Origin of the sequence: Gleimia europaea ACS-120-V-Col10b (genome assembly GCF_000411155.1) — a bacterium.
GTDB classification, from domain to species: domain Bacteria; phylum Actinomycetota; class Actinomycetes; order Actinomycetales; family Actinomycetaceae; genus Gleimia; species Gleimia europaea_B.
This window is the reverse complement of the sequence record NZ_KE150266.1, coordinates 173,015-230,685: the sequence shown is the minus strand read 5'-3', so window position 1 is coordinate 230,685 and position 57,671 is coordinate 173,015. Positions and strand designations below refer to the sequence as shown.

The 57,671-nt window shown below is 57.6% G+C and carries 54 protein-coding genes (1 of these 54 cut by a window edge); 4 read left to right on the top strand and 50 right to left on the bottom strand.

The annotated features are described in order from the left end of the window. Nucleotides 1-24: 24 nt before the first annotated feature. The 30 genes from rpe to aspS all read right to left on the bottom strand — a co-directional run bounded on the left by rpe (nucleotide 25) and on the right by aspS (nucleotide 32,049). Nucleotides 25-693: a ribulose-phosphate 3-epimerase gene (rpe, locus tag HMPREF9238_RS01060; RefSeq protein ID WP_016443583.1), complete on the bottom strand. Its 669-nt coding sequence runs from the start codon at nucleotides 691-693 to the stop codon at nucleotides 25-27. Nucleotides 694-698: 5 nt separating this feature from the next. After that, complete coding sequence (locus tag HMPREF9238_RS01055) at nucleotides 699-2,132, bottom strand: transcription antitermination factor NusB (protein ID WP_016443582.1); 1,434 nt, start codon at nucleotides 2,130-2,132, stop codon at nucleotides 699-701. Beyond that, nucleotides 2,132-3,070: a methionyl-tRNA formyltransferase gene (fmt, locus tag HMPREF9238_RS01050; protein ID WP_016443581.1), complete on the bottom strand. Its 939-nt coding sequence runs from the start codon at nucleotides 3,068-3,070 to the stop codon at nucleotides 2,132-2,134. The genes HMPREF9238_RS01055 and fmt overlap by 1 nt, the downstream gene beginning before the upstream one ends. A 40-nt stretch (nucleotides 3,071-3,110) precedes the next feature. Beyond that, nucleotides 3,111-3,728 carry an HAD family hydrolase gene (locus HMPREF9238_RS01045; protein WP_016443580.1) on the bottom strand — a complete coding sequence of 206 codons (618 nt, stop codon included), beginning with the start codon at nucleotides 3,726-3,728 and terminating at the stop codon, nucleotides 3,111-3,113. Between the two features lie 8 nt (nucleotides 3,729-3,736). Next, on the bottom strand, nucleotides 3,737-5,716 hold the full coding sequence (locus tag HMPREF9238_RS01040) for a primosomal protein N' family DNA-binding protein (RefSeq protein ID WP_016443579.1): 1,980 nt from the start codon (nucleotides 5,714-5,716) through the stop codon (nucleotides 3,737-3,739). A gap of 92 nt (nucleotides 5,717-5,808) precedes the next feature. Further along, complete coding sequence (metK, locus tag HMPREF9238_RS01035) at nucleotides 5,809-6,996, bottom strand: methionine adenosyltransferase (protein ID WP_016443578.1); 1,188 nt, start codon at nucleotides 6,994-6,996, stop codon at nucleotides 5,809-5,811. A gap of 7 nt (nucleotides 6,997-7,003) precedes the next feature. Further along, the gene (gene coaBC, locus HMPREF9238_RS01030) at nucleotides 7,004-8,254 is read right to left on the bottom strand and encodes a bifunctional phosphopantothenoylcysteine decarboxylase/phosphopantothenate--cysteine ligase CoaBC (protein ID WP_016443577.1); all 1,251 of its coding nucleotides are present in this window, start codon (nucleotides 8,252-8,254) and stop codon (nucleotides 7,004-7,006) included. A 4-nt stretch (nucleotides 8,255-8,258) separates the two neighbouring features. Next, nucleotides 8,259-8,528 (bottom strand): DNA-directed RNA polymerase subunit omega, encoded by a 270-nt coding sequence (gene rpoZ / locus HMPREF9238_RS01025; RefSeq protein WP_016443576.1) that lies wholly within the window; start codon nucleotides 8,526-8,528, stop codon nucleotides 8,259-8,261. Nucleotides 8,529-8,558: 30 nt separating this feature from the next. Beyond that, complete coding sequence (gmk, locus tag HMPREF9238_RS01020) at nucleotides 8,559-9,116, bottom strand: guanylate kinase (RefSeq protein ID WP_040316576.1); 558 nt, start codon at nucleotides 9,114-9,116, stop codon at nucleotides 8,559-8,561. Nucleotides 9,117-9,124: 8 nt separating this feature from the next. Further along, the gene (gene pyrF / locus HMPREF9238_RS01015; RefSeq protein ID WP_016443574.1) at nucleotides 9,125-9,967 is read right to left on the bottom strand and encodes an orotidine-5'-phosphate decarboxylase; all 843 of its coding nucleotides are present in this window, start codon (nucleotides 9,965-9,967) and stop codon (nucleotides 9,125-9,127) included. Further along, the gene (gene carB / locus HMPREF9238_RS01010; protein WP_016443573.1) at nucleotides 9,960-13,259 is read right to left on the bottom strand and encodes a carbamoyl-phosphate synthase large subunit; all 3,300 of its coding nucleotides are present in this window, start codon (nucleotides 13,257-13,259) and stop codon (nucleotides 9,960-9,962) included. Before carB ends, pyrF begins: the two co-directional genes overlap by 8 nt. Beyond that, nucleotides 13,259-13,741: a carbamoyl-phosphate synthase domain-containing protein gene (locus HMPREF9238_RS01005; RefSeq protein ID WP_016443572.1), complete on the bottom strand. Its 483-nt coding sequence runs from the start codon at nucleotides 13,739-13,741 to the stop codon at nucleotides 13,259-13,261. The genes carB and HMPREF9238_RS01005 overlap by 1 nt, the downstream gene beginning before the upstream one ends. Continuing rightward, nucleotides 13,738-15,039, bottom strand: coding sequence for a dihydroorotase (locus tag HMPREF9238_RS01000; protein ID WP_016443571.1), 1,302 nt, complete (start codon nucleotides 15,037-15,039; stop codon nucleotides 13,738-13,740). Before HMPREF9238_RS01000 ends, HMPREF9238_RS01005 begins: the two co-directional genes overlap by 4 nt. Further along, complete coding sequence (locus tag HMPREF9238_RS00995; RefSeq protein ID WP_016443570.1) at nucleotides 15,032-16,003, bottom strand: aspartate carbamoyltransferase catalytic subunit; 972 nt, start codon at nucleotides 16,001-16,003, stop codon at nucleotides 15,032-15,034. The genes HMPREF9238_RS01000 and HMPREF9238_RS00995 overlap by 8 nt, the downstream gene beginning before the upstream one ends. Next, the gene (pyrR, locus tag HMPREF9238_RS00990; protein ID WP_016443569.1) at nucleotides 16,003-16,539 is read right to left on the bottom strand and encodes a bifunctional pyr operon transcriptional regulator/uracil phosphoribosyltransferase PyrR; all 537 of its coding nucleotides are present in this window, start codon (nucleotides 16,537-16,539) and stop codon (nucleotides 16,003-16,005) included. Before pyrR ends, HMPREF9238_RS00995 begins: the two co-directional genes overlap by 1 nt. 88 nt (nucleotides 16,540-16,627) lie before the next feature. Further along, entirely contained in the window at nucleotides 16,628-17,191 is a 564-nt protein-coding gene (gene nusB, locus HMPREF9238_RS00985) for a transcription antitermination factor NusB (protein WP_016443568.1), read from the bottom strand. Next, on the bottom strand, nucleotides 17,191-17,754 hold the full coding sequence (gene efp / locus HMPREF9238_RS00980) for an elongation factor P (RefSeq protein WP_016443567.1): 564 nt from the start codon (nucleotides 17,752-17,754) through the stop codon (nucleotides 17,191-17,193). The genes nusB and efp overlap by 1 nt, the downstream gene beginning before the upstream one ends. A 48-nt stretch (nucleotides 17,755-17,802) precedes the next feature. Further along, nucleotides 17,803-18,315 carry a shikimate kinase gene (locus HMPREF9238_RS00975; protein WP_016443566.1) on the bottom strand — a complete coding sequence of 171 codons (513 nt, stop codon included), beginning with the start codon at nucleotides 18,313-18,315 and terminating at the stop codon, nucleotides 17,803-17,805. Beyond that, nucleotides 18,308-19,372, bottom strand: coding sequence for a 3-dehydroquinate synthase (gene aroB / locus HMPREF9238_RS00970; protein WP_016443565.1), 1,065 nt, complete (start codon nucleotides 19,370-19,372; stop codon nucleotides 18,308-18,310). The genes HMPREF9238_RS00975 and aroB overlap by 8 nt, the downstream gene beginning before the upstream one ends. Beyond that, nucleotides 19,372-19,875 carry a shikimate kinase gene (locus tag HMPREF9238_RS00965; RefSeq protein WP_040316420.1) on the bottom strand — a complete coding sequence of 168 codons (504 nt, stop codon included), beginning with the start codon at nucleotides 19,873-19,875 and terminating at the stop codon, nucleotides 19,372-19,374. Before HMPREF9238_RS00965 ends, aroB begins: the two co-directional genes overlap by 1 nt. Continuing rightward, entirely contained in the window at nucleotides 19,872-21,074 is a 1,203-nt protein-coding gene (gene aroC, locus HMPREF9238_RS00960) for a chorismate synthase (RefSeq protein WP_040316419.1), read from the bottom strand. Before aroC ends, HMPREF9238_RS00965 begins: the two co-directional genes overlap by 4 nt. 42 nt (nucleotides 21,075-21,116) lie before the next feature. Further along, nucleotides 21,117-21,794, bottom strand: a complete 678-nt coding sequence (locus HMPREF9238_RS08515) for a prepilin peptidase (protein ID WP_016443562.1) — start codon at nucleotides 21,792-21,794, stop codon at nucleotides 21,117-21,119. After that, entirely contained in the window at nucleotides 21,791-22,621 is an 831-nt protein-coding gene (locus tag HMPREF9238_RS00950; protein WP_016443561.1) for a shikimate dehydrogenase, read from the bottom strand. The genes HMPREF9238_RS08515 and HMPREF9238_RS00950 overlap by 4 nt, the downstream gene beginning before the upstream one ends. A 1-nt stretch (nucleotide 22,622) precedes the next feature. Next, nucleotides 22,623-23,996 (bottom strand): endolytic transglycosylase MltG, encoded by a 1,374-nt coding sequence (gene mltG / locus HMPREF9238_RS00945; protein WP_016443560.1) that lies wholly within the window; start codon nucleotides 23,994-23,996, stop codon nucleotides 22,623-22,625. Nucleotides 23,997-24,009: 13 nt separating this feature from the next. Continuing rightward, entirely contained in the window at nucleotides 24,010-24,459 is a 450-nt protein-coding gene (gene ruvX, locus HMPREF9238_RS00940; protein ID WP_016443559.1) for a Holliday junction resolvase RuvX, read from the bottom strand. Nucleotides 24,460-24,486: 27 nt separating this feature from the next. Continuing rightward, a complete protein-coding gene (gene alaS, locus HMPREF9238_RS00935) occupies nucleotides 24,487-27,162 on the bottom strand; it encodes an alanine--tRNA ligase (RefSeq protein ID WP_016443558.1) in 2,676 nt (891 codons plus the stop codon). 149 nt (nucleotides 27,163-27,311) lie between these two features. Then, nucleotides 27,312-27,932, bottom strand: a complete 621-nt coding sequence (rpsD, locus tag HMPREF9238_RS00930) for a 30S ribosomal protein S4 (RefSeq protein ID WP_016443557.1) — start codon at nucleotides 27,930-27,932, stop codon at nucleotides 27,312-27,314. Nucleotides 27,933-28,047: 115 nt separating this feature from the next. Next, complete coding sequence (locus HMPREF9238_RS00925) at nucleotides 28,048-29,388, bottom strand: replication-associated recombination protein A (protein ID WP_016443556.1); 1,341 nt, start codon at nucleotides 29,386-29,388, stop codon at nucleotides 28,048-28,050. A 109-nt stretch (nucleotides 29,389-29,497) separates the two neighbouring features. Beyond that, nucleotides 29,498-30,115 carry an L-threonylcarbamoyladenylate synthase gene (locus tag HMPREF9238_RS00920; protein ID WP_016443555.1) on the bottom strand — a complete coding sequence of 206 codons (618 nt, stop codon included), beginning with the start codon at nucleotides 30,113-30,115 and terminating at the stop codon, nucleotides 29,498-29,500. 140 nt (nucleotides 30,116-30,255) lie between these two features. After that, nucleotides 30,256-32,049, bottom strand: a complete 1,794-nt coding sequence (gene aspS, locus HMPREF9238_RS00915) for an aspartate--tRNA ligase (RefSeq protein ID WP_016443554.1) — start codon at nucleotides 32,047-32,049, stop codon at nucleotides 30,256-30,258. A 209-nt stretch (nucleotides 32,050-32,258) separates the two neighbouring features. Between aspS and HMPREF9238_RS00910 the strand changes: the two genes are divergently transcribed. The 3 genes from HMPREF9238_RS00910 to HMPREF9238_RS00900 all read left to right on the top strand — a co-directional run bounded on the left by HMPREF9238_RS00910 (nucleotide 32,259) and on the right by HMPREF9238_RS00900 (nucleotide 36,692). After that, entirely contained in the window at nucleotides 32,259-33,626 is a 1,368-nt protein-coding gene (locus HMPREF9238_RS00910; RefSeq protein WP_016443553.1) for an MFS transporter, read from the top strand. Between the two features lie 159 nt (nucleotides 33,627-33,785). Then, nucleotides 33,786-35,678, top strand: a complete 1,893-nt coding sequence (locus tag HMPREF9238_RS00905) for a DEAD/DEAH box helicase (RefSeq protein WP_016443552.1) — start codon at nucleotides 33,786-33,788, stop codon at nucleotides 35,676-35,678. Nucleotides 35,679-35,816: 138 nt separating this feature from the next. Beyond that, nucleotides 35,817-36,692: a DNA adenine methylase gene (locus tag HMPREF9238_RS00900; RefSeq protein ID WP_016443551.1), complete on the top strand. Its 876-nt coding sequence runs from the start codon at nucleotides 35,817-35,819 to the stop codon at nucleotides 36,690-36,692. Between the two features lie 58 nt (nucleotides 36,693-36,750). Here the strand turns inward: HMPREF9238_RS00900 and HMPREF9238_RS00895 are convergent, their stop codons facing one another. Genes HMPREF9238_RS00895 through HMPREF9238_RS00880 form a run of 4 tightly spaced genes read right to left on the bottom strand, consistent with a single transcriptional unit; the run spans nucleotide 36,751 to nucleotide 42,124 of the window. Further along, complete coding sequence (locus HMPREF9238_RS00895) at nucleotides 36,751-38,346, bottom strand: GTPase family protein (protein WP_016443550.1); 1,596 nt, start codon at nucleotides 38,344-38,346, stop codon at nucleotides 36,751-36,753. Then, nucleotides 38,333-40,039: a dynamin family protein gene (locus HMPREF9238_RS00890; RefSeq protein ID WP_016443549.1), complete on the bottom strand. Its 1,707-nt coding sequence runs from the start codon at nucleotides 40,037-40,039 to the stop codon at nucleotides 38,333-38,335. The genes HMPREF9238_RS00895 and HMPREF9238_RS00890 overlap by 14 nt, the downstream gene beginning before the upstream one ends. Nucleotides 40,040-40,042: 3 nt before the next feature. Next, nucleotides 40,043-41,383, bottom strand: a complete 1,341-nt coding sequence (gene hisS / locus HMPREF9238_RS00885; protein WP_016443548.1) for a histidine--tRNA ligase — start codon at nucleotides 41,381-41,383, stop codon at nucleotides 40,043-40,045. Nucleotides 41,384-41,410: 27 nt separating this feature from the next. Continuing rightward, nucleotides 41,411-42,124 (bottom strand): MBL fold metallo-hydrolase, encoded by a 714-nt coding sequence (locus tag HMPREF9238_RS00880; RefSeq protein WP_016443547.1) that lies wholly within the window; start codon nucleotides 42,122-42,124, stop codon nucleotides 41,411-41,413. A 184-nt stretch (nucleotides 42,125-42,308) separates the two neighbouring features. Here HMPREF9238_RS00880 and HMPREF9238_RS00875 point away from each other — a divergent pair, with 184 nt between their 5' ends. Next, a complete protein-coding gene (locus HMPREF9238_RS00875; protein WP_016443546.1) occupies nucleotides 42,309-43,616 on the top strand; it encodes a DUF349 domain-containing protein in 1,308 nt (435 codons plus the stop codon). 75 nt (nucleotides 43,617-43,691) lie between these two features. Here HMPREF9238_RS00875 and HMPREF9238_RS00870 read toward each other — a convergent pair whose 3' ends face one another. From HMPREF9238_RS00870 to thrS, 16 genes are all read right to left on the bottom strand, one after another. Then, entirely contained in the window at nucleotides 43,692-46,046 is a 2,355-nt protein-coding gene (locus HMPREF9238_RS00870; RefSeq protein WP_016443545.1) for a RelA/SpoT family protein, read from the bottom strand. A 99-nt stretch (nucleotides 46,047-46,145) separates the two neighbouring features. Beyond that, entirely contained in the window at nucleotides 46,146-46,688 is a 543-nt protein-coding gene (locus tag HMPREF9238_RS00865) for an adenine phosphoribosyltransferase (RefSeq protein WP_016443544.1), read from the bottom strand. Between the two features lie 5 nt (nucleotides 46,689-46,693). Then, nucleotides 46,694-47,791: a protein translocase subunit SecF gene (gene secF, locus HMPREF9238_RS00860; RefSeq protein WP_016443543.1), complete on the bottom strand. Its 1,098-nt coding sequence runs from the start codon at nucleotides 47,789-47,791 to the stop codon at nucleotides 46,694-46,696. Between the two features lie 2 nt (nucleotides 47,792-47,793). Further along, the gene (secD, locus tag HMPREF9238_RS00855; protein WP_016443542.1) at nucleotides 47,794-49,716 is read right to left on the bottom strand and encodes a protein translocase subunit SecD; all 1,923 of its coding nucleotides are present in this window, start codon (nucleotides 49,714-49,716) and stop codon (nucleotides 47,794-47,796) included. A 37-nt stretch (nucleotides 49,717-49,753) separates the two neighbouring features. Beyond that, nucleotides 49,754-50,203, bottom strand: a complete 450-nt coding sequence (locus HMPREF9238_RS00850; protein WP_232217621.1) for a preprotein translocase subunit YajC — start codon at nucleotides 50,201-50,203, stop codon at nucleotides 49,754-49,756. A gap of 119 nt (nucleotides 50,204-50,322) precedes the next feature. Beyond that, complete coding sequence (ruvB, locus tag HMPREF9238_RS00845; RefSeq protein WP_016443540.1) at nucleotides 50,323-51,351, bottom strand: Holliday junction branch migration DNA helicase RuvB; 1,029 nt, start codon at nucleotides 51,349-51,351, stop codon at nucleotides 50,323-50,325. Next, the gene (gene ruvA / locus HMPREF9238_RS00840) at nucleotides 51,344-51,934 is read right to left on the bottom strand and encodes a Holliday junction branch migration protein RuvA (protein ID WP_016443539.1); all 591 of its coding nucleotides are present in this window, start codon (nucleotides 51,932-51,934) and stop codon (nucleotides 51,344-51,346) included. The genes ruvB and ruvA overlap by 8 nt, the downstream gene beginning before the upstream one ends. Before the next feature lie 26 nt (nucleotides 51,935-51,960). Beyond that, nucleotides 51,961-52,593, bottom strand: a complete 633-nt coding sequence (gene ruvC / locus HMPREF9238_RS00835) for a crossover junction endodeoxyribonuclease RuvC (RefSeq protein ID WP_016443538.1) — start codon at nucleotides 52,591-52,593, stop codon at nucleotides 51,961-51,963. Further along, nucleotides 52,593-53,354, bottom strand: a complete 762-nt coding sequence (locus HMPREF9238_RS00830; RefSeq protein ID WP_016443537.1) for a YebC/PmpR family DNA-binding transcriptional regulator — start codon at nucleotides 53,352-53,354, stop codon at nucleotides 52,593-52,595. The genes ruvC and HMPREF9238_RS00830 overlap by 1 nt, the downstream gene beginning before the upstream one ends. Nucleotides 53,355-53,386: 32 nt before the next feature. Further along, on the bottom strand, nucleotides 53,387-53,926 hold the full coding sequence (locus HMPREF9238_RS00825) for an NUDIX hydrolase (RefSeq protein ID WP_016443536.1): 540 nt from the start codon (nucleotides 53,924-53,926) through the stop codon (nucleotides 53,387-53,389). Beyond that, nucleotides 53,919-54,425 carry a hypothetical protein gene (locus tag HMPREF9238_RS00820; RefSeq protein ID WP_016443535.1) on the bottom strand — a complete coding sequence of 169 codons (507 nt, stop codon included), beginning with the start codon at nucleotides 54,423-54,425 and terminating at the stop codon, nucleotides 53,919-53,921. Before HMPREF9238_RS00820 ends, HMPREF9238_RS00825 begins: the two co-directional genes overlap by 8 nt. 2 nt (nucleotides 54,426-54,427) lie before the next feature. Further along, complete coding sequence (locus tag HMPREF9238_RS00815; protein ID WP_286127773.1) at nucleotides 54,428-55,555, bottom strand: glycosyltransferase family 4 protein; 1,128 nt, start codon at nucleotides 55,553-55,555, stop codon at nucleotides 54,428-54,430. 44 nt (nucleotides 55,556-55,599) lie between these two features. Then, nucleotides 55,600-56,490, bottom strand: coding sequence for a phosphatidylinositol mannoside acyltransferase (locus HMPREF9238_RS00810; RefSeq protein ID WP_016443533.1), 891 nt, complete (start codon nucleotides 56,488-56,490; stop codon nucleotides 55,600-55,602). Further along, a complete protein-coding gene (gene pgsA, locus HMPREF9238_RS00805) occupies nucleotides 56,487-57,107 on the bottom strand; it encodes a phosphatidylinositol phosphate synthase (protein ID WP_016443532.1) in 621 nt (206 codons plus the stop codon). Before pgsA ends, HMPREF9238_RS00810 begins: the two co-directional genes overlap by 4 nt. Further along, entirely contained in the window at nucleotides 57,107-57,649 is a 543-nt protein-coding gene (locus tag HMPREF9238_RS00800) for an HIT family protein (protein WP_016443531.1), read from the bottom strand. Before HMPREF9238_RS00800 ends, pgsA begins: the two co-directional genes overlap by 1 nt. Further along, nucleotides 57,649-57,671: the final stretch of a threonine--tRNA ligase gene (gene thrS / locus HMPREF9238_RS00795; RefSeq protein ID WP_016443530.1), read on the bottom strand. 1,975 nt of this gene lie beyond the right edge of the window; only the last 23 of its 1,998 coding nucleotides appear in the window; the start codon falls outside the window, past its right edge — the gene reads right to left on this strand; its stop codon occupies nucleotides 57,649-57,651. The genes HMPREF9238_RS00800 and thrS overlap by 1 nt, the downstream gene beginning before the upstream one ends.

Here is a 57,671-nt window from a genome sequence, read left to right as displayed (position 1 = left end):
AAAAAACTTGCCCAGCACATTTTCTCAGTGCGCGTGCATCGCCTCGGACGCAATGCGGCGAAGTTGCTCGACCTCTTGGTATGCATCTTCTGCACGGAATACTGCAGAACCTGCGACGAATACGTCTGCTCCGGCCTCAGCTGCTATCTGGATGGTCTCGCGGTTCACGCCGCCATCAACCTGGATGGCGATCTCTGCACCAGCCTGCTTCGCAGCTTCACGAACCCTACCGATTTTCTTCATCTGCGAGTGCAGGAACGGCTGCCCACCAAAACCGGGTTCTACGGTCATGACCAGAATCATGTCGAACGCCGGTAGCAGATCGACGTAGTCGTGAATGTCCGTGGTTGGCTTCAAGCCCAGCCCAACCTTGGCGCCCTGCTTGTGGATTTCATTTGCGAGGCGTAGCGGTGCTTTCGCAGCTTCGGCGTGAAAGGTTACCGAAGCGGCGCCCGCCTCGGCGTATGCGGGCGCCCACTGGTCTGGGCCTTCGATCATCAGGTGACAGTCCACCGGCATGATATCTTTGGCAACCACGGCCTCCACAACGGGTAGGCCCCACGTCAGGTTGGGCACGAAGTGGTTGTCCATGATGTCCACGTGCGCGAAGTCGGCGTTGCGAATCTTGTGCAGTTCCCCGGCAAGATCTGCAATGTCACAGTTAAGGATCGAGGGGCTAATGGTTGGTTTCATTTTTCTCACCTAATTCTCTTGATTAGGGCCAGGAACATGGCGTCCGTGCCATGCACGTGCGGCCAAAGCTGCACGACGTCTCCCTTGCCCATTTTCACGGGGGTTAGTTCAATTTCGGTCATTGAAATCTCGGCAATTGCCCCGGCCGACGAGAGGAACTCAATATCTTCGCGGCCCTTGATGCGCTGCATCTGATCGATGGTCTCTTGCTTGTGGGGCGAGCAAGTGATGTAGGCAAGCACGCCACCTACGTTCAACGCGTCCAGGCCAGAGTCGATCAGTTCAGCCTGAAGCTTTACAAGATCGGCAACGTCGGTAATGTTCTTTCGCCAACGTGATTCTGCACGGCGGCGAAGGGCTCCAAGGCCCGTGCATGGAGCATCAAGGATTATGCGGTCAAACTTTTCGCCGCCAAGATCTCGCCCGTCGCCCACTTGCACGGTGATTCCGCTGAGCTGGCGAGTGGTGGCCTCAACTAGCTTCGCACGGTGTTCTGACACTTCGTTAGCAACCAGGTGTGCTCCCCTCGCATCGGCCATTGCGCCAAGCAGTCCCGCCTTGCCACCCGGGCCACCGCACATGTCCAGCCAGCGCACGTCGTAGTTTTCCACCTCGGTTTCAGCAAAAGCCGTAGCCACGAGTTGCGAGCCCTCATCCTGCACTGCTGCGCGCCCATCGCGGATCTCCGGCAGTCGGCCCGGGTCTCCTCCCCCAATCATTACCGCCCATTCGGAGTAGTCACCAGGACGAGCGCTGGTTTTCAGGAAATACTCGACGTCCTCGGCCACATCGATCGGCAAGATCAGGCCGGGGCGGGCGCATAGCGTGACGGACGGGTTCACGTTGTTCACGGCGAGCAGATCCTCAAGTTCGCGCGGGTCGCGTCCATGTGCCTGTAGTGCGGTGGCGAGAGCCCGAATTATCCACTGCGGGTGGGAGTAGATAATAGAAAGACGCTCCGTATCATTGTCAATGCGTTGCATTCGCTTCTCCCACTCGGCGGCGGAATGCTCGGCCACGGAGCGAGCCACACCGTTTACAAACTTCTCGCTTCCTCGTTCAGCCACCTGTTTTGCAAGTTCCACCGCCTGCGCAACCGAAGCATGGTCAGGCACGCGCATGTGCAGAATTTGGTGGGCGGTCATCCGCAAAATGACACGCACCTGCGGATCTACATCGCTGATCTTGCGGTTCATACATTGGCTTAACACCCAGTCAATGCGATCGCGGTATCGTAGCGTGCCGTAAACCAACTCGGTTGTCATGCCCGCGTCGCGCGGTAAGAGCCGTGCCTTGGTGAGCATGGGAGGCAGCACCAGGTTTGCGTACGCTCCCTCCGTCTCGATTTTTAACAGGGCTTCGTAGGCCACGCGGCGGGAGTCTTCCACGCCGCGCGCCCGAAATCCGCGCGGAGGCCTGTTTTCGTGGTGTTTTTCCATCAGTTCTCCTTGCCCGTCAAGATCGCTCCTGTTTCTAGTCGAGAGCCTCTTGCCCAGTCAGCCGCCGCCATGTGTGATTTCCCTGCCGGCGCAACGGTAACGAGTTCTAGCCACGCGTCGCCGGCGGACACGAATGCGGCGTTCTTTTCGATGCGAAGTTCACCTGGTTTTCCGCCTTTCTGCCCCGTCAGTCTGGTGGCGAGAACTTTGAGACGCTTCCCGTCAGGGAGCACGGCGTACGCACCGGGAGCGGGGGCGAATGCGCGCGCCTGGTTGTGCACCTGCTGCGCGGTTTGGGTGAAATCAATTGGGAGGTCTTCCCGAGTTATTCGGTGAGCGTAGGTTTGCCCGTTTGAGTTTTGCACGCGGGGGTTCGCAACACCCATTTCGATAGCATCAACTACGTCTACAACGTCTTTAGCTCCAATCTGGGCAAGTTCGGTAAGCAGGTCGCCGCCGCTAACATCCGGGGCAATCGCTACCGGCCGCGTGGAATACACCGGACCGGTGTCCAGGCCTTCTTCCAGTTGGAACACGTCAACGGCTGTAGCCGTGTCACCAGCTTCAATAGCTCGTTGGACGGGCGCAGCTCCGCGCCAGCGTGGGAGCGCAGAAAAGTGCAGGTTTATCCAACCGTGCTCCAGGCCCTCCAAAGCGGTTTTCGGGATGATGGCTCCGTATGCCACAACCACGCCAAGTTGGGCTCCAGTTTGCTGTACTTGCAGCAAAACCTGTGGATCTTTAAACGAGTTCGCTTCGATAACTATCAGGCCTCGCTCACTCGCCCAGGCGGCCACTTGCGACGGGTAGAGCGTGCGCCCGCGCCCGCGCCGGGCAGGAGAACGCGTTAGAACCCCCACGATTTCATGATCGGACTCAGCGAGGGCAGCCAGCGTTGGGATTGCAACTTCTGGAGTACCAGCAAATAGGATCTTCACTCTAATAGTCTATCTTGATTGGCCTGTGAATCTGGCGCCGCTACACACGCAGCAAGCTGGCGGGGATCAGACGACGCAAAGCAAGTTCTGTTCGTAGCTGAGCGGCATTTTCAAATCTGATTGCATCGATGCCAAGCTGGCTTGCCGCGCTACAGTTAGCAACGGCGTCGTCAATAAAAATAAGGTCGCCAGGTTTAGCCCCAAGCTTTTCCAGCAGAAGCTGGAAAATCAGTGGAACAGGTTTTGCTACTCCCACCACACCAGAGACGATGCGCGGGCCTAAACATTCGATGATCGGCATGGATTCAAGAGCGTATTGAAAGGTCTCGGCAGACCAGTTTGAAAGCACTGCGGTCTCCACGTTGCGCGCGTGCAGGTCCGCGATAATCTCGCGTACCCTCGGCACTGGGCCGGTCAGAGATTTGCGGAAGTTTTGGACATAGCGCGAAAAAATCTCCACATCGGCGGGGTGATGGCGCTGATACCACCGCCTAACTTCGGCAATTCTGGCGCCACCATCTAGCGCATGGTTTGCCGCCCAAAAGCCTGTTCGCAACGTGAATGCGTCCCACTCCTGTCTGGTTAAATATCCTTCGAGGGGCAGGTAGGGGTCCCATTTAATCACCACTTGACCGAGGTCGAAAACAACGGTTTTCACTCCGCCTCCTAAAGTAGCCCGGCAGGATTGACGCGCACGCTTACCGCCCCTTTTCGGCTCATGCTACGCGCAACCTGGGTGGCTTTAACCGATTCGATAAAAGCCCCGGCCGCATCCCAGGGACACCGATAAATCGCTCGACTTTGATCGTTCCCGTAGGTTTTTTGCAGGTCGCGCCCTTCCCGAGCAGCTACACCCACCAGCTCACACCGGCGCGGCACACTCACTTCTTCAATAAATGAAGCAACGTTCCTTCTATCTCCATCGATCGCCACCATGCAAACCGCAGGGAAGAAACTCAAAAGCTCCCGCTCATCCAGCAGGTGCATGGCGAATCCCAGAGGGTCACGACGCACGAGGGCGCCGCGAACCATCTGGTCGCGAACACCCACCACTATCATCTTCCCATCCGGCCTCGCCAACGAATGAATGTTCATCCACCTACGCATCGCTTCCGCCGGGGCCCACAGTTCGGGGCGCCCCAAGATAGCCCAAGCATCTAGGGCAACCACTGCGGCATAGCCGCCAGGCGTTACCGGCTCCATGCCCGGTGTGGCGATAACTATTCCGCTCGGCTTCGTAAACTCGGTAACGGGTGTATCCGCACTCGACATTTCAATAATTATGCCTGGAAAAGCGCGTCCAAATTCCTCCGCCGTGCGCGCAGACCCTACCCGCGCTGAGCGCCAACTCTGACTGCCACATTTCCCGCACCGCCAGTTCACCTGCGGACGGTTGCACCACATGCACGACAGCCCTCCGCTGGCAAACGCACGTAGCGGCCCATGGCAGGCGCCACAACGCGCACTTTGGTCACACCGGCTACACGCGATGACAGACACGTAACCACTGGTGGGCACGTGTACGAGCACTGGCCCGACGTCCAGGCAGGTGCGGATAAAGCTTTGCACTGAGGGCGGAATACGGGAGTGTCCCGCCGGGCCTTCCCGTTCCATATCGAACTCGTCGGGCACCTGGATGATCGCCGTCTTCGCGCGGGTAACCTCTCGGTCGGCAACCAATGGAGCCGCCCAGCCCGAGCGAATCAACTGTGCTTCGGGGACACAGATCGAGGCTCCCGCACTCAGCAAAGCGCAGCCTTGCAGGTGCGCTCTGCGCATCGCGATTTCCAGCGCCGATAGGTAGGGTGCCTGCTGATCGGCCAGCCGATCATCTCCGGCGTCCCACACACTAATCAATCCCAGGTTTGGCACCGGCGCATAAACCGTTGACCGCGTGCCGATCACCACGTCAGCCTCACCGGCCCTAATCCCCAGATAGGAGCGGTACTTCTTGTACTGAGAATCCGCGGCCCGCAGACAGACCACCTTCCAGTTGGTCTGGGTAAAAACAGCCTCCATCGCGTCTACGTCCCGAGCCGTAGGAACCACAACGAGAGTGCGCCGCCCCGACCGCGCGGTTGCCTCCACCAGATCTAACAGCGGATGCTGGGCCTTTCGAACGGGGAACACTCCCGGTAGCGTCAGCCACACGGCGCGCGGTGATTCGCCCCTACTGATGCGCTCAAGAAATGCGGGACCACCCGCATAATAATTCCATGAGGAAGAAAACTCGCCTCCCGTTGCTTGGCTCACCCCGGCGATTTCTTTATTCCAAGTAGAAAGAAATGCTTTTTCCGCGCCCGCGTGCCGACTTGGCACCATGGCAGTAAGTACTTTGGAAACTGTGGTGGCGTTGCGTTTAGCGAGGTCTTGTGCGAGGCCAATCATTGGCTTATCGACGAGAGGTATAGCTGATACGACGCGCTCTATCGGCGCGAGTTTGCCTTTGAATTCAGAGTCTTCACCCACCTCAAGCACAAACCCGTTTATTCGCCGCCCTGCGAGTTTTACCCGGACCAGAGAGCCCACCTGCACCGGTTGCCCACTTGCCTCGTAGTCGAACAATCTATCCAAGTGAGGCACCGCAGTATCAACGAGCACGCGGGCTACTCGTTTTTCTCGCAGTGCTTCAGGCTGGTTCGACATGGCTTAATCGTATCTTGCACCACGGACATTTATTTTGCTCAAAGTGTTAGAACCCCCATTGCTGGGGGTTCTAACACTTGTCGAAAACCTGGTTAGCCTAGAACGGACAGGAGTTCATCCACTTTCGATGTGTCCTCCCAAGTCACGCCTTCGCGCCCAAAGTGCCCGTACGCCGCTACGGCTTGAAAGCCCGGCTGATTGAGTTTTAGCGCCTCAATGAGCGCTGCTGGACGCAGGTCAAATACCTGTTCCACCGCGCTTTGTAGCTTCGCGTCAGACACTGAGCCACTACCGAATGTATCGATGTGCAATCCAACTGGTTCCGCACGACCAATCGCGTAGGAAACCTGCACCTCGCAACGGCGAGCAAGGCCAGCTGCCACCACGTTTTTCGCAATCCAACGCGTTGCGTACGCCGCAGATCTATCCACCTTGGACGCATCCTTGCCAGAGAACGCGCCGCCTCCGTGGCGGGCAAAACCACCGTAGGTGTCCACGATGAGTTTGCGTCCGGTAACGCCCGTATCTCCGGCGGGGCCACCAACCACAAATCGACCAGACGGGTTGATCAGTAGCTGCACATCGGAAGTATCGAAACGCTCCTGGATCTGGCCGAGTACCGGGTCTATTACGAGGCGTTTCACGCCCTCGCGGATCTCGCCCAGTGACAATGCATCTTCGTGTTGGGTGGAGACAACGATAGTTTCGAGGCTGACGGGGCGCTCATTTTCCATGCGAACCGTCACCTGGGTTTTGCCGTCCGGACGTAGCCCCGGCATTTCGGTGCGGCGCACGTGTTCGAGGCGGCTAGCGAGCTGGTGCGCTGTGTAGATAGGCACGGGCATTAGCGCCAACGTGTCGTCACACGCGTAGCCAAACATGAGGCCCTGGTCGCCCGCGCCCTGCAAGGAAAGCTGGTCAGCAGAAGCTTCTTCTCGAGCTTCCATTGAACGTTCCACGGACTGCGCGATGTCGGGAGACTGGTGATCGAGGATGTTCATCACCTGCAGGGTGCGCGAGTCAAATCCCACCCCTTCATGCGTGTAGCCAATCTGTGCAATCGTGCTGCGCACAATCTGCTCGATGTCCAAATCTGCGGTGGTTGAAAGTTCTCCCGCCACAATCACCCGGTTGGTGGTGGCCATAACCTCAACCGCCGATCGGGTTTTCGGATCCTGCGCCAAAGCAGCATCCAAGATGCCGTCTGCAATCTGATCGCAAACCTTATCCGGGTGTCCGCTTGTGACGGACTCAGAAGAAAATAGTGGAGCGGCTTTCATTTTTACCTCAGTTTTTCTTAACTAGCTGCACGGCAACGAGATCTACTAGTGCTCGAGCCACTTGAAGCTTAGTTCCAGCCACGGACAAAACTTTTGTCCCCGCACCATCCACCACACTCACGCGGTTGGTGTCAGTTCCAAATCCTTGATCTTTGCCCACCTGGTTGATTGCGATGTAGCGGGCTCCTTTGCGGCGGGCCTTGGCCTTACCAAACTCCAAAACCTGTGCTTCATCGCCAGTTTCTGCGGCGAAACCAAAGCATAGTAGATGCGGATATCGGCTTGCAGTTTCCCTTAAAATGTCGGGGTTTCTAACCAGTTGCAAAGCCCAGCCGTCCGCGTTTTCGCTGCTCTTCTTCACTTTTTGATCCCAGTCTTGCGCAGGGCGGAAGTCAGCAACTGCGGCAACAAAGAAGCCGAGATCAAACTCACCGGCAACGCTTTGGACGGTCTCGTACATGTCGATAGCAGAGGGAGTGTTTATCACAGTAACGCCGCTAGGTAGTATGCCAGGGTCGATGTTCGCCGCAAACACGGTAACGTCAGCGCCGCGTTCAGTGAGAGCTTGGGCAATAGCAGCGCCTTGCTTGCCACTGGAGTGGTTGCCGATGAATCGCACGGGGTCGATGGGCTCACGGGTGCCTCCTGCAGTGACAAACGCTCGCACGCCCGTCAAGTCTTTTTTACCGCCAAAGCTACTTTGCGCAAGTACAGCTTCGCAAAACTCGCAAATTGCTTCAGGTTCGGGCATGCGGCCCGCTCCCGTGTCTCCCGACGAGAGGTCTCCCACTTCGGGATCTAGTACGTGCATGCCGCGGTCCTTGAGGACACCGATGTTGTCCTGCGTTGCGGGATTTTCCCACATTGCGGTGTGCATAGCCGGGACGACCACAACCGGGCAAGTTGCGGCCAGCACCGTGGTGGTCAGCAAGTCGCTGGCAATACCGGCGCGAATCTTTGCAATCAGATCAGCAGTTGCCGGCGCGATAACGATCAGATCCGCGTCGCGGGCGGCCTCCACATGATCCACTCCGGTATCACCGTCAAAAACATCAGTATGAGCGGGGCCACCCGAAAGCGCCTGCCATGTGGTTTGGCCCACAAAGTTCAAGCTGGCTTGTGTGGGAATGACTCGCACAGTATCGCCCGCCTTCGTAAATTGGCGGACGACGCCCGTCACCTTATACGCAGCAATGCCGGCCCCCACCCCAACAATGATTCGCCGGGGCGGCGTGCCGGCATTTTCAAGTACTGTCAATCTGTTACTCGGCGTCCGGAGCTTCTTCCATAATCAGTAGGCCCTCGTTAATCTCACGAAGTGCGGTGCTTAGCGGCTTGTCATCAGCCTCAACCGGCACAACCGGGCCCACAAACTGAACCATGTTCGACTCGAGCTGCAGATTGTAAGAGTTAATCTGCCTTGCGCGGCGGGCAGCAAACACAACTAGCGCGTACTTCGAATCGACCTTCTCCATCAGATCGTCGATCGGTGGGTACGTAATACCTTCAGGATGGGCAACGATTCCCGTCATGAATCCTCCTAGCTTCGTAACTTAACAATCCTACGCTAAGCCCATTAGACAAGCCAGCTTCGCGGCTGTGTGATCCACCTCGTCATTAACCACAATGTGGTCAAATTCGTTCGCCGCATCTATTTCAACGCGCGCAGTTTCGAGGCGACGCGCCATCTGCTCTTCAGTCTCGGAGCCGCGCCCGCGCAGGCGCGACTCCAGTTCTTCCCAAGAGGGAGGCGCGAGGAAAATGAACTGCGCGTCAGGCACCTGCTTGCGCACTTGCCTCGCCCCGGCAAGGTCTATCTCGAGCAGTGCGGGACGCCCTTTAGCTAACGCTTCCTCAATTGGGGCTTTGAGAGTGCCGTAATAGTTCATGCCGTGCACCTCAGCCCATTCTAAAAACGCGCCTTCGTTAACGAGCTGAAGGAAGCGTTCACGCGAGAGGAAGTGATAGTGCTGGCCGTCAACCTCACCGGGGCGCGGATCGCGAGTTGTTGCCGAGATCGACAGGAAAATTTGCGGGTGCAACTCCATTAGGCGCGCAACCACAGTACCTTTACCAACCGCACTTGGACCTAACAAAACCGTAAGACGCTGGTGATTCATGGCCTCCATTATGAGACGCCTTCCAGCGCGCGCATAATTTTGCGGTTCGTAGTCTTCAACGCGGTAGCCAGATCTGCCGGATTCGGGCCGGCTTTTAGCACCGCTCGCGAGGATGACACCACAATGTTCAAACCGGCATCATCGGCGTTAATGCTACCGCCTTGCGCACCAAATCCGGGCATCAGGATCGGCCCGGTGTATCCGGCTAGCGCCTCACCTACCACCTGTGCTCGGTCCGCAATGGTTGCCCCAATCACCACGCCAAATGAACCGACCTTTTGACCCGCATCAAACTTTTCATTCTGAGCGCGCGTCCACTCAATTACCTGGCTCGCAACCGTCTTACCTTGCCCCACTGATCGCTGCAAAGTAGCCCCCTGCGGGTTCGAGGTAAGCGCGAGCGCAAAAAGGCCTTTGCCATGCTCAGCTGCCAGCTGCGCGGTTTCATCGAAGGCTGCCGGCCCCATGTAGGGCGTAACCGTAATCGCGTCGGCTTCCAGCGGGGCACCCGGCGGCAGGTAGGCGGCCGCGTAACCGGCCATTGTCGAGCCGATGTCACCTCGCTTCACATCCAAAATAGTGATCACGCCGCGCTCGCGCGCACTGCGAAGAAGCTCCTCCAAAACCGCCACGCCTGCCGCTCCAAAACGCTCAAAGAATGCCGCCTGCGGTTTGATGGCCGCCGCTTCGCTTAGCCCGTCAAGGGAGCGCTTTGAAAACTCGGATAAACCATGCACGTTTACCGGCAAACCCCAAGCTTCCAGCAGTCCGGCGTGCGGATCAATACCCGCACAGACCGGCCCGCGCGCTGCCAGGGCCCTGCCCAGGCGCGTGCCAAAACTCTCAGGCATTCGTCTGCCTCCGTTCCGCCCGCTCGCGGTCCCATTCTTGCAAGGATTTCACGTGCATTTCTTCCGTCTTGGCTGCTTTAATGGCGCGTACCGCCGAGTTAAACGCCTGCAGGGTTGTAATGATTGCTTTTCCAGCCGAGGTTGCGGCCGCGCGAATCTTGTAACCGTCGCGGCGTTCAGATTCGCCCTGCGGCGTGTTCACAATCATGTCTACCTTGCCCGAGTGGATGAGGTCGGTGATTGCAACGCCTCCCTCGCTGCGTTCGGATTCCTTGGCCACTACCTCCACGTCGATTCCGTTTCGGCGCAGAACCGAGGCAGTGCCCGTGGTAGCCATGATCTTAAAACCCAGCTCAACCAGTTTGGAAGCGGGCAGAATAATGCCGCGTTTGTCCGCATCCGCTATCGAGATGAACACCGTACCGGCGGCAGGCAGACCACCGTAGGCGCAAATCTGGGATTTCGCGTACGCGGCGGGGAAAGACTCATCAAGCCCCATGACCTCGCCGGTTGAGCGCATCTCTGGGCCCAGCAGGGTGTCAACCACTTCGCCATTACCATCGCGGAAGCGGTCGAACGGGAGGACGGCTTCCTTAACGGAAATCGGCTCATCGAGGTCTTGCACCGCCTGATCGTACGCGGGAAGGTCACCCTGGGCGCGTAGCTGGGCGATGGTTTGACCCATCTGGATCTTTGCCGCCGCCCGCGCAAGTGCCACGCCGGACGCCTTGGAAGCAAACGGTACGGTCCTAGAAGCTCTCGGGTTTGCCTCGATCACGTAGAGCACATCCGAGGCCAGCGCGAACTGGATGTTCAGCAGGCCACGCACGCCCACACCTTTTGCGATTGCCTCCGTCGATTTCACAATGCGGTCAATCTGACGTTCAGACAGCGACATCGGGGGCATCACGCACGCGGAGTCACCCGAGTGAATGCCGGCCTCTTCGATATGCTCCATGATGCCGCCCATAAACAGTTCACTACCGTCGTAGAGCGCGTCCACGTCGATTTCCACCGCGTCATCAAGGAATTTGTCGATCAGCAACGGGCCGGTAGCGAATACGCCGGCGCCCGCATTTTTCAGGTATTCGGCCAGGCCTTCCTCTTCGTAAATGATGGCCATACCGCGCCCGCCAAGTACGAACGAGGGGCGCACGAGCACGGGATACCCCACCTCGCGCGCCGCAACCAGTGCCGCGCTGGCCGTGGTGGCCGTCTTGTGCGCGGGAGCGGGCAGTCCTACCTCGTCAAGGACACGGCCAAATGCTTCGCGATCCTCAGCCAGATTGATCGAAGCCGGTGTGGTACCCACAATCGGCATTCCCGCGCGTTCAAGCGCGTCTGCAAGCGACAGTGGGGTTTGCCCACCCAGTTGGACGAGCACACCCGCAATGGGGCCGGCCGCCTGCTCGGTTTCGAATACTTCGAGCACGTCCTCTAGCGTGAGCGGTTCAAAGTAGAGGCGATCCGAAATGTCATAGTCAGTTGAAACCGTCTCCGGGTTGCAGTTCACCATGATCGTGTCATACTCCTCGCGCAGCGCCATCGTGGCGTGCACGCAAGAGTAGTCAAACTCGATTCCCTGCCCAATCCGATTCGGGCCAGATCCAAGGATCATCACCGCAGGGCGCTCGCGCTGTTCGATTTCCGAGACCTCCTCGTACGTTGAGTAGTAGTACGGGGTGGCTGCGTAATCCAGGCCCGCGCACGTATCCACTGCCTTGAACACCGGGTGAATGTTGTAGGCGCGGCGGATTTCTCGCACGACCTCTTCAGGCATGGAACGCAACGACGCAATCTGAGCGTCAGAAAAGCCGTGGCGCTTTGCCTCGCGCAATACGCCTGCAGATAGTGCTTCGGCATCCATGATCTGGCGCGCTACGTCCTCCACCTGTTGGATTTGGTCAATAAACCACGGGTCGATAGCGGTTGCGCGATTAATCTGTTCGCAGGTGGCGCCGCCGCGAATCGCCTGCTGCAACTGCACGAGACGCGCCTCGGTAGGCGTTTGGATCTGCTCGAGTAGCGCGTCCACCTCGGCTGCGTCCGGCGCCGTCCCGTCCCAGTGGAACGACACGCCAGCTTTATCAATCGAACGCTGCGCCTTAAGTAGAGCTTCGGAAAATGTACGGCCAATCGCCATGGCCTCACCCACCGACTTCATGGAAGTGGTAAGCGTCTTATCCGAAGCGGGGAACTTCTCAAACGCAAAACGCGGCACTTTCACCACCACGTAGTCAATCAATGGTGACTGTGCGGCCGTGCGAGTGGGGGCGATATCCGACTTGATTTCTGCAAGATCGTAGCCAATCGCAAGTCGGGCCGCGATCTTCGCGATCGGAATGCCCGTCGCCTTCGACGCGAGGGCAGATGAGCGCGAAACGCGCGGATTCATTTCAATGACGACAATGCGTCCGTCCGCAGGGTTAATCGCAAACTGGATGTTACAACCACCCTGGTTCACGCCCACGCCTTTAATGATGTCGGCTCCTATGCGCACAAGATCTTCGATCTCGCTTTGGGTGAGAGTCAACGCGGGCGCCACCGTGATGGAATCTCCGGTGTGTACTCCCACGGGATCCACGTTCTCGATGGTTGTAACCAACATCGTCTCGCCGGTGCGATCGCGGATCATCTCAAGTTCGAGCTCTTTCCAGCCCAGAATCGACTCTTCGAGCAGCACCTCGTTAGTGAGCGAATCGCGCAGGCCGTGCTCAACGAAACGCGTCAACTCTGCTTGCGTGTGTGCAAATCCAGAACCGAGGCCGCCCATCGTGAACGAGGGGCGAACCACCAACGGGTATCCAAGCTCATTGGCCGCATCCAACGCGTCCTGTAGCGAATGGGCTATCCGCGACCTTGCCACCTCTGCGCCGCAACGCTCCACGATCTCTTTAAACTCATCGCGATCTTCACCCGCGCGGATAGTTTCCACACTGGAGCCGATGATTTCCACCCCGTACTTTTCCAAGATCCCGGCTTCAGCAAGGTTCATCGCCGCATTCAAAGCGGTCTGCCCGCCCAGGGTGGGCAGCAACGCATCGGGGCGCTCCTTGGCGATAATTCGCTCAATAGAGCTGGTAGTGATCGGCTCCACGTAGGTGGCGTCGGCCATGTTGGGATCGGTCATAATGGTCGCCGGATTTGAGTTCACGAGGATCACGCGCATGCCTTCTTCGCGAAGCACGCGGCAAGCCTGTGAACCCGAGTAGTCAAACTCGCATGCCTGCCCAATAACGATGGGGCCAGAACCAATAACGAGAACGGACTGCAAATCACTTCTGCGCGGCATTAGTTGGCCCCCTTAACGCGGTTTTGTAAACATTTCACGAGGTCACGCGGGGTGCGCTCCCCCTCTTCTAAATCGTAGGAATCGATCACTGCACCAGAGAAAATCCCGACGCGCAGATCCGGGTTTTGCACCAAAAGTTTCACCAGGGCACGGGTATCGATCCCTTCAATGCCAGCCACACCAGCGGCCCGCAACGCCGGTTCAAGCTCACCCTGCGACTGCCAATTCGAAGCGATCCGCGAGGCCTCGCGAACCACAACGCCTCGCGCCAGCGGTTCGAACGGGGCAGGCAACCCTACGTTCCCAATGTGCGGGGAGGCGAACACCGCGATCTTGCCTTCGCTCTCCCCCATGCTCAGCACGCGCGAATAATCCGCCACTGAAGTATCAATCAAAGCGGGAGCCACCACCTCGCCAATCGCGCCAAATGCGCGCCCACTAAACACGTGACCGTCAGACGTCACTAGAACTGCAACACTCATCGTTCCTCCTGAACTGGCATGCCCTCGCGCACCGTGATCTTGCCACGGTAAACCGTGTACATAACCTGGCCCTTCAGCGTGTGGCCGAGGTACGGGTTATTCGTTGAGCGCGACCAGCCGTTTTCTACAACGCGCTCCACATTTGGATCCACGAACGCAAGGTTTGCAAACGAACCGGCCGCAATGGGCTGGCCCTGCTCGGTTGCAAGACCAATCTGCGCGGGCTTTTCAGACATGACGCGCGCAATATCGCGCCAGTTCATACGCCCCGTGTCCACCATCGTGGTGATGAGGACGGGTAGTGCGGTCTCAATCCCAATCATGCCGAACGCTCCGGCCTGCCACTCGCAATCCTTCATCTCCAGAGGATGCGGCGCATGATCGGTACCAATCGTGTCGATCGTGCCATCTTCAAGAGCATCGCGCAGCGCCTCCACATCCTCCTGCGTGCGCAGTGGCGGGTTCACCTTAAAGCGCGGATCGTAGGAGCGGGCTTCTTCTTCAGTGAGGAAAATGTGGTGGGGCGTGGCCTCTGCCGTCACGTTGATTCCGCGGCGCTTAGCCTCGCGAATCTGCTCCACCGAGCCCTTTGTAGACGCGTGCAGCACGTGGTAGCGCGAGCCAACGTGATCCGTTAGGGCAACGTCGCGGGCAATGATAGCCTCTTCAGCCACGGCGGGCCAGCCGGCCAGGCCAAGCTCTGCGGAAAGCGGCGACTCGTTCATTTGTGCGCCTTCGGTGAGCGCCGGATCCTGCGCGTGCTGAGCGATCACACCACCAAAAGTTTTTACATATTCGAGGGCGCGGCGCATCAGCACCGGGTCGGCGACGCACTTGCCGTCATCGGAAAACACGCGCACCTCGGCCTGCGACTTAGCCATGGCGCTCATCGAGGACAGAGTCTTGCCCTCCAAGCCAACGGTGACCGCACCAATCGGGTGGACCTCCACCCAACCGGCCGTGTCACCGAGCATCTTCACCTGTTCCACCACCGATGCCGTGTCCGCCACCGGATTCGTGTTCGCCATGGCAAACACGCATGTGTACCCACCTACCGCGGCCGCCCTTGTGCCCGTGAACACCGTTTCGGCATCCTCCTGCCCGGGCTCACGCAAGTGCGTGTGCAGATCAACCAGGCCGGGCAGTGCCACCAGGCCCGTCACGTCAACCACTTCCGCCTCAGCAACCGCGTTACGAGCATCCTGACCAACAGCTACGATCTTATTTCCACGAACCGCGATATCCGCGCTCTCTTCGCCATACGGGCGCGCACCTACAAACAGAATCTCTTTACACATTGAAGTTCTCCTTCGCTGCCAGAAGCAGGTAGAGCGCCGCCATCCGCACGCTCACCCCGTTACTTACCTGTTCCACGATTACCGACTGCGCCGAATCTGCCGCCTGGGCACAGATCTCCAAACCGCGATTCAATGGGCCCGGATGCATGATCGCGGTGTGCTTTCCCAGCCGCTCAAAACGTTCACTATCCAATCCATACGAATGGTGGTATTCCTCCGGGGAGGGGAAAAAACCGCCACCCGCCGCGCTCATCCTCTCGTGTTGGATGCGCAGCATGATAACCGCGTCTAGGTGAGCCGCAAGAGCCTCATCAAAATCGTAGGTGACTTCGCAAGGCCAGTTTTCCACGCCAACCGGAAGGAGCGTGGGCGGAGCAACGAGGGTTACGCGCGCCCCGAGCATCGACATCAGGCCCACGTTCGAGCGGGCCACACGCGAATGGAGGATGTCACCCACGATAGCCACGTGCGCACCCGCAAGTGTGGTGCCCGGCTCAGCGGGCCGGCCTTCGTTAGTGAAGTGACGGCGTAACGTCATTGCATCTAGGAGTGCCTGCGTGGGGTGTTGGTGCGTCCCGTCACCCGCGTTCAGCACCGGTAGGTCAATCCAACCGGCGTGGGCAAGGCGGTGCGCCGCGCCCGAGGAGCGGTGCCGTACCACCACAGCGTCTGCGCCCATGGCCTGCAACGTTAGAGCGGTATCCTTCAGCGACTCGCCCTTAGATACGGAAGATCCTTTAGCGGAGAAGCTAATCACGTCTGCGGAAAGGCGCTTGGCCGCAGCCTCGAAAGACAACCTCGTGCGGGTGGAATCTTCAAAAAACAGGTTTATAACTGTCTTCCCGCGCAGAGTCGGTAGCTTCTTGATTGCGCGCGACTGCGTAGCTGCCATCGCTTCGGCAACGTCCAAAATGCGGATCGCATCATCTACGCTCAAGTCAGATATAGAAATCAGGTGTTTCATCACGCCTCCCGAATGATCACGCGGTCAATCCCGTCGATCTCACTAAGTTCGATATCAACGGATTCTTTTCGCGAGGTAGGCAGATTCTTACCCACAAAATCTGGACGAATCGGGAGTTCTCGGTGCCCTCGATCAACCAGCGTGGCCAGTCTCACCGCTTTTGGGCGGCCCAAATCAAACAGCGCGTCTAGAGCGGCCTTGACCGTGCGTCCCGTATACAAAACATCATCAACCAAGATGACGGTTTTGCCGTCGATGCCCGATTCCGGAATGGACATCGGGTGGGGTGTCCGAATCGGATTACCCGCCAAATCATCGCGATACATTGTGATATCTAGCGAGCCCACCTGGACCGGCGCTTCACTTACCTCGCGCAGCCGCTTAGCCAACCTGTTTGCCAGCGGAACTCCCCGGGTTGGAATTCCGAGTATAACCAGGTCTTCAGCGCCATCCGTGCGCTCAAGAATCTCGTAACAAATGCGCGAAACAGCGCGCGAAATCTGCCCCTCATCCAGAACAGTTTTCACCTGTGGCATGTGCCCCACCTTTCCCGCCTCACCGGACGGCTTTAAAGGATGAATGATAAAAACGATGCTCGAACCATAACCGGCCCGAGCATCATTTCTACGGATTATTTAGTTGTTCGCTCGACTCATCGAGCGGATTGGCAGCGGGTTCATCCACCGCGCCAAAGTCTTCCATAGCGGCTTCCTCACGGGGCGCCAAGGCCGCCGCAAGAGCGTCATCTGTTTCTCTAACCCTGGCCGCGTCTTTCAAAACCGCGTCCAAGATAGCGTTAACCACTCCTGGAGATTCATCTGTAGAAATGTCCTTTGCCAGCGTCACAGCTTCGTCAATCGCCGTAACCGAAGGCACGTCCTCATTCCACACAATCTCCCAGGCACCAACACGAAGAATCGCGCGATCCGTGGAGGGCAAACGATCAAAGTCACGCGTCGTTGTGTGTAACACCAAAAGTTCATCAAGCTCGTACAGGCGATCAGCAACGCCCTCAACGACCTTGATAGCGTAATCCGGCAGTGGCGTTTGTGCCGCCGTAACCTCGCGGCGCGCAGACAGAATCTGGCGCAAACCCTCCGGCGTTAGCTCACCCTTTTGATCGGCTTCAAAAATCGTGTCCACCGCGCGCTTACGCGCGCGCGTGCGTGACGTGATCCGGCGAGACATTAGTCGTTAACGCGTCCCGCGTATTCGCCGGTACGGGTATCAATCTTGATACGCGTACCCTCATCGACGAACAGCGGCACCTGCACCTCATAACCCGTCTCCACCGTTGCCGGCTTAGTGCCCGCATTCGAACGGTCACCCTGGACACCGGGCTCGGTGTAAGTAATCTCGAGCACTACGTTTGGAGGAAGCTCAACGGAGAGCACCTGGCCCTCATACATAGACACGATGGCCGGCTGGTTCTCAACCATGTAGTTCTTCGCGTCACCCACAACCTCGCCGGTCACGAGAACCTGATCGTAGGTGTCGGCATCCATGAACACGTAGTCGTTGCCGTCCTGGTACAGGTACGTCATGTCGCGGCGATCAACCGTAGCGGTATCCACCTTCACGCCAGCGTTGAACGTCTTGTCAACGATCTTGCCCGACAGCACGTTCTTAATCTTGGTGCGCACAAACGCGGGGCCTTTACCCGGCTTCACGTGCTGGAATTCGACAACCGACCATAGCTGGTTGTCGAGCTTAAGAACCATGCCGTTCTTCAAGTCATTAGTCGTTGCCACAAATGTTCCTTACGTCCTAATTTCAGTTCCGCTATAGGATAACCCGTTTTAGGAGTCAAATGCGAGTACCCGCGCGGCTACATGCTCTGGTTTAGACAGTGAGGTATCGATCACTAGGTCAGCGAGCCCCGCGAAATCAGCGCGATGCGTGGACACCATGTCCGTGAATATCTTCCGAGTTGGCCCAAGCGCAACCGAGCGCGGGGCGTTCAACCCCGTCCGGCGCATCAGCGTGGAAATGTCTGCGAACAGCTCAACCACAAGCGCGCCCTCAGCACGTAGCTCTCGCAGTTTCTCGCCCACCTTCAGCGTGCGCACCACTCCCGGTGCCAAGGTTATGACCCCCTCGCGATTCAGTAGATCCATCGCCACCTGTAACGCAGCATCCTCATATTCCGCTTCCCCACGGCGAACCAAGAACTGCGAATCGTCCTCGCCAATCAAACTTTCAAACGACGCCGCAAAATCGTGTAGCTCCAGACCCGATTCAGTGCTAATGGCGCGCGCAATATCGCTTTTTCCTGCGCCGGAAACGCCGATAAGAATAATCTTGCTAGCCATCAACAACTCCCATTGTGAGCGCTGCCGCGCGCAACGTTGGCGGCTGCACCACCCGCACCAGCGTATGACCGCATTGTGTAGTTAACACCATTCGTACCTGGCCCGAGCGCACCTTTTTATCCGCACTCATCACGTCCAAGATCGTCTCCATACTCTTGCAGTGCCAGTTTGTAGGAAGCCCCTGGCCGGCCAAGAACTGGCGCTGCTGACCCAACCAAGCCGCATCCGCTAGGCCCAGTTGCACCGCCACGTGGGCGGCAAACACAATGCCAATAGATACCGCCTCGCCGTGCCGGATCTCATAGCCAGAAACCTTCTCGATCACGTGTGCCAGCGTATGTCCGTAATTCAAAATCTCGCGCTCGCCAGACTCCTTCAGGTCCGCTCCCACAACGTCAGCCTTCACACGCACGGCCTTTTCCACCAGTTCAGCCACCTGACTGGAGTCCTTACTGATCGGCTCACGCGCGAGATCGAGAATAGACTCATCGCGGATGAATCCGCACTTAATGATCTCGCCTAAACCGGCGCGAAACTCCGCTTCCGGTAGCGTTGCCAACGAATCCGTATCGGCTATTACCGCAATCGGTGAGTGGAACGCTCCCGCCAGATTCTTGCCGTGCCGCGTGTTAATCCCTGTTTTGCCGCCCACCGCAGCGTCAACCATAGCGAGTAGCGAGGTGGGCACCTGAAGCACTGAAACTCCGCGCAACCAAGTAGCGGCAACGAAGCCAGCCAGATCGGTAGTGGCTCCACCCCCCACCCCAACGATGAGGTCACGCCTGCCAATGTAACTGTCCCCTGCTGCCTCCCACGCAGCAGCCAACTGCTCAACCGTCTTCCCGGCCTCCCCATCTTCATGCACAAAATATGAGGTGACAATGCCAGCTTTTTCCAGCTGGTCACCCACCTCGCGCGCAATCTGGCTAATCGCTACCGGATGAATAACTAGCGCTCGCTCGTAATCACGGTCGAGAGCGGTAGCCACCCGGTCTGCAGCACCAGCACCAATGACCACCGGATACTCGTGTTCGCCTTGTACTTTCACCGCTCGCATTACTTCACCAACTCGTCAATAGCGCGCAACAGAGCATGCGCATTTTCCGTTTTCGAAGCACGTCCCAGCTTGACCGACGTGGACGCCACCTGTCGATACAGTGGATCGCGACGCGCGGACAGGGCGCGCATTTTTTGCGCCACGTCATCTTGTAGCAGCGGGCGTGACCCGCTCCTACTTGCGCGCACAATTGCCTCTTCAATATCAATATCGAGAAACACCACTGGGAACTGCGCCAGTAATTCGCGATTTTCTTCGCGTTCCACGATTCCCCCGCCCGTCGCAATGAGAGCCTTGGGGCCAGCCAGCGCATCTTTCAGTGCCTGTGTCTCCAGCGTTCGAAACACTTCCTCGCCCGCGCGGAAAAGGTCGGGAATAGTGCGGCCACTGGCTTCCTGTACCGCCTCATCCAGGTCAATAAATGGCAATCCTAAATGCTCCGCAACTATTTTTCCCAGCCGCGATTTTCCACTTCCGGGAAGTCCAACCAAAACTATGCTCATGGGTTTAGCCGCTCGCTAACCGCAGTATTGTAATCCGCAATCGCGGCGCGAATACGCTCTACGGAACCGGTGCCGAACATCTTGATAATCTCGTTCGCTAGGGTCAGAGCCACCATCGACTCACAGATTACGGTAGCCGGAACAATCTGGCTGGCATCAGAACGTTGGTGAAGTGCCGGAGCTTGCGTGCCGGTAGCGAGATCAATAGTTGAACGCGCGCGTGGCACGGTAGAAATCGGTTTAAAACCTACGCGAGCCACAATCGGCTCGCCGTTGGACATGCCGCCCTCGATACCACCCGCCCGGTTAGAAAGCCGGCGGGGGCCTTCCTCCACCACAATTTCGTCGTGAGCCGTCGAACCAAGCTGATCCACCTGCCCCTGCCCAATCTCCACAGATTTTGCCGACTGGATCGACATGAGCGCGGCGGCGAGGGACGCATCAAGGCGCTCATCCCACTGCGTGTAGCTTCCCAACCCTACCGGCACGCCGTAAGCAGCCACCTCGGCAACGCCTCCGATGGTGTCACCGCTCTTTTTTGCCTGGTCTATCGCGACAATGAAGCGCATCTGGGCATCCTCATCCAGCGTTCTTACTGCACTGGCATCTAAACGGTGTGCATCCTGTGGGAGTGGCGCGGGAGCATCCGCAGTTTCCTCGCCTACCGCCACCACGTGCGAGACGATCTCAATGCCTGCCACCTGACGCAAAAACTGGCGGGCCACCAAGCCGAGCGCAACTCGCGTTGCAGTCTCGCGTGCCGACGCCCGCTCGAGCACCGGGCGCGCGTCCTCGTGACCAAACTTCATCATGCCCGCCAGATCCGCGTGACCTGGGCGCGGCCTCGTCAGCGGCCTATTGCGGGCCACCTCACGCTCATCGCCCGTACCCGCATCGATAAGCAGATCCTTAGGATCAACCGGGTTCGGGCTCATCACAACCTGCCACTTGGGCCATTCCGAGTTTGCGATCTCAATAGCCACAGGCGATCCGATGGTGAGGCCGTGGCGTACTCCGCCCAGGATGCGCACACGGTCCTGTTCAAACCTCTGCCTTGCGCCGCGCCCATGCCCTTGCCGTCGGCGCGCAAGCTCATCGGCCAACATTTGGGTGGAAAGTTCCACGCCCTTGGGAACGCCGTCAATAATGCCCACCAGGGCTTCGCCATGCGATTCGCCCGCACTCATCCACCTAATCATGGTTCCAGTGTTACACACCGGCGAAAATACCGGCGAGTAACACTACCAGGGTGAGACGGCGCCACCCGTAACAAACCAGGCAATCAGGCTTCCCGCAACCAATGCGGGAGCGAACGCCACGGTGGAACTCCACTTAGCCTTACGCGAGAGCAACAGCGCAAAAGCGTAGATGCCTCCAACAATAACTGCGGTAAGCAGCCCTCCAAATGCCACCCCCGCGCCGTACAGGCCCAACCAGGCACCGATTATGGGAGCTAGTTTTACATCCCCGCGGCCAATCCCGCCTCCGAACATGTAAAGCATCCAAAGTGGTGCCAGCCAAATGAGTGCTCCGGCAACTACACCCACAATCGACGTCGGCTCATGCAGTGCGAAAAACCTAATCAGAATACCTATGATGCCACCGAGAACCAGCGAAATCATTGCTAAGAATGTCAGCACATTCGGGATCTTCTTTGTCCTCCCGTCAACCACTGCAATAAGGCTGAGCAGACCCGCCAACGGAACCGTTGCTATCAAGAACGGATCCGTTAAACCAAAGACAGCCACAACAAGTTGCGGGATGGCGGAATACAACGCCAACTCCATGCGGGTGAACGGACGTTTGTTGGCTTTGTCAAAATACTTGTCGAGATAGCCGGGACCGCTGAACGTCGCCCACACAACAACGGCGACGCCCGCGACGGCGGCGAGCACCCAGGTAATACTTTGCATTGTCATAGGTTAGACAGCTTAGTAGCTTCCTGTAGCGCGCCACGCATTTCTTCCACAGGCGCGCCTCGGCCAGTCATGAGTTCCACCTGCTGGCACGCCTGGTAAAGCAACATCGAGTAGCCGGACACCACTATCGCTCCCCCGGCCTCACCAGCTTCTGCGAGTTTTGACGGCCACGGATTGTATGCCACATCAAGTAAGACGCTACCGGTCTTAGGCGAGAATCTTCGTGCCCAGTGGTCAGCAATACCGCTCGGAAGTGTTGATACCACGATGTCGGCACACGCTAGCGCCGCCTGCGCCCGGGCGCTGTCGCGCCAAGGGATATGCTGCGTTGTCACTCCCAGTCTGGTCTCCGCCAAGGTGATAGAGCCCGGCCCGCTAAATGAACGAGCGACCGTCTGAATTCGACCCGCCCCAAGCTGCCCCAGTGCGGCCAGCGCAGATGAGGCTGTTGCGCGTGCTCCCAAAATCACCGCACTTGCACCTTTTTCTAGCTGTTTTGCCCGCGAAATCGCCTGCACAATCCCATACACGTCCGTGTTGAACCCCGACAGTACGCGCCCGGCAGGCACCACCGTGTTCACCGCTCCGACGGCAGCGGCAAGAGGCTCGATTGCGTCCAAATGCAGCATGATTGCCTGTTTCAGCGGCATGGTAACCGCCAAACCGGCAACGCCGTCGGCGATCGAATGTAAGAAGCCGGGCAAATCATCCGGCGCAACTTCACGGCGTTCAAAAGACCACGGTAGCCCGAGCGCTTCATACGCCGCGCGATGCAAAACGGGTGACAAGCTATGCTCGATTGGTTGTCCAATCACAAAAGCACGCACGCTAACACTTCCCGGGATTATCCGTGCACCACTGATCGAACAGGGCGCGGTTCTTCTCCTGCTCTGCAAGAGTTGCAGCGAACTTGGTTTCACCCGTATCTAAGTTCACCGTCACAAAGTACAGCCAGTCACCATCAGCGGGCTTCAACATCGACTCCAGAGCCAGGTCTGACGGGCTCGAAATCGGGTTTGGCGGCAACCCCTTGTGCTTGTACGTGTTGTACGGGTTCGATTCGTCCGCGATCTCATTGGCTGTGGGTACTCCGCCCACCTTGCCAACGCCGTAAAGAACCGTGGAGTCCATGTTCAAATACCCCACCGTCTCCGCCTGCGGCTGGGTCAACCGGTTCTCGATCACGCGCGCCACCATCGGGTAGTACTGCTCGATGTTCACCTCGCGCTCCAAAATTGAAGCCTTAATGAGTAATTCCTGGCGCTGGCCCTCCGACACCCCCAAACCGTCAAGCTTGGTCTTCATTGCCGTAACCATCTCTCCGATAACATCCTGCGGCTTGTCATCGCTGTGTACCTCATAGGTACCGGGAGCCAGCCACCCTTCGGCATTTCCGTCCGCCTCCGCCGGCAAACCGATGCCCGCTACGTCCAACATAGCCGCTTCAACCTCTTCGGCACTGAAGTTACCGAAGCTGGAGAGCCGCTCAATAACCTGTGCCTTCGTGAAACCAGGCGGCACTGTGATCGCATTTGAAGACCTGTTAGACGGGTCCAGGAGCGCAGCCAATGCGTCCACCGCACGCATTTCCTTCTTCAGTATGTAAGTTCCCGGCTGTAAAGAGTTTGCCGCCGCATTATCCAGCCATGCCTGCAAGAACGCGTCTTCGCTCTTTACAACGCCCAGTTTCACCAGGTTCGCGCCAATAGCGCCACCCGAATCACCCGGGTTCACCACCACTTCAACCTCACCCGTACCGGGGCCGGGATAGTCCAACGCACCGGTCTGTGAGCGCGAACTGGAAATCGCTCCCAGCGCGATGTAGACGCACAGCGCAATGACAGCGATAACAACGGTGATGATTAACCCGGTGCGGATCTTCGCGTTGCGCCTGCGCTTCAAAACGCGAGCACGTTCAGCAGCAACGCGGCGTGACCTCGTTCCCGTGGTTAACGGGTCGTGATGTGGGTTCTCATCGGGAGCCTGTTGTGCGGTGTACACCGGTCTTTGTCCCAGCGCACTGAAAGACTGGGATGTTGGAGCGCCTTCTTCAGCTAGGCGGCGCTGCTCACGCGCCCGGCGACGATCCTCTTTACGCGCTTCTTCTGCGGCCCGTAACTGACGCTCTCGAAGAATGTCACGGCGACTGGGGAACTTTTCGGGTTCATTATCGCCGCCGGGGCGGGGAAACTGATCACTCACTGCCTTGATTCTCCTAGAACTTTCCGCGACTTACGGTCTCACCGGGAAGCTTTCCCGTGTTTTCTTCAAAGTCTATGGACATTTCTAAAATAATAGCCGCTGCGAGCTGATCTACCTTGTCTTGGCGTAGCCGATTTTCAATTCCTTGTGCCGCAAGATCCGCGTGGGCCAGGTTTGTTGTTAACCGCTCATCAAAAAGACATATGCGCGGCCGGTCCAGATCCGCTTTTAGTTCATGCGCGAGAGCGCGAGCCGCCTTCGCTGAGGCTCCGGATTTTCCTTTGAGGTGGCGCGGATATCCCACAACTATTTCAATCGGATCGAGTTCTTCGGCTATCTCAATGAGCTCAATGATATGTCCACCGTACTTATCTACCCGCACATTAGTTTTGGGGAAAACAATCTGGCCCGAAGGATCAGTGACGGCGACTCCGATTCGAACGGAGCCGTAGTCAATACCCATCCTCGGGCCAGGTCGTTTTACCAACGGTTAACGCAGTTCCAACTCGATTGCTTCCTTGGCAAGCCCGGTGGCCTGCGGATCTTGGCCTCCTCCCTGAGCCAAGTCGTCGCGACCACCGCCACCTCCCTTTAGGGCCTTGGCACCAATGCGTACAAGGTTGCCGGCCTTAACGCCCAAAGTCCGTGCCGAATCGTTAGTTGCAACAACCACCTGGGGGCGGCCGTTGACCACGCCGATACCCGCAACCACAGATGGCTTCGATTCACCTAGACGGGTGCGTATGTCGGTTACGAGGGAGCGCAAGGCGTCAGTAGACGGAAGTTCACCCAAGTCCTCAACCACTGCCTGAACCGACCCGATCTGGTGGACGCGCCCGGCGAGCTCGCCCGCGCGGGCGAGCAGCTGCTGCTCGCCAAGCTTCGCGGCCGTCTTCTCCGCGTCCTTGAGCCTCTTCATTAGCGACTCAATACGTCCCGGAAGCTCATCTACGTTTGCCCCCATTATGGCCGATAGCTGCGACACGATCGCGTGCTCCTTGGCTTGGAAACCATACGCACCATCTCCCACAAGAGCGTCGATACGGCGTACACCCGAGCCGATGGAGGACTCTCCGAGCACCGCAATACGGCCAATGTGGCCGGTGGTGGGCACGTGCGTACCCGCACAAAGCTCCAGGGACCAACCGTCACCGATGTTCACCACGCGAACCTCGTTACCGTACTTCTCGCCAAAAAGAGCCATAGCGCCCAGGCCTCGCGCCTCATCTAGCGACATAACGGAATCGGTAACCGTTAGATCCTCAGCTAGCCGCTGATTTACGCGCTCTTCAATACCATCCATAACATCAGCGGGAACCTGCGACGGGTGGTGGAAGTCGAACCTCATTCGTGAAGGTGAGTTTTCAGAACCTGCCTGCGTGGCCTGTTCACCAAGGAACTCGTGCAGACCCTTATGCACCATGTGGGTAGCGGTATGTGCCCGCGCAATCGCCAGGCGGCGGACGGCGTCAATCTCCGCGATAGCGAGTTCGTCGAGCGCAACCGTGCCCTCTAGCAACCTACCGCGGTGCACCGCGAGCCCCTTCACCGGCTCTTGCACGTCATGAACATCAATCAAAGCGCCCGAAGCCGTACGAATCGTGCCGTGGTCAGCTAACTGACCGCCCTTTTCAGCGTAGAACGGAGTGGTATCCAAAACGATCTCAACGTCAGCAGGAGCGGACGCAACGGGAACGCCGTTGCCATCCACAACGATGCCCGCAATCGTCGATTCGACCTTCGAATCCGTATAGCCCACAAAGCGAGAGTTACCGCCAAGTGCGTGCTGAATGTCGTGGTAGACCCGCGAGTCCACGTGTCCGCTCTTCTTCGCGAGCGCGTCGGCACGGGCACGGGTCTTTTGCTCGTCCATTAGTTCACGGAAGCGCACCTCATCAACGTCAACGCCCTGCTCGCGAGCCATCTCAAGCGTGAGGTCGATGGGGAAACCGTAGGTGTCGTGCAGGCGGAAGGCATCTTCACCAGATAATTTTGACGCCCCCTTCTTGGCCTTATCCACCGCAGTGTCGAGGATCGTGGTACCCGCAGACAGCGTGCGCCTAAACGACTCTTCCTCGTTGTAAGCAACTTCCGCGATCCTGCTCCAGTTGGTCTCTAGTTCCGGGTAGGAGCTTTTCATAACGTCGCGAGAGACTGGCATTAGAGTGGGCATGGTGGCCTCGTCCACGCCCAGCAGGCGCATCGAGCGGATCGCGCGGCGCATTATGCGACGTAACACGTACCCGCGACCATCATTGCCCGGAATGACGCCGTCGTTAATGAGCATCATTGCCGAGCGCACGTGGTCAGCCACGATGCGCATATGCACGTCATGTTCCGGGTTGCCGCCAGCATCGTACTTATGGCCCGACATTTCTTCGGCCGCAGTGATAACGGGGCGCACCTGGTCGATCTCAAACATGTTCGGCTTGTCCTGAAGCACGAATGCGAGACGTTCCAAACCGGCACCGGTATCAATAGCCTTCTCGTCCAGCTCCCCAAGGAGGGGGAAGTCAGAACCCGTGCCTTCACCGCGCAAGTACTGGTCAAACACGAGGTTCCACACCTCCATGTAGCGATCACCACCCGGGTCCACAGTGCCGCCCACAGCCTCGGGGCCAAATGCCGGGCCCCGGTCGTAGTGGAACTCCGCGCAAGGGCCGGCCGGGCCGGGCTGGCCCGTGTGCCAGAAAATATCCTCGCGAGGAAGACGCACAATGTGCTTTGGATCCATACCGATGTGCTTGGTCAGGTGATCGTAAGACACGTCGTCCTGATCCCAAATAGTCACCCACATGCGATCCCCATCGAGGCCGTACAAGCCGTCCTCAACGCGGCCGGTTAGAAGCTCCCACGCAAAGTCAATGGCGCCCTCTTTGAAATAGTCACCAAACGAGAAGTTACCATTCATCTGGAAAAACGTGCCATGCCGGGTGGTACGCCCAACATTCTCAATGTCGTTGGTGCGAATACATTTTTGCACGGACGCTACGCGCGGCCACGGCGCCTTCTCGGTGCCAATGATATAGGGAATGAACGGCACCATACCCGCGATTGTGAACAGAATCGACGGGTCTGGAGAGACCAGCGGAACCGACGGGCGGATAACGTGGCCGTTCTTCTCAAAGTACTGAAGCCAACGCTTCGCAATCTCAGAAGTTTGCATTCTGATCCTTGTGGGGCTCGAAGTTTAAATCAATGCCAATAATACGCAGTTTTTGCGCGCGGCCGGAAACTGGAATCGCTGACCGGGCACACTAGTGCTTACGTACTGCAAGTGCCCCGGCAATACCGGGGCACTTGCAAAGTTAAGGATTAACGCGAGTAGTATTCAACGACCAGTTGGTCTTCACAAACTACCGGAATCTCTTCGCGCTCGGGCAGGCGAACGAGGGTTGCACGCAGACGCTCAAGGTCAACCTCGAGGTAGCCCGGAACTGCCGGAAGCACGTCACGGTGAATACCCTGCGCCGCAATCTCGAACGGCGTGGTGGTCTGCGACTTCGGCTTAACCTGAATGGTCTGGCCGGGCTTCACGCGGAACGACGGACGGTCAACAATCTTGCCATCAACGAGGATGTGGCGGTGCACCACGAACTGGCGAGCCTGCGCAATGGTGCGAGCAAAGCCGGAACGCAGTACGAGGGCGTCGAGACGCTGCTCGAGGTGCTGCACCAAGTTTGAACCGGTGATGCCTTCCATGCGAAGGGCCTCTTCAAATGCGCGACGCATCTGCGCCTCACGCAGACCGTACTGGGCACGCAGACGTTGCTTTTCCTTCAAGCGAACTGCATAGTCAGAATCCTGACGACGACGAGCGCGGCCGTGCTGGCCGGGGCCGTACGGACGCTTCTCGAAGTAGCGTGCTGCCTTCGGGGTTAGGGCAACGCCGAGGGAGCGCGATAGACGCACCTGGCGGCGGGAGCTCTGTGCCATGTGGAATTCCTTCCTGTTTCTTCCAAAACGAATCGCGTAGTTACCTACGCGGGGTCACCTCTGCGCAATGCGTGGGCTAAGACCCCAGGGTGCTGCTTTTTGCAACCTTCGCAGTTTAACGCATTTTCAAGCGTTTACGCACATTCTCGAGCCGTTTAGTGATGCTTGCCTCAAAGCCATTCGCCGTGGGCTCGTAGTACTGAGTACCTTCCAGTTGATCCGGCAAGTACTGCTGAGCGGCGATCGCATAAGGCTCGTCGTGCGCGTACACGTACCCATTTCCGTGACCGAGCTTCTTCGCACCGGCGTAGTGGGCGTCCCGCAAGTGCTTAGGCACAGGCCCACACTTACCGGCGCGAACGTCGGAGATAGCGCGATCCACTGCCAAATATGCGGCGTTGGACTTCGGTGCTGTGGCTATGGCAATAACGGCTTGCGACAGCAGTATTCGCGCCTCCGGCATACCGATCATTTGCACTCCCTGAGCGCAAGCCACCGCAGTTTGTAGCGCTGTTGGATCAGCCATGCCCACGTCCTCGGACGCGCAGATCATGATTCGCCGAGCAATGAAACGCGGGTCTTCCCCGGCCTCCAGCATGCGCGCCAGGTAGTGAATCGCCGCGTCAACGTCAGATCCGCGCATTGATTTAATGAAGGCGGACGTCACATCGTAGTGCTCATCTTCCCCGTAGCGTACGAGGGCGGCGTCAGCGGCCCGCGATACGTGATCTGCCGCAATCGTGGCGCTGTCACTATCAATCGCGTTTGCGGCCGCGGCCTCCAAGATAGTGAGGGAGCGGCGGGCATCTGCGCCGGACAGGCGAACGAGCAGCTCAAGAGCTTCTTCGTCTATTCCCACTCGCCCGTCCAGGCCGCGCTTATCGCTCAGGGCCCGGCGCACTAGGGCTTGGATATCGCTATCTTGGAGCGGCTCTAGAGTGAGCAAAATCGAGCGTGAAAGCAGCGGGCTAACCACCGAGAACGACGGGTTTTCTGTGGTTGCCGCGACGAGGGTAACCCAGCGGTTCTCAACCGCGGGAAGGAGCGCGTCCTGTTGGGAACGCGAGAACCGGTGTACCTCGTCAATAAACAAGACGGTTTCCTCGCCGGTTGCACCCAGGCGTCGCTTAGCCGACGCAATCACGGCACGCACTTCTTTAACGCCGGCACTTACCGCCGAAATTTCTTCAAAGTGGCGCCCCGACAAACGAGCAATCAGGTACGCCAGAGTTGTCTTGCCCACGCCCGGAGGGCCCCACAGGATCAAAGAGGACACGGCGCGCGACGAATCTGCGGGCGCAAGCAGGCGCCGTAGCGGAGAACCATCTTTCAGCAGGTGGTCTTGACCGAGCACTTCCTCAATCGAACTTGGTCGCATTCGCACCGCCAGCGGAGCAGCCTCAGTGGCCTTTGGAATTCCAATCGGATCCATATTTGCCGCCTCAAAAATGTCCATATCCCAACCCTAGTTGCTCCCCCGCACCCGCGCGAAGTTGTATCCCCTGCCCAGCTACCGATTGTGCGCAAAAAAGGAGGGCGCTACCCGCGCCCTCCCCCACGATTGTTTAGTCGAACAGATCAGTTGATCCTGCGCCCGGGCGAACAATCTCGGGACTACCACTGGTGAAGTCGATAACCGTTGTGGCCCCCGCGTTACCTACCGGGCCGCCTAGAACCATGTCCACCAGGTGGCCAACACGTTCATTGACCACCTCTGGATCCCACAGCGCTTCGTCCTCGCCCGGCATGATCAGCGTGGAACACAGCATGGGCTCGCCAAGAGCCTCCACGATCGCCTGGGTGATTTTGTGGTCAGGAATACGCACGCCCACAGTCTGCTTCTTCTTATTCAACGTCTGGCGGGGCACTTCCTTGGTGCCGCGCAAAATAAACGTGTACGGGCCCGGAGTTAGCGCCTTGATCGTGCGAAATGCTTTGTTATCCACGATCACAATGTGGCCCAGTTGCGAGAAATTATGGCACAGGAGCGAGAAATTGTGCTTCTCGTCCAAGTCGCGGATCTGGCGGATCCGATCCAACCCGTCCTTGTTTCCCATAGTCGTTGCAACCGCGTAACCAGAATCGGTTGGAAGCGCGATTACTCCCCCGTCTTGCAAAAGTGCAACAGCTTGATTAACGAACCTAACTTGCGGATTTTCTGGGTGAATCTCAATGTATGCCATAACCCATTGTAATCACTTAACAACCGCCAACGCGCAGGTTCTACCCGAGTTAGAGCGGGGCTTGAACGCGCTCGCATATGAATACTCCCCACTGTTGGCATCTGGTTTTCAGTCCAACTAGTGGGGAGAAATTCAGGCAACTAGCGCAAACTACCGTCGAGTTCGTCTTCTTCGTCCTTTGGTTTCCAATCCACGCCGGTTTCCGCCCGCTGCTCGTCTGGAATCGGCGCCGGAGCCTGTGTCAGGGGATCGTAACCGCCGCCGGACTTCGGGAACGCGATCACGTCACGGATCGACTCCGACTTGGTAAGCAGGGAGACAATGCGGTCCCAGCCAAACGCGATGCCGCCGTGCGGCGGGGCACCAAACTTGAATGCGTCGAGGAGGAAGCCAAACTTCTCCTGCGCTTCTTCCTCGCCAATGCCCATCACTTTGAAAACGCGCTCTTGCACGTCGCGGCGGTGGATACGAATGGATCCGCCACCGATCTCGTTACCATTGCACACAATGTCGTAGGCATATGCGAGGGCGTTACCCGGATCTTCCTCGAAGTTGTCGATCCAATCGGGGTTCGGGGATGTAAACGCGTGGTGTACGGCCGTCCACTTCGACGAGCCCAGATCAACGTCGTCGTCCTGGCCGGCTTCCTTGAACAGCGGGGCGTCAACAACCCACACGAAAGACCAAGCGTCTTCATCAATGAGGCCGGTGCGCTTACCCACTTCAAGACGGGTTGCGCCAAGCAGGGCCCGAGCCTCGGACGGCTTGCCCGCCCCAAAGAAAATGCAGTCCCCCGGCTTCGCGCCGGTAACCTCCATAAGTCCGGCCCGCTCTGCCTCGGAAATGTTCTTTGCAACCGGGCCGCCAAGCTCACCCTCGTCGCTAATCGTCACGTATGCCAGGCCTCTCGCCCCGCGCGAACGTGCCCACTCCTGCCATTTATCGAACGTGCGGCGGGCCTGTGAACCGCCACCGGGCATTACAACGGCGCCGACATATTCGTTTTGGAATACGCGGAACGGGGTGTCCTTGAAATACTCGGTGAGGTCAACGATCTCCAGACCAAAACGCAGGTCCGGCTTGTCGGTGCCATACTTTTCCATCGCGTCCTTGAACGTCATGCGCGGAATCGGGGTTTCCAGGTCGTAATCGATGGTCTGCCACACGGCCTTGAGGACGTCCTCCGCAACTGCGATCACGTCTTCCTGGTCAACGAATGACATTTCGATATCGAGCTGAGTGAATTCCGGCTGGCGATCCGCGCGGAAATCCTCATCGCGGTAGCAGCGCGCGATCTGGTAGTAGCGCTCCATGCCACCAACCATGAGCAGCTGCTTAAACAGCTGCGGGGACTGCGGAAGGGCGTACCAAGAGCCCGGTGCGAGGCGAGCAGGAACGAGGAAGTCGCGCGCGCCCTCTGGCGTGGAACGGGTCAGAGTTGGGGTTTCCACCTCCACAAAATCGTGATTGTCGAGGACGGAGCGCGCCGCCTTTGACACTTCGGAACGCAAACGGATCGCATGCTGTAGCTTGGAGCGACGCAGATCCAGGTAGCGGTAACGCAGGCGCGTTTCTTCTCCCACCTTGCCCGAGTCATCAGCGTGGTCAGACACCTGGAACGGCAGCGCGGCCGCAGTGTTCAAGATCTTGACGTCGTCACCGAGCACCTCGATTTCACCCGTGGGGATGCTCAAGTTCTCGTTGCCCTCAGGGCGCAGCGACACCTCGCCGGTCACCTGCAGGACGAATTCGGAGCGAAGCTGGTGCGCTACTACCTCATCGCGCACAACTACCTGCGCCACGCCGGACGCATCTCGCAAATCAATAAATACAACCCCACCGTGGTCGCGGCGGCGGTCAACCCAACCCGCCAAAGTGACAACCTGGCCAGCCAGTGACGCGTTCAAAGACCCAATATTATGTGTACGCAACATTCGGCGTTCCTTTCAGATTTAGCGGCACCGCGAGACGGGCGGGCGCGACACAATCCTAAACCCTTTCGCCCAGGGGGGAAAAATGTTCGTTTCCCCACCTCGGGCAAAGCCGGTCGCGACGGCTTCCTCGCGGGCGTGCGAAGCGCGGACACTAGCGGCTAAGTGAGGAGCTTTTGCTATTTTTGGGGTGGGTCTCTACCTTGGATTGTATGAAGCAAGCGCGCGACAAAAGCAGCTCTACTCCGATTGAAAAACTACTTCTAATCGGCGCAGTAGTACTGATTACCTGCTTGGCGTTTGAGGCGCTTGCAACTACTAACGCAATGCCTACGGTGGTGGCCAATCTGGGCGGAGACCGCTGGTACTCATTAGCCGCAGGAATGGTCTTGGCCGGCCAGATTCTCTCTACGACGATAGCCGGGTGGTGGGCCGACAAAATGGGAGTTAGGCGCCCCTTGGTATTCGGTATGACCATGTTTTCGCTCGGCGCGCTCGCCGCCGGCCTGGCACCAAACCTCGCGGTATTTATTGTAGGACGTGGTATTCAAGGGCTTGGCTCGGGCATGATCATGGTGCCGCTATACGTCATGGTTGGTGACGTGGTATCAAACGAGCGTCGCCCATTCTTTTTCGCGGTCTTCTCATTCGCCTGGGTGCTGCCCTCAATGATTGGCCCTTCCATTGCCGGCTACATCGTTTTACATTGGGGTTGGAGGCCGGTGTTCTGGCTCATCATCCCCATTGCGTTAACTGCCCTCCTCCCCCTCATTCCGATCCTGCGACGGATGCCCGCGAAGGAGCTGGGAGCTACTACACCACCTCCCGCATTCGGTGCGGCCCTGCTCACCAGTGCCGGTATCGTAGCCCTCCAAATTGCAGGTGGGCTCAGTGAAATATCCATGTGGGTAGGCATCATTATTGGAGCTGTACTGCTCGTAATCGGCATGCCTCGCCTCCTGCCTAAAGGCACGTTCAAGGCGGCTCCAGGAGTTCCCTCGATAGTGGGCATGCGTATGGCAATCATGGCTGCACTGATTGGTGCTGAGTTCTTCTTGCCCCTCGTTCTCGACCGTGTACACGGTTGGACTCCTGCCTCCACCGGATGGGCAATCGCAATCGGCTCCGTGGCGTGGACCATCGGATCGTGGGCGCAAGCGCGCGTAGGGCTTTGGGAAACCCGCACGAAGATCCCCGGATTTGGGTCTGGCCTTATCCTGTTTGGCGCCCTGCTGGTGGTAACGATGCCCATGCAGTCGGTGCCGCCTGCGCTTCCCATCACCGGCTTCGCCATCATGGGGCTCGGACAAGGCCTCGCCCACTCCACCTCCTCAGACCTTGCCCTTGGAGTTACCGCAAAATCCCGCCACGGGGACGTCTCAGCTTCCCTCCAGTTGGCTGACGCACTCGGCCCCGCCCTCGCAATGGGAATCGCATCGGTGGCGCTATCGGGCTGGGCACACCTGGGCGGCGGCGTGTCCCCCTATCTGCCAACCTCATTCGTGTCGATCGGCTTTGCAATCCTCGCCATCTTCACTTCCACACGCATAGTCGGTGTGAAGCGCGTAGCCACCATTTGAACCGCTGGCCGCACGGTGTCTGTAAGGAACCTCACCGCTATCTTTTCGCGATGAGCAAGACATTTTCGGTAGAGTTTCAATAGCCGCTAGCCTCCAATGATGGTGCAAGAGTAAGTGTGATGGGGGATGCGGCATTTCTTTTTCTAGTGAACGGATGCCATGGAATCCCCGAAGTTTTCAGACCTTTCCCTTGCCGCGCCAATTTTAGATGCGATCGACGAAATGGGCTTTGAGACGCCCACTCCTATTCAGGCCGGATCAATCCCCCCTTTGCTCGAAGGGCGCGACATCGTGGGAATCGCCCAAACGGGAACCGGTAAAACCGCCGCCTTCGGCCTTCCCCTCCTTAGCCTGATCGATGCTGAACAAAAACACGTTCAGGCCGTGGTACTTGCCCCCACCCGCGAGCTTGCCATGCAGAGTGCGGCCGCCCTCGAATCTTTCGCAAAATACCTGCCAGTCTCCGTCGTCACCGTGTACGGCGGTTCGTCCTACTCCCCGCAAATTCGAGCGTTAAAGGCGGGTGCACAGATCGTTGTGGGCACGCCCGGGCGCATTATCGACCTCATTAACAAAGACCATCTACAGCTTGGCAACGTACGCGTCCTTGTGCTTGATGAAGCGGACGAGATGCTACGCATGGGCTTTGCCGAAGACGTGGAAACCATTGCGGCAGCCATGCCCGAATCGCAGGAGCGGGTAAACGCTCTCTTCTCGGCAACCATGCCTCCCGCTATTCAAAAGGTGGCGGATGCCTACCTCACTGACCCGGTGCGCGTCGAGGTGGCTCCGCAAGCCTCCACCGCCGACAACCTCGAACAAACATATGCGGTGGTGCCATTCAAGCATAAGCTCGGCGCCCTCGGTCGCGTCCTCGCTACTCGTGATGAAGACGCCGCGATCGTGTTCGTTCGCACTCGCTCCGATGTGGACGAGGTGTCAGCCGATATGACTCGGCGCGGCTTCAAGACCGCGGGGATATCTGGCGATGTTTCCCAAAACGAGCGCGAGCGAATCATGCGGCGTCTGCGCGATGGTTCGCTAGACGTGCTGGTTGCCACCGACGTGGCTGCGCGCGGCCTAGACGTAGACCGTATCGGCCTCGTGGTGAACTTCGATGTGCCGCGTGAAGCTGAAGCCTACGTTCACCGCGTTGGCCGCACCGGCCGAGCGGGTCGGTCCGGCCGTTCCCTCACCTTCTTCACCCCGCGCGAACGCGGACGCCTGCGCAAAATCGAGAAGCTGACCGGCACCCCCATGACCGAGGTAGCTATTCCAACTCCTCGTGAAGTTTCTGCCGTGCGTGCGCGCCGCCTGCTCGACCAGCTTCCCGGCCGGCTTGAAGCTGGACGCTTAGAGGTGTACTACGACCTCATTAATGAAATCGTCGCTACTGGCGAGCTTGACCTGGATGACCTGGCGGCCGCGCTTCTTGCGCAGGCTATTGGTGACCTGGGGCGAGCTGAAGATCCGGAACGGCGCGGTAGCGGCCGGATTCGCCGCGAAGAAGTGCTCGATGAGGACGGAAATTTCGTGGTCGCATCGTTCGAAGAGGGGCGTGACAAACCTAAGAAAGCTAAGAATCGTGGAGCGGGTCGCGTGCCTGAATCTGGATTCAGGCACCGTTACCGGGTGGAAGTTGGTCATAAGGACAACGTGAAGCCAGGAGCTATCGTTGGTGCGATCACGAACGAGGGCGGCGTTGCGGGCAAGGATCTGGGGCGCATCGACATCTTCCCTACCTTCTCCCTCGTTGACATGGCACTGGCGTTAACCGATGACGCGGAACGCAAAATCGGGCGAGCCACTATTTCGGGTAGGCAACTGCGTATCAAGAAAGATCGCGGCCCAGCTGGTCGCGATCATCGACGCGCGGAAACTCGTAAATCTCGCCATGCCAATGACCATCGCGAACAGCGAGAGGAACAGTTTGAAAACCGCCGGGGCGGCAAGAGCTTTCATGACCAAAAACGCCGCCTGGGCGAACGAGGCCGCGACTTTTCCTCGCACTCGCGTGGACGCGCCGGTTTGAAGCGGAAACGGTTCCATTAAAGCTCTCGACTTGGCGTTGAAAGATATGCTGTTAATCTCCGGTTTTGCACTTTCAGGTCGGGGATTTGCAGGATTTGAGTGTAAAAGAACAATAGGAATCACCCAGAGCTTTATCGCCGATAGTAGAAAATTAGCTACATGGAGCAGTTGAAACCGTTTTACATGTGGGCTGGGGGCAAAAGCAGATTGCTCAAGCATTACGACGCGCATTTGCCCGACCTCGCACAATACAAGACCTATGTGGAGCCATTTTTTGGAGGTGGCGCCGTATTTTGTAGCCTCTTTAACGAATACGCTGAGGCGCACCCTGAACTCGATTTCATTATCAACGATGTGAATAGCGAACTTGCAGGGATCTTACGGGCACTTAAAACAGATGCGGCTTGCTTCATCGAAGCCGTTGATACTTTGACGGATGAATACCTCGCGATTGCAGGCAAGGATCGCCGTAAAGACTTCTACTATCAAAAACGGCGCGAATACTGGCAAACCCAGGATTGTGCCCTGCTCTATTTCCTAATGCGTACCGGCTTTAATGGGATCTGGCAGACAAATAAAGAGGGCGGAGGCCTTTTTGCCACTCCTGCCGGATTGCTGAACCACCAAACAAAAGAGCAAGTCTTTCAAGAGCCCCTTCTTTTGGCATGGGCAGACGCGTTGCAACGAACCGAGATTAACGCCGCTGATTACCAGCAACTTCTGGTACCAAAGGGAAGCTTTGTGTATTGTGATCCGCCGTATCGCGGTAGCTTCACTTCCTATGGCACACAGTTTGATGACGCGCACCAAAAGCAGCTGTGTGAGTGGATGGAAATGCTCGTAAATGACAAGCAATGTACGGTGGCCATGAGTAATCGCACCGTGAATGACGACGAATTTTTCGAAGCCATCCTGTCAAAAAATTGGCGTTTTCACTATTTTGATGTCACCTACACGGCTGGTAGGCGCCTGCGTACCGAAACTGGTTTTGCAGCCAAACCCGCACGGGAATTCCTCGCTGTGTCCACAACATAGGATTCCCCTGGCTCTTAGCCGCAAACACCTTTGTGGCACGCCGAACGAAAATTCCCCGCTATAAGCGTGACAGCAGATCCACTATCTGCCGTTGGCGTTGGTCTTCGGCGTGGAGCGGCGCCCACAGCTTTACCCGCACCGTTGTTTCAATGCTAGCTCGCAGCGACTGCCCCGCCCGCGTTCCCAGTCTTCTGGCAACTATTCGCGTTGCAAAATGCGAGATGAGCACGACCACTAGCGTCCACACCAAGCCGCCCAACAACATCCAGGTAGGGTACGGCACCTCGTGCAAACGGGGAAGATCCCAATTGATTAGCAGAAACTCTCGCGAGGCCCACACCGCAGCGAGCCAAAGCGCGCCCGCTAACGCAACCAACCATCCGAGCCACTGCAGGGCATTAGAAAAACGCCACCACCGAGACGGCTCATCACGAATTGCAAGGTCAGTACTAGCGACCGCCTCATTCAAATCATCACTGATTGTGCTACCAGCCTCACTTGCCACCGCGCGCAGGTCATTGGCCCACACGCGCGGGCGGCCCTGCGCAACGCGTTCGGTAAGCGATCGCAAACTCACCTGTAGCGCGGAGCTCGACACCTCGCTGACACGCAGCGAATGCACTTCCCCCGCGCCCTCACCCAAATGCCAGCGTTTCAGCGGATCGGGACGCAGATTTCGCCAATAACGAGTGGGGAGCCAACCAACCCGTTTTTTCGCCCGATGAATGTAGGCGCGGCGCACCGCATCGGCCACTTCCGGCGCCCCAGCGGCTCGAGCACTATCCTCGGTCAGATCCCTAACCACGTCACGTTCCTTCACAGCGGGAAGTACGCTAGCTGTCTGGCCCAGGTCACTGCGAATACGGCTGGCAACGTCACTCACATCCGCCTTTAACCGGGCTGACTCCACGCGCTGAACCTGCGCCGTGTCGTTGATGTGCATGCGTAGCTCAGCAATGCCCTGCCCCGTTTTGGCAGATGTAAGCACAATGCGCGCATTTTGAAGACCGTCATCGGCAAGCAGGCCTCGTAAATCGTCCACAATCACCATCTGATCGCCGGGTGAAAGCAGATCAACCTGTGTTAATGCCACGATCGTGACGCGAGAATGCTTCGCGTAGGGCTTAATGAAGTGCGAATGTAGAACATCATCGGCATATTTTTGCGGATCGACCACCCAAATCAGAATATCTGCGCGTTGCGCAAGACGCTGCGCCGCCTGACGGTTTTCCTCATTCACCGAGTCCACGTCCGGCATGTCCACAATAGTGATGTCACTAGACAGGCCGAGGCCCGCAGGAATGTACACGCGATTCTTAATCTGCAGCCAGTCCAAGATCGCATTAGCCTGCGTTCCCGGTGCACTTGCCGCCATCGTTGAGGTGGTGGTGGGCCGACGCACCCCAACCGGCGCCAGATCAACTTCGAGCAGCGCGTTGAATAGGCTTGACTTCCCTGATCCCGTGGCGCCGATCAAGGCAACCACAGTCATATCAGGGTCGAGGGCAAGGCGATCCGCAGCAATATCAGCCACCTGTGTGTACTCGCTACGCTTGTCGACCGGCAAATCATCGCCCAGTAAGTCCAACACTTCCACCAGGTCGCGAACGCGAGCATCGACCGGCGCATCACCAATCCGGTTAAAGATTCGCATGCTCACCTCGCTCCCATGCTTGGCGAGCCCGCTGAACGGCCCCACTCAGTTCTTCTGGATCTGACACCTCTGGCATGCTTTGCGCAAAAGATTCGAGGGATTCACTTAAAACTGCGCGGAAACGCTCCTGCAAATCACTGTGCGCCTGTTTCGTCATCGCCGAGACTGCCTGATCACCAAACACCGATTCGAGGAGGCGCTGGGCCACTACCGAAGTGGCGCCGGCAACTCCTACCTCGGCGCCGGTCAAACCACCCGTAGATGCAAAGATTACGATCATCAACGCCACACCGAGGACGTTCACACCAATCGCCAGGAATCGGGCTGACATCTTCTTAGATCCCGCCTGATCCGACACCATTTTGAGCAGGCTGTGCTGCCACTCCCGCGTCAAATCCTTCGCCATCTGATCGAACTGCGCAGTAGGTACGGGCTCTACCCCGGCCTCGACATCTCGCATCGCCCGGCTTTGCGCCCAAGTTCGCCTCACTTCGTCGTGGGTACGCACAATTTCATCGGCCAGCAAAGCGCGCAATCCGTCACCAAGTGCGGCCTCAACCGGCTGCGTGCTAACGGGCTTGCCCGTGAGGAAGCCAGTCACGCGCGCCTTCAACCAAGACACGCCCTGATCAATTCGACGCGACAGTTCGGCCGTGCCCACCACCTCTTGCCATCTGGCAAGCACCTCACCGCGCAAGAGTGTGCCGTCTCCCGTTTGTTTTGCTACTCGGCGCGTTGCAGCGTCAACCCGGGCGTCAAGGACGGCGAGGCCGTCCGTTGCGACAATCGCCTGTTCTACCAGGGCCGATTCAACAAGAGAGAGGCCGTCCAGCAGTTCTGCAACGGATCCACGTAGCGTCCTCCGGGCAGTTTGCGCGCGCACCGCCGCAGTATCGGTCAGCGACGTCAACCAGTTTGCAAGTGGGCGCAGACTCTGAGGTGAAATCATGCCTTCTGCAAGTGGGGCTTCTTCAATCGCTATCAGGGGTGCGCTTCCCAGCCCCGCCTGCGCGAGCATGGTGGACAAATCTGCGCGCACCTCTTCCACGGCACCTGCTGGAACGCGGTTCAATACCACTGCTATCGCAATGTTTCGCGCCGCCGCATCTTGGAGCATTTGCCACGGCACCGCATCCGCATACCGGGCCGCGGTGGTTACAAAAACCCAAAAGTCAGCCGCGTCCAATAGCTGGCGGGCAAGCGCCCGATTGTCTGCCACCACCGAATCCAGATCAGGTGCATCAATAATGGCGAGGCCGTCTGGAACCTGCTCATTTGCACGAAGCTCCAGCTCATTCACTACGTCCACATTCGGCGCGGAGGGCGGCGCGTCCGCCGCAACGCGACGGCGCGGCAGTGTGGGAAGCACCCGGTCATTTTCAAACCAGTGCGCATCAGCGCCGCGATGAAGCAGAAGCGGGCTTCTAGTAGTTGGTCGTTTCGCGGACGATGCCGACACCTGCTGGCCCACCAGCGAGTTCACAATCGTTGATTTGCCCGCCCCCGTGGAGCCACCCACCACGCACACCAGCGGTGCGTCCAGGCTTTGTAACCGCGGCAAAATATGATCCTCTAGGCGCCGCGCAGACCGATTCGCCACCTCTCGCGCATTAGGCGCTTCAGGAAGATCCAACGGAAGCGCAACACCGGCAAGCACGCCCTCGAGCGCGCTCAGGGAAAGATATTCCTCCACCTGCTACTCCCCCAGTTTTACGGTGGGCTTCAGATCCTCAGCCGGTGGCCTCCACGTCTGTGGATCAGCGCTTTGCTGCTCGCCCGAGCGAATATCTTTTACCTCGTGCGCCCCGTCCTCGCCGATAAACCACACGAACGGAATACCACGCCTGTCCGCGTATCGGATTTGCTTTCCAAACTTCTGCGAGTTGGGCGAAACCTCGGTTGCTATGCCGCGTGCTCTAAGCGTTGCGGCAACGTCTTGCGATGCCTCGCGCGATTCCTCATTCATCACGGCCACGAGAACAGCCGTTGGCACCGAGCGCGATGCTGTGGCAAGCCCCTCGGCCAAGATACGCGAAACTAGGCGCGAAACGCCGATTGAGATGCCCACACCCGGATAGGAGCGCTTCCCATCGGAGGCGAGCGAATCGTAGCGTCCTCCCGAGCAGATGGAGCCAAGATCCTTGTGCCCCTCCAGCTCGGTTTCATAAACCGTACCCGTGTAATAGTCCAGGCCGCGCGTAATCTTCAGTTCGGCACGCAAACGGTGCGGCGCCCGCTTTTCTCCGGCCGCTAGTAGTGCTCCGAGTTCTTCGAGGCCTTCTTCAAGAAGCTCATTAGACACGCCGAGAGCGCGAACCTCATTCAGCACGCTTTGATCATCGCCAGAAATTTGCGCAAGCTTCAAAAGCTGATCAATCTGCTCGGCTTGAAAGTCAAACTCTTCCATTTCCGCGCGTACTCCCTCAGGCCCAATCTTGTCCAACTTGTCTATAGAACGAAGCGCCTGCTCAACATTCTCCACGCCGATTCCTTCGCAAAAGCCCTGCACGATCTTGCGGTTATTCACCAAAACCGTAACCGGCGGTATCGGGAGCTTAGAAAACGCCTCCAAAATCACCAGGGGAATTTCCACCTCGTGGTGGAACGCAAGCGTACCGTTGCCCACGATGTCGATATCAGCCTGCGTGAACTCGCGAAAACGCCCGTCTTGGGGGCGTTCTCCGCGCCACACTTTTTGGATCTGGTAGCGGCGGAACGGAAACTGAAGTTCACCAGCATTGTCGAGGACGTAGCGGGCAAACGGCACCGTGAGGTCAAAGTGCAGGCCCAGGGTGCGTTCCTTCTTGGAATCAGAGCGCTCTTGCAACTGGTCTTGCAGGCGCTCAAGCAGGTAGACCTCTTTTGAGGTTTCTCCCTTGCGAAGCAGGTCATCCAAAGTCTCAACAGCGCGGGTTTCAATAGAGGCAAAACCGTGGAGCTCAAAGGTCTCACGTAGTTGATCAAGAATGTGCTGTTCCACAATCCGTTCGGCGGGAAGCCATTCGGGGAAACCGGACAGTGAGGTGCGTGCTGGCATTGTTTTCTTCCTAGTTCTAAATAAGTATTAACCGAGCTCTTTTGCGCGCTTAACGTAAGGGTTTGTGGCCTGCTCGTTGCGCCAGTTCGTTGCGGGGCCATGGCCGGGCAGCATCCAAGTATCAGGGTCCAAAGCATTCGCCAGGGTTCGCAGCGAGTGACGCATTTGGGTCTCGTCTCCGCCCGGCAGGTCGGTACGTCCAACCGAACCGGCAAAAATTACATCGCCCACAAACGCCAGCGGCTGCGACATCTGCAATGGCCCCAACCCAGTACGAACTGAAGGTAGGGAAGCGTTGGTCTCAAAAATCTCTCCCGCCGGAATTTCCACCAAGAAAAGGGCGGAACCTTCCGTATGCCCGGGTGCGGGAAGCATCAGCATGTTAAGCCCCTCAATCGGCTGGAACACTTGGCTGGGAACTTCCCGCAAATCCGCAGGCTTGTTCCAAATGCCGAAGTTTCCGAAACCAATCGAGTGCGAGAGCGGATCTTCCATCCGATACATGTCCGGGCCCGGCACGTAAACCGGGACGTCGAACCGGGCACATTCCCAAACGTGGTCAAAATGCCCGTGGGTTAACAACACCGCCCGAGCAGTTAAACCTGCGCCCTCTAAAAACGCTTTCACGGGTTCGCTTGTTCCTACTCCGGGATCCACTACGAGCGCGTCTGTAGCCTGTTGTGGCGCCACGACGTAGCAGTTCTCCCCCAGCGCTACAGATTCGATCCGTTCTATCTTCATAGGTCACACTTTAGCGGAAACCGCGTAACCTCACCGCAACCGCGTTAGCTCACCAAGCTGATGAATGTTGGTCAAAAGTGTTAAATCACACTAAATCGACGTAGTATGAGCAGTGCGGAAACATCCGCTGTGCACATTGTCGAACGGTCAGGCGTATGCCAACCCCGTCCTCGTTAGGAATATCGTGAGCGATCAAAAAGAACCTATTAGCGCTAAGGCTGGCGATCCAGAGATTTCAGCAACCGAAGAAACTAAAGTTCCCAAGGTGGTTGTGCCTGCTTCTTCGAACGAAGACCCTGCCGCTTTTGGCCGGGTGGATGATGAAGGCAACGTTTGGGTTAAGGAAAATGGTGGCGAACGCCAAGTTGGTTCCTATCCAGATGGTGTTCCTGACAAGCCCCTCGCTTTGTACACTCGACGGTTTGAAGACCTTGCAGCGAAGGTGAATCTTTTTGAGATGCGCCTTCCCACCCTTGCCGCAAGGGAGATTGAGCAAACGCTCAAGTCACTAGACGAGGAAATCAAGGAACCCGCTGCGGTGGGTAACCTTGACGCACTGCGTGCACGCGTAGCAAAGCTCCACGATGCGGCAAAGGAACGGAAGGAAGAAGCCCTCGCTGATCGGGAGGCCGTTGTTGTAGAAGCCGAATCCATTGCCGCGCAGGATCCAGAGAGAACCCAGTGGAAGAACTCCGGTCAGCGTTTGCGTGACCTCTTAGACGAGTGGAAAGCCTTGCAGCGTAAGGGGCCGCGTCTTGACCGCGCGGATGAGGACGCCCTGTGGAAGCGTTTTTCTTCTGCCCGCACGCGTTTTGATCGCCACCGCCGTCAGTTCTTCTCGGCACTCGACTCGCGCCAAGCTGAAGTTAAGCGCGTAAAAGAGGCTCTCATTGAGGAGGCCACTGCGCTACAGAACTCAACTGACTGGGGCCGCACTTCCGCTGCTTACCGCGATCTGATGGATCGGTGGAAGGCCGCCGGCCGCGCCTCCCGCAAGGAAGATGACGCCCTGTGGAAGCGTTTCCGCGAGGCACAGCAGGTGTTCTTCGATGCCCGGCGCGCCAACTCGGAAGCCGTTGATTCGGCATACCGCGAGAACCTCAAGGTAAAGGAAGCCCTCCTGGAAGAGGCCGAGGCGCTACTTCCCATTGACAGTCTTGAGGCCACCATTAAAAAACTCCGTGACATCCAAGATCGCTGGGAAGAAGCCGGTCACGTTCCGCGCGCCGATATGAACCGTGTGGAAAGTCGCATGCGCGCCGTTGAGAAAGCGGTTCGTGACGCGGAGGAAGAGCAGTGGCGCCGCACCGATCCAGAGACGAAGGCTCGTGCGGAAGGCATGCTAGGTCAGCTCGCAGATTCCATTGCCGAGCTGGAGGCAGACCTCGCAAAAGCTGAAGCTGACGGCAATGAAAAGAAGGTTGCTTCGATCCGTGACGCGCTGGCAACGAAGCGTGCTTGGCAAGAGCAGATTCAAGGTTCCGTCGACTAAGCCCGGCTAGACCAGACTTTTGGAGGGGAGAGCAGCCGCTCTCCCCTCCTCTTCTTGTCTAATTAGTCAGTTCCGCTACGGGCGCGGCTGCTTCTGCTTCTTCTTATTCTTCGCCTTTGTCGAGTTTCCCCCATGCACGCGCAAGGCCTCGAACACGCCGTCCACCCGGCGCAAACCATTCAGCGTGGCATTGATGTGCGAAGGCTCTGCCATTTCCACAGTGAACCGCACCGTTGCTACTCGATCCGGCGAAGTAGACATGTTGCCCGAAAGAATGTTCACCTGGTAATCCGAAAGCACCTGGGTTAGGTCGCCCAGCAACCGGGCCCGGTCCAGGGCCTTAATCTGGATCTTCACCAGATAGTTCGAGGATGCGTTTGTGCTCCATTCGACATTCACAAACCGTTCCGGATGGTTACGCTGCAGGGCGGCCGCGTTAGCGCAATCCGGGGAGTGTACGGACACGCCTTGCCCGCGCGTTATGAACCCAATGATTGGGTCGCCGGGCACCGGAGTACAACACTTGGCAATCTTGACCCACACGTCACCGCCGCCCATACCTTCAACGAGGACGTCCGACCCGGCCGTGGTTGGATCCCACCTGTTTTGGTGCGCTCCCGGCGTGACTCCCTCGGAGAGGGTTTCTTCGGTTCCGAAATCGCCACCGAGGGACTGCATGATCTTTTGCATCACGCTCTGGGCGGAAATACCCCCCTCCCCAATCGCAGCGTAGAGCGAACCGATGTCTGGATAGCCCATAGAAGCCGCTATTCCCACAATCGTGTCGTGGTTCATGAGGCGTTGCAAGGGTAGGTGTTGCTTACGCATGGTGCGAGCCAGCTTTTCCTTACCGGCCTCAATCGCCTCTTCCCGGCGTTCCTTTGAAAACCATGCTTTAATCTTCGAGCGCGCCCGGGAAGACGCCACAAAGTTTAGCCAGTCTCTGCTCGGACCCGCGTTCGGCGCTTTCGAGGTGAATACCTCAACGATGTCACCACTCTCCAGTTTTGAATCGAGGCTGGATAGCTTGCCGTTTACGCGTGCGCCTACAGTTGTGTGCCCCACTTCGGTGTGCACTGCGTAGGCAAAATCAACCGGCGTTGCGCCCGCAGGGAGTACCTGAACCTCTCCCTTGGGGGTGAACACATACACCTCATCGCCGGCAATTTCGTAGCGGAGCGAATCCAAGAACTCCTCCGGATCACCGGTTTCGCGTTCCATTTGGATGAGGCCACGTAGCCAGTTCATCTGCTCTTCCGGCTTCATCCGGTCCGAATCAGCGCTCGCGGCCTGTGATGCATTCGGATCCTGCTTGTACCGCCAGTGCGCGGCAACGCCGTACTCAGCCCGATCGTGCATCTCGTAGGTACGCACCTGGATTTCAACCGGACGCCCACCCGGCCCCATGACGGTGGTGTGCAGAGACTGGTACAGGTTGAACTTTGGCGTCGCAATGTAGTCTTTGAAACGTCCTGGCATGGGCTGCCAGCGCGCGTGAATAGCACCAATAACCGCGTAGCAGTCCCGCACCGACTCAACGAGTACCCGCACGCCCACGAGGTCATAAATATCGTCGAACGCTTTGCCGCGCACAATCATCTTCTGATAAATCGAATAGTGGTTCTTTGGCCGGCCCGAAACCGTTCCGCGGACACCGTTTTCACGAAGATCGTCCTCGATCGTCAAAACCACTTCACGCAAATACTTGTCACGTTCGGGAGCTCGCTCGGTGACTAGCCGGTCAATTTCTTGGTAAATCTCTGGGTAGAGTGTTCTAAACGAAAGCTCTTCAAGCTCCCACTTGATCGTGTTCATGCCCAGGCGGTGTGCCAGCGGGGCGTATATTTCCAGCGTTTCGCGGGCCTTGCGTTGGGCTGACTCGCGCGGCACATACTGCCAAGTGCGCGCGTTATGCAGACGGTCCCCCAGTTTTATCAGGAGCGTACGGATGTCTTTAGACATCGCCACGATCATTTTGCGTAGCGTCTCGGATTGCGCCGCTGCCCCGTACTTCACTTTGTCGAGCTTCGTCACGCCATCAACAAGGAGCGCTATGTCCTGACCAAAATCTGCGCTGAGCTGTTCCAGCGTGTACTCGGTGTCTTCCACCGTGTCGTGAAGCAGGGCAGCCACGAGAGTTGGAGGCGTCATACCAATCTCGGCAAGGATAGTTGCAACCGCAACCGGGTGCGTGATGTAGGGCTCGCCGGACTTGCGCATCTGCCCTTCGTGGTATTTTTTCGCAGTGACGTAGGCGCGTTCAATGACATCGGTTTCGGCCTTTGGATGATAAGCCTTTACAGCGCGGATAAGAGGCTCAATCTCGGGCGCGGTTGACCGTCTGCGCGACCCAAACCACAGGAGGCTGGAGCGCACGCGCGAACCGCTTACCGGATTGGCGCTGTCGGTGTTACCAGTATTCGACGTCATTCCCTCATGTTATCTCAAACACAAAATGATATTTGATAATACTGGATGCTCGCCCCTTTCGGGACGAGCATCCAGTGGTTAGTTCGTAGCGTGAGTGAGCTAGAAGATCACGCCGGCCTCAACGGGGATCCCCGCAAGCTTCGCGCGGCCCCCAAGCTCTGCAAGCTCGAGCAGAACGTTCACTTCAACTACCTCAGCGCCGCACTGCTTGATCAGTTCCACGGCGGCGGCGGAAGTTCCTCCGGTTGCCAACACGTCATCAATGATGAGAACGCGACTGCCAGCCTTCACGGAATCAGGCCGCAACTCCATGCGGGCCTCTCCATATTCGAGCGTGTAGTTAACACCAATCACCGGGCCGGGAAGCTTTCCAGCTTTACGCACGGTGATCATGCCGACACCCAGAGCGGTTGCAAGCGGGGCAGCCAGGATGAAGCCTCGCGACTCCAAGCCTGCAATAGCATCTACGCGGCCACGATAGTGATCTGCGAGCGCATCAATTAGGGCTTTGAAAGCCTCCCCATTAGCCAGTAGTGGCGTAATGTCGCGAAACAACACCCCCGGATCCGGGAAGTCAGGAATCTCGCGCAGATTGTCCTTGATAAGCGGCTCAATCCGGCTCCGCAGTAGATCTTTACTCATCGCCCTTACTTCCTCTTCTTCCGCTTTGGCTGTGCGGCCTGACCCAGGTGGTGACCGGGGTTCAGTTTCGATGTTTGTACGGTCTTGAATGTCGAATCATTATCCGTAGCGTCAGCCCCGACCTTCACCGTTTTCTGCCCGCGAGCTTCCAGAATGCTCTTGGTGTGGCCACCGATTCCCGCCCGCTTGTTTTCTAGCATTACGAGGACGGCGGGCGCAATGAACACGGAGCTAAAGGTACCCACCGTCATACCTACAAACAGGGCGAGCGAAATGTCGGTCAAAGTACCCGCGCCCAGCAGGAAGGAACCGAGGAAAAGAATCGACCCTACTGGCAGGAGCGCGATGATCGAAGTGTTAATGGAACGCACAAGCGTCTGGTTAACCGCAAGGTTGACAAGCTCGCCGAACGTGTAGCGCGACTGCTTTGTAACGTTGCGAGTAAGTTCGCGCACGCGGTCAAACACAACCACGGTGTCATACAGCGAGTACGCGAGAATCGTGAGGAAACCGATTACCGTAGCCGGCGAAACTTCCACCTGGATCAGGCTGAAGAAGCCCACCGTTAAGAACACGTCGTGAAGCAACGCCCAAAGGGCCGCTAGCGACATCGTCCAGGAGCGGAAATAGAACGCCATCATGGCGCCAACTAATACGAGGAAGATAACGAGGGACTGCAACGCCTTCTTAGTCACGTCCGCCCCCCACGACGGGCCAATGTTGGTTACGTCTACGTCACCTTCCGAAATACCGTAGGCCTCGGCCAGTGCGGCTCTCACCGTTGCGGTCTTGTCAGCGCCGATGTCCTGGCTTTGCACACGCAAGCCGTCGGTGCCCAACTGGGAAACCTTGACCCCTTCACCAACGCCGTTTTCGTTCATCACATCGTAAGCGAGTTGCTGCTCCGTGGTCTGCACGTGCGCGAGGGCAAACTGGGATCCGCCACGGAACTCGATCGACGGGTTGAGTCCGCGAACCGTGATGAGAAGGATTGAAATCAAGATCACCACTGCACCCGTGGTGAACCAAACCTTGCGGTGCTTAATGAGCGGGTAGGATTTTTCTCCCGCGTACAGGGCGTTACCCCATGAAGCCATACTCATTGTTACTTCCCCTCCTCGTCAGTGGAGGCATCCCCGGCGGTGTCAACGGCTACCGCCTCGGCTTCCATCTTTGCCGCTTCTTCAGCCTCGCGGCGCTGCTGCGCAAGCGATTTACGCTCTGGCTGATTAACGGTGGTTGAGTTCTTGAGATTCCTCTGCGCACCGCGAACGCGGCCTCGACCCGCGTAAATCGCAGCGGATCTAGCGCCCAGGTGCTCCGGATCAAGACCGGAGAGCTTGTGGCCACCGCCGAAGAATTCGGTGCGAACCAGCAGTTCCATGAGCGGGTGGGTGAACCACAGAATGATTGCAAGGTCAACAAGGGTGGTTAGGCCCAGCGTGAACGCGAAGCCTTGTACGCCACCGACTGCCAGGAAATAAAGCACCGCAGCTGCCAGTAGGTTCACAAGGTCAGAGACGATAATAGTGCGCTTTGCACGATCCCAGCCCTCACTCACCGCAGAAACGAGTGGACGACCACTACGAACCTCATCGCGTATGCGTTCAAAGTAGACGATGAACGAGTCCGCAGTAATACCAACTGACACAATCAGGCCCGCCACGCCAGCAAGGGAAAGCCGGTATCCCATCAGCCACGAAAGGAGCGTGATGAGCGTGTAAACGGTAACGCCCGCAGTGATTAGAGAACCGCCCGCAAGTAGTGCCAAACCACGGTACTGCCAAATCAAGTACAGCAGAACGAGCACGAGGCCGATAATGCCGGTCATGAGGCCCGTACGCAGGTGATCCGCACCAAGCGTTGCAGAAATGCGCTGCTCCGACTCAACCGTGAAGTTAAGCGGAAGCGAACCGAACTGGAGCTGGTTAGCCAAAGCGCGAGCCGAATCAGCGGAGAAGTTACCCTCAATGAGCGCTGAACCATTTGGAATAACATTGTTCATGCGCGGGGCAGAAATCACGTTACCATCCAACACCACCGCGAAGCGGTTACGCGTGGGATCAACGGACTGCAAATCTACAAGGCGCTTAGACACATCCGCGAAGATGTCAGTGCCTTCCTTATCGAACTGGAGCGAAACAATCCACTTACCGGTGGCCTGCCCTTGCTGGTTCCGGTTCATACCCGCCGTGGCGGACGTCAGGTGAATGCCTTCAAGATCGACCGGGCCAAGAATGTACTTCTCGTTGCCCTCTGTGTCACAGGCGACCAGTGGCTGAGCCGGGTCATCAACCGAACCCTTCGCGCGCTGCTCAGGAGCCTTACAATCCGTGGTCAAGAACGTGTAGAGGAGCTCCTCAGTTACCCAGTTTGGATCCGAGTTATCCTTGGGCTCAGCAACCGGCTTGTTAGAGATCTCGCCATCCTTGTTGGTGTCTGCGAGAGTCTTAGCCAGCTCTTCCGGTGTCAGCTGCGACAGATCCGGGCCCTCCGCCTCGGTAGGTTCAGGCTGTTGTTCATCGGCTTCACCTTCAGTAGGCTCCGCGCTCGGATCCGTCACTTTCTGCTCCGTGCCCTCCCCAGAGTCAGCCTTTTTGTATCTTTCCGGATCAACAACTGCGGGGTCACCTGCAGCGAGTACGGGGCGGAACCTCATGACTGCAGATGAGCGCACAAGATTAAGAGTTTCCTCGCTGGGTTCACCCGGCAGGGCTACAACGATATTGCGCCCCGCCTGACTCGTAATCTCAGCCTCGGCAACACCGGATGCGTCAATACGCTTGCGGATGATCTCGATGGCCTGCTCCAGATCCTCCGGAGCTACGGTGACGTCCTTAATGTCCTCACCCTCTTGTGGGGTAGGCGTCAAAATAAGCTGCGTACCACCCTGCAAATCGAGAGCCAGACCGGGCACCATACTCGCACTGCCACGGGCAGTCCCAATTCCAAGCGTTATTAATCCAATTACAATGAGGATCCCAAGGCTCATCAACTTGCGCCCGGGTCTTCTCGCTTTCTTAGCCACTTTGGTTCCTTGTTATTATCTTGCGCCGAACCGGCACTTAGTTTTCTTCGCGAGGCTTATCCGACTTGGTGAACGAGTCATCCCAAATATCCTCAGCGTCCTCTGCGTCGCTGTCTGCTTCCTGAACCGGGGTTTCTGGCGCCGCCTCGATACCGGGCTGTGCTACTTCCTCTTCTTCAGTCTGCGCGGTGATTTCGCCTACTTCGTCGACGTCTTCATCATCGCCAGCAAGAGTGGACTCGAATGGAGGCTCTGCCGCCGTCGCGATAGCGCGACGATCCCAGTAGGTTTCGTCACCACTCGGCGACTGCAGAATGTAGACGTCCCCATCAATATCTGAAACGATGCCGTAATACCCAGAAGCAGTACGCACCCAAGAGCCAATGCCAATTTCATTGTGCATCTTCTCAAGCTGTTCCTGCTGCTTCTTTCTGCCGCGTGAAGACATAAACATCATCACACCGAGCATGACAAGCAGGATGATCATCAATTCCAAGGGTCGACTCCTAAATATCGTTTGTATCCTACGTGATTCTATTGTTATTACGAACCAAATGCACCTTCCTTAGTCCTAAAGAAAGTTCGCGTTTGGTCACATTCACGCTTTTAGCTGTCGAACAGGGTGCCCGGTTCCGGCGGAGTAAGGCCCATATGGTTCCACGCCTGGGCGGTTGCGGCTCTGCCTCTAGGCGTGCGGATCATGAAACCTTCGCGCACCAAGTAGGGTTCAGCTACGGTTTCAACCGTTTCTGGCTCCTCGCCAACCGTCACCGCCAGGGTGGCAAGCCCAACCGGTCCGCCTCCAAATCTGCGCACCAGCGCCTCCAGTACCGCGCGGTCCAGCCTGTCTAATCCCTGCGGATCTACTTCAAACAGTTCCAGGGCTGCCCTCGTGGATTGAAGATCAATATGCCCGTCCCCGTGCACCTGCGAATAGTCCAAGACGCGGCGCAGCAACCTATTTGCAATACGCGGCGTTCCCCGAGAACGACGTGCGATCTCTGCTCCCGCCCGCTCATCTAACCGCGCGCCGAGTAGGTTCGCGGAGCGTTTTACCACGAGTTCAAGTTCTTCGGCCTCGTAGTACTCCAGGTGTGCGGTGAACCCGAAACGGTCACGTAGCGGCGCAGGAAGCAAGCCCGACCTGGTGGTCGCTCCCACCACCGTGAACGGTGGGAGCGTTAACGGAATCGACGTGGCCCCCGGCCCCTTACCCACAATGATGTCAACGCGGAAATCTTCCATCGCTAGATAGAGCATTTCTTCCGCAGTGCGGGCAAGACGATGAATCTCGTCAATGAACAAGATGTCGCCTTCTTGCAATCCCGACAGGATCGAGGCGAGATCTCCCGCATGCTGAATGGCTGGGCCTGACGTGAGGCGAAGCGAAGAGTTCATCTCGTTTGCCACAATCATTGCCAGTGTGGTTTTGCCCAGGCCCGGAGGGCCCGCCAGCAAAATGTGATCGGGAGTCGTGTTGCGGTGATGGGCAGCAGACAACACGAGGTCAAGCTGAGCACGAACCGTTTGCTGGCCAATGAAGTCTTCAAGTTGCTTGGGACGCAATGCGGCTTCCGCGGCGCGCTCAATATCGCCCGCGTCGGCCCCCACTATGCGGTCAGTATTGTCATCCACGGTTGCCTCCCAGGTTTACCAGTGCGGCGCGCAACATGTCCGAAGCATTCAGACCGCTACCCGCGAACTGATCAACAGCGGCCTGGGCCTGCTGTTTTTGCCAACCCAAACTTTGAAGCGCGGCAATGACCTCATCGGCAACCTCATCAGCCACCGGCTGTGGTTCTAGGGTTAACCCCTTCGCTGGGCCCAGCTTGTCACCGATCTCCAAAATCATGCGTTGCGCGGACTTCTTGCCAATGCCGGGAATCTTCTGCAACATCTTCTCATCCGCCGCCGCCAACGCGGCGCGTAACTCGTCTGGCGTGTACACGTTTAGTGCCGCCAGTGCGGTTTTCGGACCGATGCCCGAAACCCCTTGCAAAATGTCAAATGCCTCAGACTCGTCCGCGAGTAAAAACCCAAACAGAGTTAGCGAATCTTCGCGCACCACCAGGTTTGTGTAAACATCCACTTCCGCGCCGGAACGCATCTCAAGTAGCGATCTTGCGGGCATGTAAACGCGCATGCCGAAAGAACCCGCCTTAATCACGGCAAAATCGGGGCCAATCGACGACACCTGCCCACTTAGCGAAGAGATCATTGTGCTCCTTTATTCCTGCAACAACCCTAACGCTTACCCCGGACACGCGGATCAACCGCCCCTTTACGGCGCGTTGTAGCAATCGCATTTGCCCACTGCTGCTGGGCCGCCGTCATCTTGCCGCGAGCAGACACGCCACCTGACAAAGACACATTAATGTCGCCGTCCTGACCAGCGCCCTGCAAGCCTGTACCTCGCCACGCGTGGCAGATTGCGATTGCGAGCGCATCCGCAGCATCGGCTGGCTTAGGCACCTTCTGCAAACCGAGTACACGCGCAACCATGTGCTGCACCTGCGCCTTGCCCGCCGTACCCGAACCCGTAACCGCAGCCTTCACCTCTGACGGCGTGTGAATTGCCAAAGGTAGCCCCGCCCTGCCCGCGCACAGCATCGCCACTCCCATCACCTGCATAGTTGTGGTCACCGATTGGAGGTTATCCTGGGCAAAAACGCGCTCGATCGCCATAACCTCCGGCTTGTAAGTTTTGATTGCGAGGTCGATTTCATCCCCAATCTTTGCAAGGCGAAAATGCGTTGCCAGTGCCGGCGCGCTACGAGCCACGTCAACGTGAACGAGGCTGGTACGACGCGCGGCATCGACGTCAACAACGCCGATGCCGCAACGGGTCAAACCCGGATCAATACCGAGTACTCGCACTACTCTTCCTCTTGGAATTCCTTCAGCACTTCGTCGGAAGCCGTGAAGTTCGTGTAGATCTCCTGCACGTCATCAGATTCTTCCAAAGCATCAATCATGTTCATGATCTTGCGCACGCCGTCAGCTTCCAACTCCACCTTGGTGGACGGCACGAAACCAACTTCAGCCGAGTTGTAGTCGATGCCCTCCTCCTGCAAAGCGGTACGAACAGCCACCAAGTCATTTGGCTGGCACAGGATGTGGAACTCGTCGCCCTGGGCCTCTACCTCTTCAGCACCGGCATCAAGTACGGCCAGGAGGATAGAGTCTTCATCCGTGTCACCCTGGCTCGGCACCTCCACGATGCCTTTGCGAGCAAACAGGTACGAAACCGAACCAGGATCCGCAAGCGACCCACCCGAACGCGTGAAAGCAACGCGCACATCCGACGCGGCGCGGTTGCGGTTGTCAGTCAGGCACTCAACTAGAACCGCGACGCCGTTCGGGCCGTAACCCTCATACATGATAGTTTCCCAGTCGGCGCCGCCGCTTTCTTCACCCGAGCCGCGCTTGCGTGCCCGCTCAATGTTGTCGTTGGGAACCGAGTTCTTCTTTGCCTTCTGAATGGCATCGTAAAGAGTGGGGTTAGCGTCCGGATCGCCGCCGCCCGTGCGCGCCGCTACCTCAATGTTCTTTACAAGACGGGCAAAAAGCTTGCCGCGCTTGGCGTCAATTGCAGCCTTCTTGTGCTTGGTAGTTGCCCACTTTGAATGCCCTGACATGAAGAACCTCCCAAAACTGTTTTACTGCTTTATCACGTTTCATTGTACTCATCGATTTTAACGCAAGATTGCGTGCCTTCGTTATCTCGCCATTTCACCAGCAAGTCGGGTAGTTGGCGCGGAAAAATACTTGCTTCTTCACGCAATTCCAAAAGCTCTTCCACTTCGAACCAGCGCATTTCATCCAACAACCTACGTTCGTCGTTGCTCCAGCGCGAATAGTCAAGCTTCACCGCGTCCACACGCGCTATGAAAAACTGCTCGATTTGCCTACGGGTGCGGTCAGCGAAGAACATTTTCGCGTCTCGACAAATCACCGGACCCTCCAGCTCAGCCGTATTCAACCTAATGCCCGTCTCCTCAAGGCACTCGCGCACCGCTGCCTCACGGTGGCTCTCCCCCGCTTCTAAGCCGCCACCCACCGTGAACCACCAAGAGTGATCCGAATCATTTGCGTCATGGCCGCGCACCAGCAGTACGCGCTCTGCCTCGTCGATCAAAATTACGCGCGCCGCATCGCGAGTGGGCAATCCGTCTGCACCAATCGGCCATTCATACTCTTTTTCAAGCAAGAGGGGCCTCGTCGTCAAAGTCGAACGGTTCGGGCATCTGGGCGCGCCCGGCAAGGTGGAACACCGTGACGTCCGGTTGCGAACGTAGCCGCACTACCTGGGCAACCTGCTGGTTGTAAAAACGCCTCGCTGCCCGCAACTCGAAACCATTAGTGCGCAGTTGCTCGGCAACCTGCGGAGCTTGGCGCACAATCAGATCCCAGGACTGCACGAGCCAGGCGGAAATTTCAGATTCGCTGGCCGCCGTATGTCCGTCCTGTCCTGGAGCCTCGCTTGCAAGCAACTGCTCTAGCTGTTCGCCCGGGGATTGTGCACCAAAAGAACCATCATTCAAGGCGCTGGTAAGGATTTCTCGGCGCGCCCGTAAATGTTTGAACAGAGCCACGCGGGCCTGCTCCACCTGCCGATGTAATCGGTCTACACGCCGGGCTCGCAACACCAGCCACAATCCGGCCAGCACTAGCAGTATGAGCACGACAACCAAGGTTTTCCCGCTCACCGCTACTCCTTCCGGTTAGAAAAATACTGGCGCAACGAATCGATCAGCGTATCCGTGTTCTCCACCTGAACGGAAGCAGTGCCAACCACGGTGGAATATACGGCGAGGATCTTGTCTGTCACCACGCCCCAATCGTACATTTTTGCAGCCTCGTGTCCCGTGGCTGCCAGTTGGGCCGCCTCTTGCGGATGCGATAGGACGTCGTTAATAACCCGCGCCAAATCCGCAGAATCAGCCGACGTGAATAGGCGTCCCAACGCTCCCCCATTTAGTACCAAGCGGAAGGCCTCAATATCGGAGGCGATGACCAGCGTCCCAGCCGACATCGCTTCAACCAGCACGATGCCAAACGACTCTCCACCGGTCTGCGGCGCGATGTATGCCGTCGCGCCATGGTATAGCGAGTTGCGAGTCTGCGGATCCACATCGCCAGCAAAATCAACGTTGTCCGGGTATTTCTCCATCAGTTCACGAACCGGCGTATCATCACCGCGCCCAGCAATAATGAAACGAACGTTTGGATGGCGGGCCACCACCTCTTCCATTGCGCCGGCAAGCACGTGCAACCCCTTGCGCGGTTCATCTATGCGACCAATCCAAAACAGGGTGGGGCGCTCCGGTGTTCCCTTCCACTTTTCAATATCGGGAGCAGTCGCAATCGGCTCGCGGTAAACACCGTTCGGAATAATAACCGCGTCACCACCCTGGTGTTCAATGAGCGTTCTGCGTGCTTCGTTAGACACCGCGATTCGCCCGCCAATACGATCCAACAGAGGCCGCAAAATCGGGACAGCTAGTTTCAAGGATCTTGATTTCACCATTGAGGTGTGGAACGTGGCAACGATAGGACTCTTAGAACTCGCCAGCGCGATCAAAGAAATAGAGGGAGCGAGAGGCTCGTGGATATGCACCACGTCAAAATTGCCTTCCTCCAACCATGCTTTAGTTTCACTCACCGCTTTAGGGCTCAGGGACAACTGGGCCACTGAACCGTTGTAAGGAACGGAGTATGATCCAGACACTTTGCACACAAAATTTGGTACCTCCGCTTTTTCAACGGGAGCGAGCACACTCACGGCATGACCTCGGCGAATAAGCTCGGTGGCAAGATCGCGCACGTGATATTGCACGCCACCTGGTGAATCAAACGAGTACGGGCAAACAATCCCGATTTTCACTGCGTGTCCTCCCTTTTGGCACGCTCCCTAGCGCGGGCGAGGCGCGCGGGATCTAAATCATCTACAAACAGAGGCTGCATCATATGCCAGTCGGCCAGATTCGCTCTAATGAGCGGCACAATCGCATCTACCCAGCGTTGCGTATCAGCCTGCACGTCTCCGGTAACCTCAACCTGTCTGCTTTGCATTTGGTAAGTTACCTCACGTCCAGGCACGCGACTCATATGCAGAGCAAACAAAGGAGCATCAAGCTGACTGGCAAGCGCAGCCGGACCAGCCGCAACCAGCGCCGGGTGGCCGCCAAAGTCTACTTCAACACCGCGACCGGAAATGTCCCGGTCTGCAAGCAGAGGAACCATCACGTGCTTATCCCGCACGTATTCGCGCAGTTGCGCAAACACTCCCCTCTTGGCCGGCAACACTTTCATTCCAAACGCTTCGCGGGTTTGCACAAAGTAGTCAAAAAGTTCTGGCGGTTCCACAACTTCTGCAACCGTCACAACCGGGGCAAGATGAAACGACGCGAACGCTGCGGCCAAGTCCCAGTTACCCGAATGGGTCATCGCCACAACAATCGGCCCGCTCTCTTGTGAAACGACCCGCTGGAAGTGTTCTTCCATGGAGACGCTTTGCGTTATTCGCGCCTTACTCCACCTGGGTAGCGAGGATGCCTGCGCAAACATTTCAAAATAAGATGCAAACGCCTTGCGAACATGCGCACTATCCAGCGGCTTGGAACTCAAACGCTGATGGTTAGCGATCAGTTGCCGCTTCGACTGCGTATTGAACATAGAGGCCACTGCGCCGCAACCTCGACCAAGGTTTGCCGCCACCGCCGGATTCACATATCCAAGAGTTTTAAAAGTTGTAACAAGGCCTTGGCTCACTTGCCGCTCAACTCTCTTTTGGCAGCGAAGATGCGTTGCCCAACCGTAAAGAGTGAGGCGAAAGCAACCCAGGTGAGGGCTAGAGCCATCACCCACAGCGGCAGGCCAAGACCGACGAGGAACGCCCCGACAAGCCCAATTATTAAGCGATCGGTACGCTCAGCGATTCCTCCCTTTGCTTGCGCTCCCACGGCCTCGGCGCGCGCACGCGCGTAGGAAACCGTCAGTGCAGCAATCATCGAAATGAGGCCGGCAATGAACGCCCAAGTTCGCACTGCGGACGGCGCGTACTGTGCGGCGATTGCGAAAGTGAGGGAGCCAAACACGGCGCCGTCACTGAGCCGATCAAGAGTGGAATCAAGGAAGGCGCCAAACGTGGAAGAGCTATCGGTAAGCCGGGCCAACGTCCCATCAAGAGAGTCAGCGAAGAGGATAAAAGCCAACACGATCGGCCCGATAACCCACTTGCCCGTACCCAACAGCCCCACAGCGGCAACGATGGACAACACGGTACCCACCACCGTCACCTGGTTGGGCGTCACCCCGAGACGAGCAAGGGCCTTTGCCGGCGCATTGAAAACCTGCTCTTCCAGTCCCCTACCGTGATTTCCGAGCACTACACACGCTCCCAATTTTTAACCAGAACCTGCCGGGCATCCTCAATCAACTGCGGCACAGCCTTGGTCTGCCCAATGACGGGAAGGAAGTTAGCATCCCCCTTATAGCGAGGGACAACGTGCTGATGCAAGTGTGCCGCAATGCCAGCTCCTGCCACCTCACCCTGGTTCATTCCCAGGTTGAAGCCCTGTGCCCCCACCGCGGTTGTAAGCACCTCCATCGCACGAACGGTTAGCGCCGCAATCTCATTGCGCTCGTCCACGCTGATGTCGGGATACAGTGAAATGTGCCTGTAGGGGCACACCAGTACGTGTCCGGAGTTATACGGAAATAGATTCATGAGGACAAACGCATGCTCTCCTCGATGAACAATCAGCCCCTCTTCGTCACTGAGCGAAGGCGCGCGGCAAAACGGGCAGTCTGAACTGCTCTGAGTGGCTGGCTTTTCTTCACCCTCCACATACGCCATGCGGTGCGGCGTCCACAGACGCTGAAATGCGTCCGGGACCCCTGCGAACTGAAGTGAGCTTTCTGCCTCCATCAGTTATTTCGCCGTTCCTTAA

What these genes read in the sequence shown, in the direction of transcription:
- ruvX (WP_016443559.1), bottom strand. Translation starts at nt 24,459, where the DNA reads ATGGGTATTGACTACGGCTCCGTTCGAATCGGAGTCGCCGTCACTGAT.
- rpe (WP_016443583.1), bottom strand. Translation starts at nt 693, where the DNA reads ATGAAACCAACCATTAGCCCCTCGATCCTTAACTGTGACATTGCAGAT.
- HMPREF9238_RS00965 (WP_040316420.1), bottom strand. Translation starts at nt 19,875, where the DNA reads ATGAGCATAGTTTTGGTTGGACTTCCCGGAAGTGGAAAATCGCGGCTG.
- HMPREF9238_RS00895 (WP_016443550.1), bottom strand. Translation starts at nt 38,346, where the DNA reads ATGCGAATCTTTAACCGGATTGGTGATGCGCCGGTCGATGCTCGCGTT.
- carB (WP_016443573.1), bottom strand. Translation starts at nt 13,259, where the DNA reads ATGCCGCGCAGAAGTGATTTGCAGTCCGTTCTCGTTATTGGTTCTGGC.
- HMPREF9238_RS00800 (WP_016443531.1), bottom strand. Translation starts at nt 57,649, where the DNA reads ATGGAGGCAGAAAGCTCACTTCAGTTCGCAGGGGTCCCGGACGCATTT.
- aroB (WP_016443565.1), bottom strand. Translation starts at nt 19,372, where the DNA reads ATGCGAGCGGTGAAAGTACAAGGCGAACACGAGTATCCGGTGGTCATT.
- HMPREF9238_RS00905 (WP_016443552.1), top strand. Translation starts at nt 33,786, where the DNA reads ATGGAATCCCCGAAGTTTTCAGACCTTTCCCTTGCCGCGCCAATTTTA.
- rpsD (WP_016443557.1), bottom strand. Translation starts at nt 27,932, where the DNA reads ATGGCACAGAGCTCCCGCCGCCAGGTGCGTCTATCGCGCTCCCTCGGC.
- HMPREF9238_RS00920 (WP_016443555.1), bottom strand. Translation starts at nt 30,115, where the DNA reads ATGGCATACATTGAGATTCACCCAGAAAATCCGCAAGTTAGGTTCGTT.
- hisS (WP_016443548.1), bottom strand. Translation starts at nt 41,383, where the DNA reads ATGCCAGCACGCACCTCACTGTCCGGTTTCCCCGAATGGCTTCCCGCC.
- HMPREF9238_RS00900 (WP_016443551.1), top strand. Translation starts at nt 35,817, where the DNA reads ATGGAGCAGTTGAAACCGTTTTACATGTGGGCTGGGGGCAAAAGCAGA.
- aroC (WP_040316419.1), bottom strand. Translation starts at nt 21,074, where the DNA reads ATGATTAGGTGGATGAGTGCGGGCGAATCGCATGGCGAAGCCCTGGTG.
- metK (WP_016443578.1), bottom strand. Translation starts at nt 6,996, where the DNA reads ATGAAAGCCGCTCCACTATTTTCTTCTGAGTCCGTCACAAGCGGACAC.
- ruvA (WP_016443539.1), bottom strand. Translation starts at nt 51,934, where the DNA reads ATGATCTCTTCGCTAAGTGGGCAGGTGTCGTCGATTGGCCCCGATTTT.
- secF (WP_016443543.1), bottom strand. Translation starts at nt 47,791, where the DNA reads ATGAGTATGGCTTCATGGGGTAACGCCCTGTACGCGGGAGAAAAATCC.
- HMPREF9238_RS00880 (WP_016443547.1), bottom strand. Translation starts at nt 42,124, where the DNA reads ATGAAGATAGAACGGATCGAATCTGTAGCGCTGGGGGAGAACTGCTAC.
- HMPREF9238_RS00870 (WP_016443545.1), bottom strand. Translation starts at nt 46,046, where the DNA reads ATGACGTCGAATACTGGTAACACCGACAGCGCCAATCCGGTAAGCGGT.
- rpoZ (WP_016443576.1), bottom strand. Translation starts at nt 8,528, where the DNA reads ATGACGGGAATCGTTGCCCATCCTGAAGGTATTACGTACCCACCGATC.
- HMPREF9238_RS00925 (WP_016443556.1), bottom strand. Translation starts at nt 29,388, where the DNA reads ATGGACATTTTTGAGGCGGCAAATATGGATCCGATTGGAATTCCAAAG.
- HMPREF9238_RS01055 (WP_016443582.1), bottom strand. Translation starts at nt 2,132, where the DNA reads ATGGAAAAACACCACGAAAACAGGCCTCCGCGCGGATTTCGGGCGCGC.
- HMPREF9238_RS00975 (WP_016443566.1), bottom strand. Translation starts at nt 18,315, where the DNA reads ATGGCTAGCAAGATTATTCTTATCGGCGTTTCCGGCGCAGGAAAAAGC.
- HMPREF9238_RS01040 (WP_016443579.1), bottom strand. Translation starts at nt 5,716, where the DNA reads ATGTCGAACCAGCCTGAAGCACTGCGAGAAAAACGAGTAGCCCGCGTG.
- HMPREF9238_RS00865 (WP_016443544.1), bottom strand. Translation starts at nt 46,688, where the DNA reads ATGAGTAAAGATCTACTGCGGAGCCGGATTGAGCCGCTTATCAAGGAC.
- pyrF (WP_016443574.1), bottom strand. Translation starts at nt 9,967, where the DNA reads ATGCCTGAGAGTTTTGGCACGCGCCTGGGCAGGGCCCTGGCAGCGCGC.
- alaS (WP_016443558.1), bottom strand. Translation starts at nt 27,162, where the DNA reads ATGCAAACTTCTGAGATTGCGAAGCGTTGGCTTCAGTACTTTGAGAAG.
- gmk (WP_040316576.1), bottom strand. Translation starts at nt 9,116, where the DNA reads ATGAATCACCAGCGTCTTACGGTTTTGTTAGGTCCAAGTGCGGTTGGT.
- HMPREF9238_RS00995 (WP_016443570.1), bottom strand. Translation starts at nt 16,003, where the DNA reads ATGAAACACCTGATTTCTATATCTGACTTGAGCGTAGATGATGCGATC.
- nusB (WP_016443568.1), bottom strand. Translation starts at nt 17,191, where the DNA reads ATGTCTCGCCGGATCACGTCACGCACGCGCGCGCGTAAGCGCGCGGTG.
- aspS (WP_016443554.1), bottom strand. Translation starts at nt 32,049, where the DNA reads ATGTTGCGTACACATAATATTGGGTCTTTGAACGCGTCACTGGCTGGC.
- HMPREF9238_RS08515 (WP_016443562.1), bottom strand. Translation starts at nt 21,794, where the DNA reads ATGACAATGCAAAGTATTACCTGGGTGCTCGCCGCCGTCGCGGGCGTC.
- pyrR (WP_016443569.1), bottom strand. Translation starts at nt 16,539, where the DNA reads ATGCCACAGGTGAAAACTGTTCTGGATGAGGGGCAGATTTCGCGCGCT.
- HMPREF9238_RS01005 (WP_016443572.1), bottom strand. Translation starts at nt 13,741, where the DNA reads ATGAGTGTTGCAGTTCTAGTGACGTCTGACGGTCACGTGTTTAGTGGG.
- HMPREF9238_RS00850 (WP_232217621.1), bottom strand. Translation starts at nt 50,203, where the DNA reads ATGATCATCCTGCTTGTCATGCTCGGTGTGATGATGTTTATGTCTTCA.
- HMPREF9238_RS01000 (WP_016443571.1), bottom strand. Translation starts at nt 15,039, where the DNA reads ATGTGTAAAGAGATTCTGTTTGTAGGTGCGCGCCCGTATGGCGAAGAG.
- HMPREF9238_RS00910 (WP_016443553.1), top strand. Translation starts at nt 32,259, where the DNA reads ATGAAGCAAGCGCGCGACAAAAGCAGCTCTACTCCGATTGAAAAACTA.
- HMPREF9238_RS00830 (WP_016443537.1), bottom strand. Translation starts at nt 53,354, where the DNA reads ATGTCAGGGCATTCAAAGTGGGCAACTACCAAGCACAAGAAGGCTGCA.